54 protein-coding genes (2 of these 54 cut by a window edge) are annotated in these 55474 nt (G+C 73.7%); 30 read left to right on the forward strand and 24 right to left on the reverse strand.

What is annotated here, in order from left to right; all coding sequences use genetic code 11:
* The 8 genes from BLQ67_RS03440 to BLQ67_RS03475 form a co-directional block, all read right to left on the reverse strand.
* Positions 1-45, reverse strand: partial view of a biliverdin-producing heme oxygenase gene (locus tag BLQ67_RS03440; protein ID WP_157674649.1) — the 5' end (the start) only. Its footprint begins 606 nt before the window's first position; only the first 45 of its 651 coding nucleotides appear in the window; its start codon is at positions 43-45; the stop codon falls past the left edge of the window.
* Positions 35-844: an ATP-binding cassette domain-containing protein gene (locus BLQ67_RS03445; protein ID WP_092502468.1), complete on the reverse strand. Its 810-nt coding sequence runs from the start codon at positions 842-844 to the stop codon at positions 35-37. The genes BLQ67_RS03440 and BLQ67_RS03445 overlap by 11 nt, the downstream gene beginning before the upstream one ends.
* Positions 841-1968 (reverse strand): FecCD family ABC transporter permease, encoded by a 1128-nt coding sequence (locus tag BLQ67_RS03450; RefSeq protein WP_231945150.1) that lies wholly within the window; start codon positions 1966-1968, stop codon positions 841-843. Before BLQ67_RS03450 ends, BLQ67_RS03445 begins: the two co-directional genes overlap by 4 nt.
* Positions 1965-3032 (reverse strand): heme/hemin ABC transporter substrate-binding protein, encoded by a 1068-nt coding sequence (locus BLQ67_RS03455; RefSeq protein ID WP_092502470.1) that lies wholly within the window; start codon positions 3030-3032, stop codon positions 1965-1967. The genes BLQ67_RS03450 and BLQ67_RS03455 overlap by 4 nt, the downstream gene beginning before the upstream one ends.
* Positions 3029-5728 (reverse strand): HtaA domain-containing protein, encoded by a 2700-nt coding sequence (locus BLQ67_RS03460; protein ID WP_172802242.1) that lies wholly within the window; start codon positions 5726-5728, stop codon positions 3029-3031. Before BLQ67_RS03460 ends, BLQ67_RS03455 begins: the two co-directional genes overlap by 4 nt.
* Before the next feature lie 109 nt (positions 5729-5837).
* Entirely contained in the window at positions 5838-7634 is a 1797-nt protein-coding gene (locus BLQ67_RS03465; RefSeq protein WP_092502474.1) for an ABC-F family ATP-binding cassette domain-containing protein, read from the reverse strand.
* 121 nt (positions 7635-7755) lie between these two features.
* The gene (locus BLQ67_RS03470) at positions 7756-8034 is read right to left on the reverse strand and encodes a DUF3467 domain-containing protein (RefSeq protein ID WP_092502475.1); all 279 of its coding nucleotides are present in this window, start codon (positions 8032-8034) and stop codon (positions 7756-7758) included.
* Positions 8035-8062: 28 nt separating this feature from the next.
* Complete coding sequence (locus BLQ67_RS03475; protein WP_092502477.1) at positions 8063-8983, reverse strand: 4-(cytidine 5'-diphospho)-2-C-methyl-D-erythritol kinase; 921 nt, start codon at positions 8981-8983, stop codon at positions 8063-8065.
* A 96-nt stretch (positions 8984-9079) separates the two neighbouring features.
* Here BLQ67_RS03475 and BLQ67_RS03480 point away from each other — a divergent pair, with 96 nt between their 5' ends.
* Positions 9080-9466 carry an MmcQ/YjbR family DNA-binding protein gene (locus BLQ67_RS03480; protein ID WP_092502479.1) on the forward strand — a complete coding sequence of 129 codons (387 nt, stop codon included), beginning with the start codon at positions 9080-9082 and terminating at the stop codon, positions 9464-9466.
* A gap of 7 nt (positions 9467-9473) precedes the next feature.
* Here the strand turns inward: BLQ67_RS03480 and rsmA are convergent, their stop codons facing one another.
* Entirely contained in the window at positions 9474-10313 is an 840-nt protein-coding gene (gene rsmA, locus BLQ67_RS03485) for a 16S rRNA (adenine(1518)-N(6)/adenine(1519)-N(6))-dimethyltransferase RsmA (RefSeq protein WP_092502481.1), read from the reverse strand.
* On the reverse strand, positions 10304-11209 hold the full coding sequence (locus tag BLQ67_RS03490; RefSeq protein WP_407922483.1) for a TatD family hydrolase: 906 nt from the start codon (positions 11207-11209) through the stop codon (positions 10304-10306). The genes rsmA and BLQ67_RS03490 overlap by 10 nt, the downstream gene beginning before the upstream one ends.
* A 147-nt stretch (positions 11210-11356) precedes the next feature.
* On the opposite strand from BLQ67_RS03490, the gene BLQ67_RS03495 reads away from it, so the two are divergent.
* A complete protein-coding gene (locus tag BLQ67_RS03495) occupies positions 11357-11884 on the forward strand; it encodes a hypothetical protein (RefSeq protein ID WP_092502483.1) in 528 nt (175 codons plus the stop codon).
* 35 nt (positions 11885-11919) lie between these two features.
* Complete coding sequence (locus tag BLQ67_RS03500) at positions 11920-12264, forward strand: hypothetical protein (RefSeq protein ID WP_157674650.1); 345 nt, start codon at positions 11920-11922, stop codon at positions 12262-12264.
* Between the two features lie 6 nt (positions 12265-12270).
* Here the strand turns inward: BLQ67_RS03500 and BLQ67_RS03505 are convergent, their stop codons facing one another.
* From BLQ67_RS03505 to rsmI, 4 genes are all read right to left on the reverse strand, one after another.
* The gene (locus BLQ67_RS03505; protein WP_157674651.1) at positions 12271-12738 is read right to left on the reverse strand and encodes an SRPBCC domain-containing protein; all 468 of its coding nucleotides are present in this window, start codon (positions 12736-12738) and stop codon (positions 12271-12273) included.
* Positions 12739-12814: 76 nt separating this feature from the next.
* Positions 12815-13180, reverse strand: a complete 366-nt coding sequence (locus BLQ67_RS03510) for a gamma-glutamylcyclotransferase family protein (protein ID WP_092502489.1) — start codon at positions 13178-13180, stop codon at positions 12815-12817.
* Positions 13177-14715: a methionine--tRNA ligase gene (metG, locus tag BLQ67_RS03515; RefSeq protein ID WP_092502491.1), complete on the reverse strand. Its 1539-nt coding sequence runs from the start codon at positions 14713-14715 to the stop codon at positions 13177-13179. The genes BLQ67_RS03510 and metG overlap by 4 nt, the downstream gene beginning before the upstream one ends.
* A gap of 62 nt (positions 14716-14777) precedes the next feature.
* Positions 14778-15602: a 16S rRNA (cytidine(1402)-2'-O)-methyltransferase gene (gene rsmI / locus BLQ67_RS03520; RefSeq protein WP_092502492.1), complete on the reverse strand. Its 825-nt coding sequence runs from the start codon at positions 15600-15602 to the stop codon at positions 14778-14780.
* A 42-nt stretch (positions 15603-15644) separates the two neighbouring features.
* On the opposite strand from rsmI, the gene BLQ67_RS03525 reads away from it, so the two are divergent.
* On the forward strand, positions 15645-17210 hold the full coding sequence (locus tag BLQ67_RS03525) for a dolichyl-phosphate-mannose--protein mannosyltransferase (protein ID WP_157674652.1): 1566 nt from the start codon (positions 15645-15647) through the stop codon (positions 17208-17210).
* A gap of 3 nt (positions 17211-17213) precedes the next feature.
* Here the strand turns inward: BLQ67_RS03525 and BLQ67_RS03530 are convergent, their stop codons facing one another.
* Entirely contained in the window at positions 17214-18098 is an 885-nt protein-coding gene (locus BLQ67_RS03530) for an aminoglycoside phosphotransferase family protein (RefSeq protein ID WP_092502496.1), read from the reverse strand.
* A complete protein-coding gene (locus BLQ67_RS03535; RefSeq protein WP_092502498.1) occupies positions 18095-18700 on the reverse strand; it encodes a TetR/AcrR family transcriptional regulator in 606 nt (201 codons plus the stop codon). The genes BLQ67_RS03530 and BLQ67_RS03535 overlap by 4 nt, the downstream gene beginning before the upstream one ends.
* A 78-nt stretch (positions 18701-18778) precedes the next feature.
* Between BLQ67_RS03535 and BLQ67_RS03540 the strand changes: the two genes are divergently transcribed.
* Positions 18779-19396 carry an NAD(P)H-dependent oxidoreductase gene (locus tag BLQ67_RS03540; RefSeq protein ID WP_092502500.1) on the forward strand — a complete coding sequence of 206 codons (618 nt, stop codon included), beginning with the start codon at positions 18779-18781 and terminating at the stop codon, positions 19394-19396.
* On the forward strand, positions 19393-20058 hold the full coding sequence (locus tag BLQ67_RS03545) for an alpha/beta hydrolase family protein (RefSeq protein WP_092502502.1): 666 nt from the start codon (positions 19393-19395) through the stop codon (positions 20056-20058). Before BLQ67_RS03540 ends, BLQ67_RS03545 begins: the two co-directional genes overlap by 4 nt.
* A 90-nt stretch (positions 20059-20148) precedes the next feature.
* Here BLQ67_RS03545 and BLQ67_RS03550 read toward each other — a convergent pair whose 3' ends face one another.
* The 4 genes from BLQ67_RS03550 to BLQ67_RS03565 form a co-directional block, all read right to left on the reverse strand.
* Entirely contained in the window at positions 20149-20979 is an 831-nt protein-coding gene (locus BLQ67_RS03550; RefSeq protein WP_092502504.1) for an aldo/keto reductase, read from the reverse strand.
* 106 nt (positions 20980-21085) lie between these two features.
* Positions 21086-21958: an alpha/beta hydrolase gene (locus BLQ67_RS03555; RefSeq protein ID WP_092502506.1), complete on the reverse strand. Its 873-nt coding sequence runs from the start codon at positions 21956-21958 to the stop codon at positions 21086-21088.
* A 1-nt stretch (position 21959) separates the two neighbouring features.
* Positions 21960-22607, reverse strand: a complete 648-nt coding sequence (locus BLQ67_RS03560; protein WP_157674653.1) for a hypothetical protein — start codon at positions 22605-22607, stop codon at positions 21960-21962.
* 97 nt (positions 22608-22704) lie between these two features.
* Positions 22705-22992 (reverse strand): DUF1540 domain-containing protein, encoded by a 288-nt coding sequence (locus BLQ67_RS03565; RefSeq protein ID WP_092502510.1) that lies wholly within the window; start codon positions 22990-22992, stop codon positions 22705-22707.
* A gap of 192 nt (positions 22993-23184) precedes the next feature.
* Here BLQ67_RS03565 and BLQ67_RS03570 point away from each other — a divergent pair, with 192 nt between their 5' ends.
* Positions 23185-23832 (forward strand): hypothetical protein, encoded by a 648-nt coding sequence (locus tag BLQ67_RS03570; protein WP_092502512.1) that lies wholly within the window; start codon positions 23185-23187, stop codon positions 23830-23832.
* Positions 23833-23841: 9 nt separating this feature from the next.
* Here the strand turns inward: BLQ67_RS03570 and BLQ67_RS03575 are convergent, their stop codons facing one another.
* A complete protein-coding gene (locus tag BLQ67_RS03575) occupies positions 23842-25602 on the reverse strand; it encodes a DEAD/DEAH box helicase (RefSeq protein ID WP_231945151.1) in 1761 nt (586 codons plus the stop codon).
* A gap of 95 nt (positions 25603-25697) precedes the next feature.
* Between BLQ67_RS03575 and BLQ67_RS03580 the strand changes: the two genes are divergently transcribed.
* Positions 25698-26045: a hypothetical protein gene (locus BLQ67_RS03580; protein WP_092502516.1), complete on the forward strand. Its 348-nt coding sequence runs from the start codon at positions 25698-25700 to the stop codon at positions 26043-26045.
* A 104-nt stretch (positions 26046-26149) separates the two neighbouring features.
* On the opposite strand, the gene BLQ67_RS03585 is transcribed toward BLQ67_RS03580, so the two are convergent.
* Entirely contained in the window at positions 26150-26599 is a 450-nt protein-coding gene (locus tag BLQ67_RS03585) for a GNAT family N-acetyltransferase (RefSeq protein ID WP_092502518.1), read from the reverse strand.
* 72 nt (positions 26600-26671) lie between these two features.
* On the opposite strand from BLQ67_RS03585, the gene BLQ67_RS03590 reads away from it, so the two are divergent.
* Both BLQ67_RS03590 and hrpA read left to right on the forward strand, forming a co-directional pair.
* Positions 26672-26857, forward strand: coding sequence for a hypothetical protein (locus BLQ67_RS03590; protein WP_092502520.1), 186 nt, complete (start codon positions 26672-26674; stop codon positions 26855-26857).
* Positions 26858-26916: 59 nt separating this feature from the next.
* Positions 26917-30678, forward strand: a complete 3762-nt coding sequence (hrpA, locus tag BLQ67_RS03595) for an ATP-dependent RNA helicase HrpA (RefSeq protein WP_172802243.1) — start codon at positions 26917-26919, stop codon at positions 30676-30678.
* A 40-nt stretch (positions 30679-30718) separates the two neighbouring features.
* Here the strand turns inward: hrpA and BLQ67_RS03600 are convergent, their stop codons facing one another.
* Positions 30719-32440 (reverse strand): carboxylesterase/lipase family protein, encoded by a 1722-nt coding sequence (locus tag BLQ67_RS03600; protein ID WP_157674654.1) that lies wholly within the window; start codon positions 32438-32440, stop codon positions 30719-30721.
* 183 nt (positions 32441-32623) lie between these two features.
* On the opposite strand from BLQ67_RS03600, the gene BLQ67_RS03605 reads away from it, so the two are divergent.
* The 9 genes from BLQ67_RS03605 to BLQ67_RS03645 all read left to right on the forward strand — a co-directional run bounded on the left by BLQ67_RS03605 (position 32624) and on the right by BLQ67_RS03645 (position 42006).
* Positions 32624-33784, forward strand: coding sequence for a thiolase family protein (locus BLQ67_RS03605; RefSeq protein WP_092502526.1), 1161 nt, complete (start codon positions 32624-32626; stop codon positions 33782-33784).
* A 47-nt stretch (positions 33785-33831) separates the two neighbouring features.
* A complete protein-coding gene (locus BLQ67_RS03610; protein WP_092502528.1) occupies positions 33832-34569 on the forward strand; it encodes an SDR family NAD(P)-dependent oxidoreductase in 738 nt (245 codons plus the stop codon).
* Positions 34570-34738: 169 nt separating this feature from the next.
* Positions 34739-35941, forward strand: coding sequence for an MFS transporter (locus BLQ67_RS03615; protein WP_092502530.1), 1203 nt, complete (start codon positions 34739-34741; stop codon positions 35939-35941).
* 40 nt (positions 35942-35981) lie between these two features.
* Positions 35982-36548 carry a pyridoxine/pyridoxamine 5'-phosphate oxidase gene (locus BLQ67_RS03620; protein WP_092502532.1) on the forward strand — a complete coding sequence of 189 codons (567 nt, stop codon included), beginning with the start codon at positions 35982-35984 and terminating at the stop codon, positions 36546-36548.
* 118 nt (positions 36549-36666) lie between these two features.
* Positions 36667-37482 (forward strand): aldo/keto reductase, encoded by an 816-nt coding sequence (locus BLQ67_RS03625; protein ID WP_092502534.1) that lies wholly within the window; start codon positions 36667-36669, stop codon positions 37480-37482.
* A complete protein-coding gene (locus tag BLQ67_RS03630; protein ID WP_092502536.1) occupies positions 37479-38438 on the forward strand; it encodes a TetR/AcrR family transcriptional regulator in 960 nt (319 codons plus the stop codon). The genes BLQ67_RS03625 and BLQ67_RS03630 overlap by 4 nt, the downstream gene beginning before the upstream one ends.
* A gap of 84 nt (positions 38439-38522) precedes the next feature.
* Positions 38523-39419, forward strand: coding sequence for a DUF4349 domain-containing protein (locus BLQ67_RS03635; protein ID WP_157674655.1), 897 nt, complete (start codon positions 38523-38525; stop codon positions 39417-39419).
* Positions 39420-39423: 4 nt separating this feature from the next.
* The gene (locus BLQ67_RS03640; protein WP_157674656.1) at positions 39424-40686 is read left to right on the forward strand and encodes a trypsin-like serine protease; all 1263 of its coding nucleotides are present in this window, start codon (positions 39424-39426) and stop codon (positions 40684-40686) included.
* 51 nt (positions 40687-40737) lie between these two features.
* Positions 40738-42006: a maltokinase N-terminal cap-like domain-containing protein gene (locus BLQ67_RS03645; protein ID WP_092502542.1), complete on the forward strand. Its 1269-nt coding sequence runs from the start codon at positions 40738-40740 to the stop codon at positions 42004-42006.
* A gap of 22 nt (positions 42007-42028) precedes the next feature.
* Here BLQ67_RS03645 and BLQ67_RS03650 read toward each other — a convergent pair whose 3' ends face one another.
* Positions 42029-42370, reverse strand: coding sequence for a histone-like nucleoid-structuring protein Lsr2 (locus BLQ67_RS03650; protein ID WP_092502543.1), 342 nt, complete (start codon positions 42368-42370; stop codon positions 42029-42031).
* A 127-nt stretch (positions 42371-42497) separates the two neighbouring features.
* Between BLQ67_RS03650 and BLQ67_RS03655 the strand changes: the two genes are divergently transcribed.
* The 11 genes from BLQ67_RS03655 to BLQ67_RS03705 form a co-directional block, all read left to right on the forward strand.
* Positions 42498-43538, forward strand: a complete 1041-nt coding sequence (locus tag BLQ67_RS03655; protein ID WP_157674657.1) for an LCP family protein — start codon at positions 42498-42500, stop codon at positions 43536-43538.
* Between the two features lie 249 nt (positions 43539-43787).
* A complete protein-coding gene (locus BLQ67_RS03660; protein ID WP_157674658.1) occupies positions 43788-44924 on the forward strand; it encodes a GNAT family N-acetyltransferase in 1137 nt (378 codons plus the stop codon).
* Complete coding sequence (locus tag BLQ67_RS03665; RefSeq protein ID WP_092502548.1) at positions 44921-45913, forward strand: LCP family protein; 993 nt, start codon at positions 44921-44923, stop codon at positions 45911-45913. Before BLQ67_RS03660 ends, BLQ67_RS03665 begins: the two co-directional genes overlap by 4 nt.
* A gap of 15 nt (positions 45914-45928) precedes the next feature.
* Positions 45929-47872: a polysaccharide biosynthesis protein gene (locus tag BLQ67_RS03670; protein WP_231945152.1), complete on the forward strand. Its 1944-nt coding sequence runs from the start codon at positions 45929-45931 to the stop codon at positions 47870-47872.
* Positions 47869-50043: an aminotransferase class I/II-fold pyridoxal phosphate-dependent enzyme gene (locus BLQ67_RS16995; RefSeq protein WP_092502550.1), complete on the forward strand. Its 2175-nt coding sequence runs from the start codon at positions 47869-47871 to the stop codon at positions 50041-50043. The genes BLQ67_RS03670 and BLQ67_RS16995 overlap by 4 nt, the downstream gene beginning before the upstream one ends.
* Positions 50040-50705 carry a sugar transferase gene (locus BLQ67_RS03680; protein WP_092502551.1) on the forward strand — a complete coding sequence of 222 codons (666 nt, stop codon included), beginning with the start codon at positions 50040-50042 and terminating at the stop codon, positions 50703-50705. Before BLQ67_RS16995 ends, BLQ67_RS03680 begins: the two co-directional genes overlap by 4 nt.
* Positions 50702-52060, forward strand: coding sequence for a glycosyltransferase family 4 protein (locus BLQ67_RS03685; protein ID WP_092502553.1), 1359 nt, complete (start codon positions 50702-50704; stop codon positions 52058-52060). Before BLQ67_RS03680 ends, BLQ67_RS03685 begins: the two co-directional genes overlap by 4 nt.
* Positions 52057-53100 carry a polysaccharide biosynthesis protein gene (locus BLQ67_RS03690; RefSeq protein WP_092502555.1) on the forward strand — a complete coding sequence of 348 codons (1044 nt, stop codon included), beginning with the start codon at positions 52057-52059 and terminating at the stop codon, positions 53098-53100. The genes BLQ67_RS03685 and BLQ67_RS03690 overlap by 4 nt, the downstream gene beginning before the upstream one ends.
* A complete protein-coding gene (locus tag BLQ67_RS03695; protein ID WP_092506758.1) occupies positions 53100-54188 on the forward strand; it encodes a polysaccharide biosynthesis C-terminal domain-containing protein in 1089 nt (362 codons plus the stop codon). The genes BLQ67_RS03690 and BLQ67_RS03695 overlap by 1 nt, the downstream gene beginning before the upstream one ends.
* Positions 54185-55315 carry a non-hydrolyzing UDP-N-acetylglucosamine 2-epimerase gene (wecB, locus tag BLQ67_RS03700; protein ID WP_092502557.1) on the forward strand — a complete coding sequence of 377 codons (1131 nt, stop codon included), beginning with the start codon at positions 54185-54187 and terminating at the stop codon, positions 55313-55315. Before BLQ67_RS03695 ends, wecB begins: the two co-directional genes overlap by 4 nt.
* A 41-nt stretch (positions 55316-55356) precedes the next feature.
* Positions 55357-55474, forward strand: the 5' portion of a protein-coding gene (locus BLQ67_RS03705; RefSeq protein WP_157674659.1) for an MATE family efflux transporter. 1106 nt of this gene lie beyond the right edge of the window; 118 of the gene's 1224 nt are visible here — the first part of the coding sequence; the start codon lies at positions 55357-55359; its stop codon lies beyond the right edge, outside the window.

The following is a 55474-nucleotide window of genomic DNA, read 5'->3' on the forward strand; positions in this document are numbered from 1 at the left end:
GCGCGTCGACAGGGTGGACTCGGCGTCGGTCTGGTCAGCGTGCATCGAACGCCTCCCTTCCTGCTCGGGGCGCACCTGCGCCCGTGCGGAGCGGCACGACCATGCGTCGTCCGCTGCGAGGATGCTCCACGATCTCGACGGGATGCCGATAGACCTGCGTGAGCACCTCCTCGTCGATGTCGTCGGGGGTGCCGGCGCGGCGCACGCGCCCAGCCTCGAGCAGCACGACGGCGTCGGCGACCGCGAGAGCCGCGTCGAGGTCGTGCAGCACGAGCACGACGGTGCCGCCATGGCTCGCGACGTCGCGTGCGAGGCGCAGCGCGGCGTCCTGATGGCGCAGGTCGAGCGCGGCGGTGGGCTCGTCGAGCAGCAGCACGCCCGCATCCTGCGCGAGCACGCGCGCGAGCTGCACGCGCGACCGCTCGCCGCCCGACAGCGACAGCACGCCCTGCTCGGCGTAGGCCTCCGCCTCGGTGTCGACGAGCGCGGCGTGCGCGATCGCGTCGCGCTGCGCCGCCGACTCGCCGTCGCGCCACGCGTGCCTGCCGAGCGCGACGACCTCGCGCGCCGGGTAGTCGAACGCGACGCCGTGGTGCTGCGACAGCACGGCGCGGATGCGCGCGGCGTCGCCTGGCGAGAGCGCTGCGGCATCGAGGTCGGCGATGCGGATGCTGCCGCTCGCTGCGGGCAGGTCGCCCGCGATCGCGGCGAGCAGCGTGGACTTGCCCGATCCGTTCGGCCCGACCAGCACGGTGATGGCGCCGGCCTCGGCGACCATCGACACGTCGCGCAGCACGGGGCGGCCGCCGAGCTCGACGCGCAGGCCGTCGACGACGACGGTCATGCGGGCACCGCCGTGCGGAGCCTGGCGCGCACGAGCACGAGGAACAGCGGGCCTCCGACGACGGCCGTGAGCACGCCGATCGGCAGGTCGACGAACGGCACGAGCGTGCGGGCGCCGAGGTCGGCGCCGACGAGCAGCAGCGCCCCCGCGAGGGCCGAGAGCGGCAGCACGACGCGCTGGCTCGGGCCCACGATGAGGCGCAGGACGTGCGGCACGATGAGGCCGACGAAGCCGATGATGCCGCCGGTCGCGACGGCACCGGCCGCGAGCAGCGCGGCGCACAGCACGGCGACGGCGCGGAACGCGCGCAGGTCGAGGCCCGAGCGGCGCGCATCCGTCTCGCCGAGCGCGAGCGCGTCGAGCCCGTGCGCGAGGGGCTGCGCCACGACGAGGCCGATCGCGACGACGACCGCGGCGGGCGCGAGGCCCGCCCACGTCGAGCCGTTGAGCGACCCCATCTGCCAGAACACGATCGCCTCGCGGCTCGTGGTCTCGGCGAGGAAGACCATGAGGGCCGAAGCGGCACCTGCGACGGCGTTGACGGCGATGCCGACGAGCACGAGCACGAGCGTCGCCGAGCCGCCGAGCCGCGACGAGAGCGCGAGCACGACGAGGGTCGTGAGGATGCCGGCGACGAACGCGGCGGCGGGCACGGTCCAGGTGACGACGGCGGCGCTCGACGCGATGATCGCGATCGCGGCGCCGACGGCGGCGCCCGCGGTGATGCCGATGACGCCCGGCTCGGCGAGCGGGTTGCCGAAGAGGCCCTGCGTGATGGCGCCCGCCGTCGCGAGCGCCGCGCCGACCACGAGGGCGGCGGCGATGCGCGGCAGGCGCACGTTCCACAGCGCACCGTCGGAGCGCACCGCGGTGGCGTCGGGCGCGACGCCCAGGAGCTCGCCGATGCGACGCGCGAACGACGCGCCCACCTCGGCAGGGCTCATGGAGTACTGGCCGAGCAGCATCGACGCCGCGACGGCGACGACGAGCAGCGTGACCAGCACGATCGTCGTCGTCGCGGCGCGAGAGCGGCGCACGCGCGCCGCCGGCCGCTCGGCCGCCACCGTGCGGTAGCGGCCGAGCGCAGCCTGGTGGGCCGTCGAGGCCGTGGTGCCGGTCGTCACGGCGCGTACACCGCCTCGGCGAGCGAGACGAGCACCTCGGGATACGACGGCCCGAACGACAGCACCTCGCCGTCGGCCATGTCGACGATGCGCTGCGTCCGACCGGCGACGGTGTCCGAGACGCCGGGGCGGCCGACGAAGCCGTCGACGCCACCGGTCGACGCGAGGCCGCCCGTCATCGTGAGGATGACCTCGGGGTCGATCGCGAGCACCGCCTCCGCCGTCGCGGGTGCGATGTCCTGCACGCCCGCCTCGGTCGGCGCATCCAGCCCGCCGATGGCGTCGATGAGGTCGTCGGCGCCCGAGCCCTCGCCCATGACGAAGAACACGGATCCCGTGCCGCGCACGTAGAGGAAGGCCATGCGCAGCGGCTCCCAGTCGCCCGCGAGCGCGCCGACGCGCAGCTCGGCGGCCGCGAGGCGCTCCTCGAAGTCGGCGACGAGCGTCTCGCCCGCATCCGACACCCCGAAGGCGTCGGCGACGACGAGGACCTGCTCGGCGATGAGGTCGACGCCGCGCTCGGAGGCGACGACGAGCACCGGCACGCCGGAGGCGCGCAGCTGCTCGGGCACCTCGGGCGGGCCCATGGTGTCGTCCATGATCACGAACGTCGGGTCGAGGTCGAGGATGGCCTCGGCCTGCAGCTCGTGGCCGTTCTGCGTCACGACGGGCAGGTCGGCGACGACCGACTCGGTCGACGTGTTGGCGCGGCCGACGAGCGTGTCGGCGAGGCCGAGCGCGATGACCGTCTCGGTGAGGGTGCCGTAGAGGTCGAGGGCGAGCACGCGCGAGACGTCGGCCACCTCGACCGTGACGCCGTCGACGCCCGTCGCGGTCACGGGCAGCTGCGGCTCGGGGTCGGCGATCGGCTCGGGCTCCGCCACGGTCGCCGCGGTCGACGGTCCCGTGATCGTGCGCGGGTCGACCGTCGACGGGGTGGGCTCGGCCGGCGCCGACGATGCCGGCGCGGCCGAGGTGGACGCGGGGGCGTCGCCCTGCTCTCCGGCTGCGCAGCCGGAGAGCAGGACGACGAGCAGGGCGACGCCTGCGGTGAGGCGCCTCATGCGCGGGCGAGCCTCCGACGCAGCACGAGGCCACCCGCCATGAGCAGGGCCGCGAGCGCGACCATCGGCAGCAGCACGTCGATGCGCTGCTCGGCACCCGTCTGCGGCAGGGTGCCCGACGCGACCGAGCACTCGACCTCGGCACCGATCGGCAGGGTGAACGACACGGGGTCGAGCGCCTCGCCTGCGCCGTAGAAGCCGGCGAAGCCCTCGGCGCCTGCGGCAGTGAGGGTCGCGGTCGCACCCGACACGGTCAGCGCGCCACCCGAGACCGTCGACGAGAACGACAGGCTCGCGAACGCGATGTCCGAGTACGTGTGCAGCTGGCCGTCCTCCATGCCCTTCGACACGACGTCGGCGACGATCGTGCCCGACGACGGCCCCGTGAGGCGGATGCGCACGTCGCTGACCGTGAGGTCGAGCGCGCCCGAGTGGCCGGCGAAGTGGATGCTGCCCGGCAGGCTCACGAGACCCGTGGTGCCGTCGAGCTGGATGGCACCCGAGCCACCCGACCACTGCCAGCCGCCGTCGACGTCGGAGACGCCACCCGTGGTGGTCCAGCCGCCGTTCGCGATGCCGCCCGAGATGTACGAGCGGAACGACGAGCGGATGCCCCACGTCATGGTCGCGCCCGAGACCGCGTTGGCGGTGCACTGCTCCTGCTGCTCGGCAGCCTGCTGCACCGGCTGCTGCTGCACGGGGTTCGTCGGCACGACGACCGGGGGCTGGATGGGCGTGGGCTGCTGCGGCTGCTCGGGCGTGCCCGGCTCCTGCGGCTGCGTCGTCGACGCGATCGGCAGGGTCGCCGACACGGGGTCGAGCTCGGAGCCGGCGGCGTAGAAGCCCGCGAAGCCGGCGGCGCCGTCCTCGGTGAGCACCGCGGGGGCGTTCGCGATCGTGAGGGTGCCCTCGGCGACCGCCGCCGTGGCGACGTCGCCGGCGGCGCGCGCCGCGGGAGCGGCGAGCGTGACGGTGGCGAAGTCGATGCCGGTCTGCGTGACGTACTCGGTCGAGCCGAGCGAGCGCGACACCGTCGAGGCGACGATCGTCGCCTGCGTGGCCGAGTCGATGCGCAGGCGCACGTCGCTGATCGTCAGGTCGAGCTGGCCGCCATGACCCGTGAAGCGGATGTGGCCGGGGTAGGCGACGAGCGCCGTGCCGGTCGCCTCGTCGGCGACGCCCGTGCCGCCCGTCCACGAGAAGCCCGACGCATCCATCGTCACGCCGCCCGACGGGGTGATCGTGCCGTTCGCGATGGGTCCGACGACGTAGCTGCGGAACGAGGAGCGGATGCCCCACTGCAGCGTGGCGTCGGCGATGCCGAGGCCCGTCTCGGGGTCGGTGGTGCCGGGATCCGTCGGGTCGGTGCCCGGGCCCGTGGGGTCGGTGCCGGGCTCGGTCGGGTCGACCGGCGCCTCGACGGCCGCGAGCGGCAGCGTGAACGTGGCCGTGCCGAACTCGTCGCCCGGCTGGTAGGTGAAGATCGGGGCGGCCTCGGCCGTGATCGCGATCGCCGCGTTCGTGACGGTGACGGACTCGTCGCCGAAGACGGCGCTCGAGAGGTCGATCGTCGCGAATCGCAGGTTCGGCTGGTCGCCGTTCGTCGACGACGTCGCGTCGAGCACGAGGTAGGCCTCGGTCGCCGAGACGAGCTCGATGCGCAGGTTCGTGAGGTCGATGTCGATCATGCCGCCGTGGGCGAAGAAGCCGAACGTGCCGGGGAAGGCGACGAGCGCGGATGCGGCGTCGGCGTCGACGACGCCGGTGCCGTTGCCGGCCCAGCGGAAGCCGTCGGTCGTGCCGCGGTACTCGACGCCGTCGGCGGCCGAGATCTGGCCGGCTGCGGCCTGGTAGCGCAGCCAGCTGGCGCGGAACGTCCAGTCGATCGTCGCGCCGGCGACGTCGTGCGTCGGCTCGGCGGGCGTCACGGGCACGACGGGGTCGGTGCCCGGATCCGTCGGGTCCGTGCCCGGATCCGTCGGGTCCGTGCCCGGGTCGGTCGGGTCCGTGCCGGGATCGGTCGGGTCCGTGCCCGGGTCCGTCGGCTCGGTGCCCGGGTCCGTCGGCTGCTCGACCGCGACGAGCGGCAGCGTGAACGTGACGGGGTCGAGGGCCGTGCCTGCGGAGTAGAAGCCCGCGAAGGCGGCTGCGCCGGCCTCGGTGAGCGTCGACGCGGCGCCGGCGATCGAGATCGACTCGGCGCTCGTGGCGAGGCCTGTGAGGTCGATCTGCGCGAAGCGCGTGTCGGGGTGCTGCTCGATGGTGCCCGACTGCAGGCCCTTCGAGGCGACGTCGAACACGAGGTAGCCCTCGGTGGCCGAGACGAGCTCGACGCGCGCGTCGGACAGCGTCAGGTCGAGCAGGCCGCCGTGCCCCTGGAACTGCACGGAGCCGGGCAACGAGACGGTGCCTGCCGAGGTCGCGGCGTCGGCCGAGCCGGCGCCCGACGCCCACGTGAAGCCGTTCGCGCCGGCGACGACGCCGCCGGAGACGATCGTGGTGCCGTTCGCGATGGGGCCCGCGATGTACGAGCGGAAGGACTGCTTGACGCCCCAGTCGAGGGTGGCGTTCGCGACGTCCTGCGTGGCTGCGCTCGCGGGCGGCGCTGCGACGACTCCGACGGCGCCCGCTGCGACGAGCAGGGCCGACAGGATCGTCGCGAGCGCACGGCGGCGCACGGGCATGGCTGAGTGCATGCGAGATCTCCGTGAGGTGAGAGGGGAAGGCGTCACGAGGAATCCTCGTGACATTAGGTGAGCCTAACCTAACCTCAAACCTCACGACGCGCCAGTCGCGCGTCCTCGCTCAGCCCTCCAGGCGGTCCGCAGCCTCCAGCCACGCCTCCTCGAGCTCGGCGAGGCGCTCCTCCACCTCGCCGAGCTCGCGCTGCATCGACAGCAGCCGGTCGTAGTCGCTCTGGTCGACGACCGCGAAGTCCGCCAGCAGCCGCTCGCGCTGCTCCGTCGCCTTCTGCACGCGGCGTTCGAGGCTGCGCACCTCGAGCTCCAGCTGGCGACGCTCGGCGCCCGAGATCCGCTCGCGCGTCGGGGCTGCGCCCTGCGCATCCATGGGCGTCGCCGCCCTCCCCCGCTGCGAGGCCGCCTCGGCCTCGATCCGCAGGTACTCGTCGACGCCGCCCGGCAGGTGCTGCAGGCGACCGTCGACGACCGCCCGCTGCTGGTCGGTGACGCGCTCGATGAGGTACCGGTCGTGGCTCACGACGATGAGGCAGCCCGCCCACGAGTCGAGCAGGTCCTCGAGCGCCGCGAGCATGTCGGTGTCGAGGTCGTTCGTCGGCTCGTCGAGGATGAGCACGTTGGGCTCGTCGAGGATGATGAGCAGCAGCTGCAGGCGCCGTCGCTGGCCGCCCGAGAGGTCGCGGATGGGCGTCGACAGCTCGTCGGACTGGAAGCCGAGACGCTCGAGCAGCTGCCCGGGCGTCATCTCCTCGCCGCCCGAGCCGTACGACGAGCGCAGGCGCCCGACGACGGTGCGCACCGGCTCGTGCTCGACGTCCTGCAGCTCGGCGAGCTCCTGGCTCAGCTGCGCGACCTTCACGGTCACGCCGCGCTTCACGCGGCCGCTCGTCGGTGCCAGCTCGCCCGAGATCAGCTGCAGCAGCGTCGACTTGCCCGCGCCGTTGCGGCCGAGGATGCCCGTGCGCTCGCCCGGCGCGATGAGCCACGTGATGTCGTCGAGCACGTCGCGGTCGCCGAACGACACCGACACGTCCTGCAGGTCGACGACGTCCTTGCCGAGGCGCGTGACGGCGAGCTGCGCGAGCGCGATGCGGTCGCGCGGCTCGGGCACGTCCTCGATGAGCTGCGTCGCCGCGTCGATGCGGAACTTCGGCTTCGCCGTGCGCGCAGGCGCACCGCGGCGCAGCCACGCGAGCTCCTTCTTCATGAGGCTCTGCCGCTTCGCCTCCGTGACGCGCGAGACGCGATCGCGCTCGACGCGCTGCAGGATGTACGCCGCGTAGCCGCCCTCGAAGGGCTCGACGATGCCGTCGTGCACCTCCCACGTGTCCGTGCACACCGCGTCGAGGAACCAGCGGTCGTGCGTCACGACCGCGAGCGCTCCCCTGCCGCTGCCGAGCCGCCGCACGAGGTGGTCGGCGAGCCAGGCGATGCCCTGCACGTCGAGGTGGTTCGTGGGCTCGTCGAGCAGCAGCACGTCCCAGTCGCCCGCGAGCAGGCGCGCGAGCGCGACGCGGCGGCGCTGGCCGCCCGACAGCGACGCGATCGTCGCATCCCACGGCACGTCGCCCGCGAGGCCCGCGACGATCTCGCGGATGCGGGCGTCGCCCGCCCACTCGTGCTCCTCGCGATCGCCGACGATCGTCGCGCCGACGGTGCCCTCGTGGTCGAGCACGTCGCGCTGGTCGAGCATGCCCACGCGCAGGCCGCCGCGATGCGTCACGCGTCCGTCGTCGGGTGCGAGCGTGCCGGCGAGCAGTCGCAGGAGCGTGGACTTGCCGTCGCCGTTGCGGCCGACGACGCCGATGCGGTCGCCGTCGTCGATGCCGAGCGAGATGCCGTCGAAGATGACGCGGTTGGGATGCGCGAGCCGGATGCGCTCGGCGCTGAGGAGGTGTGCCATGTCCTCCCCAGCGTAGGCGGGGCGCGGCGGGTCAGTCGCCTGCGTCCTTGGCGGTGCTCCCTTCGAGGCTCACTCCGTTCGCACCTCACGGAGCGGTCATCGCGAGGCGGGACGGGGCTGGTCAGTCGCCCAGCGGCTCGTCGCGCGGCGCCTTGCCCGTCGCCCGCTCGTAGTGCGCGAGCTGCTCGTTGAGCGCGCGCATGAGCTGGAAGACCTGGTCGGGCAGCACCTTGACGCGGGCCACGACCTGCGCGTCGAGCGCCTCGGGCGAGCGGCCCGTGATCGCTGCGAAGTCGAGCGTGAAGTACTGGCCGTTCTGGCCGACGGCCACGAAGTCGGCGAGCACGCCGCCGGCGACGGACTCGGGCACGTGCATGCGGATGGCGGGATCGTCGCTCATGGCTCCAGCATCCCGCAGCGGCCCATGCTCAGTCGATGAGTCGCGCGCCGGGCACGGGACCCGTGACCTTCGTCGCGGGGATGCGCGCCGCCGACAGGGCGATCTGCAGCTCGAGCGCCGAGTCGAGGTCGGCGCACAGGAAGGCGCACGTCGGGCCGGAGCCCGACACGAGCCCAGCCAGGGCGCCGTTGCGCTCCCCGAGCTCGAGCGTGCCTGCGAGTCGCGGGGCGAGGTGCAGCGCCGCGGGCTGCAGGTCGTTCGAGAGCACCTCGGCGAGCATGTGCGCGTCGCCGAGCCGTAGCGCCTGCAGCACGCGCGCGTCGACCTCGGGCCGCCGCACGGCGGGCATGATGTCGGCGCGATGGCGCATGCGGTGCTCGTCGAGCTCGGCGTAGACCTCGGGCGTCGCGAGGCCCTCGTCGCTGAACGCGAGCACCCAGTGCAGCTGCCCCTGCGCGAGCGCGGGGCTCAGCTCGTCGCCGCGACCCGTGCCCACGGCGGTGCCGCCCTGCAGCGCGAACGGCACGTCGGCGCCCAGGCGGGCCGCGAGGCGATGCAGCTCGTCGCGACCGAGCCGCAGCCCCCACAGCTCGGCGCACGCGACGAGCGTCGCGGCCGCATCCGCCGATCCGCCGCCCATGCCGCCGGCGACGGGCACGTGCTTCTCGATCGACAGCGCGACGCCGTTCGTGATCTTCGCGTGCCGCGCGAGCAGCATCGCGGCGCGCACGGCGAGGTTGTCGGCGCCGGTCGAGAGCCCCGAGGCGTCGACGGGGCCCGTGAACTCGACCGAGAAGTCGTCGGCCTCGCGGGCCTCGACGATCTCGTGGAGGCTCACCGCGTGGTACGCCGTGGCGATCTCGTGGTAGCCGTCGTCCTGCAGCGATCCGACGCCGAGGTAGACGTTGATCTTCCCGGGCGCCTTCGCTCTGACGACGCTCGGCTGCACGAGTTCGACCCTAGCCGCGCGGAGAGGGTCGATCCTGCACGTGCGCCCAGCGGGCACCCCCGCTCCCGGTGGATGCGCGGGCGTAGGGTGCCTGCCATGGCGCACCCGCCGAAGGTCGACCCGGCTGCGCCGCACGTCGAGCGCGTGCGGCGCATCGCGATGGCGCTGCCGGGTGCGCAGGAGAAGGTCTCGCACGGCGCGCCCGCCTTCTTCACGACGAAGGTCTTCGCGTACGTCACGGCGAGCGAGCGCGTCGACGGAGAGCTCGTGCGTCGCGACCGCGCGCTGTGCGTGCTGCTGGATGCCGACGAGCGGCTCGCGCTGCTGCACGAGGGCGCGTTCGCGCCCGCCTACCTCGGCCCGTCGGGCTGGGTCGCGCTCGACCTCGACGGCGTCGACGACGCGCGCCTCGCCGAGCTGCTCGACGCATCCTTCCGCGTCACGGCACCCGCGCGGCTCGTGCGCGAGCTCGACGCGCGCTGACCCTGGCTCAGACGAGCAGCGCCCCCGCACGCGTGAACGCCGCGAGGTCCAGCTGCTCGCCGCGCAGCGTGGGGTCGATGCCGACCGACTCGAGCGCCGTCGACGCCTCCGCCGACGAGCCGAAGGTGCTCGACAGCGCCTGACGCAGCATCTTGCGGCGCTGCCCGAACGCGGCGTCGATCACGCGGAACGTCGCCTTGCGCAGCGGCTCGTCGCCCGGCGTCTCGCCGCGCCGGAAGCCCACGAGCACGCTGTCGACGTTCGGCACGGGCCAGAACACCTGGCGCGACACCTCGGCCTCGAGCGCCCACGACCCCCACCATGCTGCCTTCGCGCTCGGCACGCCGTAGGTCTTCGACCCGGGAGGCGCGGCGAGGCGGTGCCCCACCTCGGCCTGCACCATCACGAGGATGCGGTCGATCGACGAGAACGTCTCGAGCAGGTGGATGAGCACGGGCACCGACACGTTGTACGGCAGGTTCGCGACGACCGCCTCGGGCGCGACGGCGACGTCGTCGGCGGTCAGCAGCAGCGCATCCTTCGCGACGACCGTGAGCGACGCCTCGGGCTGGTGCTCGGCGAGCGTGCGCGGCAGCCGCTCGGCGAGCCGCGGGTCGATCTCGACGGCCGTGACGGCGCATCCGGCCTCGGTGAGGCCGAGCGTCAGCGAGCCGAGGCCCGGGCCGACCTCCAGCACCGAGCGGCCGTCGACGTCGGCGGTGCGCACGATGCGCCGCACCGTGTTGGCGTCGTGCACGAAGTTCTGGCCCCAGCGCTTCGTGGGGGTGAGGTCGAGCTCGGCCGCGAGGCGGCGGATCTCGGTGGCGCCGAGCAGGGTCATGCCCACGTACCGTACGCGCGATGCGTGTTCTCGGTGAGCTGCGCGGCCAGCGCGTCGGCGTCGACGCCGCGGCGCTCGGCCATCGCCCGCACCGTGACGGGGATGAGGTACGGGCTGTTCGGGCGGCCGCGGTGCGGCGCGGGCGTGAGGAACGGCGCGTCGGTCTCGACGAGCAGCAGCTCGGGGTCGGCGACCGTGATCGCCCGGTGCAGGTTGTGCGCGTTGCCGAACGTGAGCGTGCCGGCGAACGACATGTACCAGCCGTGCTCGTTGGCGATGCGCGCGAGGTCCTCGTCGCCCGAGAAGCAGTGGAAGACCGTGCGCTCCGGGGCGCCGACGCGCAGCAGCGTCTCGACGACGGCGTCGTGCGCGTCGCGGTCGTGGATCTGCAGCGCGATGCCGTGGCGCTTCGCGATGTCGATGTGCGCCTCGAACGACTCGTGCTGCGCGCGCCGACCGTCCTCGCCGGTGCGGAAGAAGTCGAGGCCCGTCTCGCCGACGGCGCGCACGCGCGGCTGCGCGGCGAGCTCGTCGATGCGGCCGAGCGCGTCGAAGAGCGTGTCGGCGTCGGCGTAGCCGGGCGCCTCGTTCGGATGCAGCGCGACGGCCGCGAGCACCCGCGGGTCGAGCTCGGCGAGGGCGGCCGACCACTCCGACGACGGCACGTCGCCGCCGACCTGGATCACGCCGGCGACGCCCGAGCGCTCGGCGGCGTCGAGCGCCTCGCGGTAGCCGAACGCATCCCCGTCCTTGATCTCGAGGTGCGTGTGGTTGTCGTACACCGGCACGGCGAGCGGCGCGGGCTCGGGCGGGCGCGTGAGGTCGCGGCCCTCGCCGGATCGCTCGCGCACGTACTCGCCGCCTGGCAGCGAGTGGGGTCCTGGCTCATCGGGCAGCGGCACCCGACCAGCCTAGGCGCGCGCAGCCATGCGCTTCGTCGGTGCCGGCCAAGGTCCGCCTCAGCGCCCTGACGAACGACTCGCTCGCCCGGTTGTGTGGTGCGGCGGATGCGGGTGCGCCATGCTCGAGAGCAGTCGAAGGAGGCCGACATGACCACCATCACGCGCACGACCCGCACCGCCCTCGCGGTGCTCGCCGCGGCGGGGCTCGCGCTCACCGCCGCCTGCTCGTCGACCACGAGCCCCGGCGCATCCGGCGAGCCGAGCGACGAGCCGACGTCGTCGACGAGCCCGAGCCCGATCGACTCGGCACCGCCCGCCGCGGGCGACCCGACGGCGATCCCCGACGACGACCCGCGCCTGTCCGACGCGATGGGCGCCCCGTCGTTCCCCGTCGTCGAGTGGGCAGAGGCCGGCACGACGCTCACGGTGCTCATCGGCGGCTCGGGCTCCGCCGCCTGCGTGCCGACGCCCGTCGGCGCGACCGTCGAGGGCGACACCGCCATCACCGTCGAGTTCACGCCGCCGTCCGGCGACCTCATGTGCACGGCCGACTTCCGCGTCTACGGCTGGGAGATCCCCCTCACCGAGGGCGTCGACGCGACGCAGACCGTCGAGGTCACCGTCGAGGGCCTGCAGGAGGGCGCCGAGCCGACCGTTGTGCCGCTCGCGCCGTAGTGGTCGACGAGCGCCAGCCGCGCATCGTCGAGGGCATGCGCGTCGAGCGGGCCGCCAGGCGCGGCCCGCCCGACGGCGTGCCTGCGCGAGCGCTCGACGGCGGTCCGATCGTGCGTCGCCTCGACGCCGACCGGATCGTCGTCGCGCTGCTGGCACCTGCCGACGCCGCGCCCGTCGCCATCACGACCCGGCGCCACGGCGACGCCGTGCATGCCGTCTTCCAGCCGTCGATCGGCAAGGGCCCGCGGCGCGAGCCCGTGCCGTGGCACTACGTGCTGCGACTGCCGGATGCTACGCCGACGCATGCGCCGCTCACGGTGCGCATCGTGGGGCTGGGATTCGACCCCGACGTCGACGTCGAGGTGCCTCCGCTGCCCTAGCGCGCGTCAGGCCAGCTGCGCCAGCAGCTCGTCGATGCGCTCGAAGTCGGAGTCCATGCCGCCCTCGTCGAGGCCCGACTCGACCATCTGGTCGCACGCCTCCTTCGTCGAGTACGTCGACGTGATGACGAGGTCGGTGAGCCCGGGCGCGACCTCGACGAGGTCGAGCATCTCGAGCGTCACGCCGTGCTCGCCCTCGAACTGCCACGTGTGCACGATCCGCGTCGGCAGCACCTCGTGGTACGAGCCCCAGAAGCGATAGCGGCCCTCGCCGACCTCGACGGTGTAGTCGAACGCGCCACCCGTCGTCGGCTCGAAGCGATCGAGGCGCACGCAGCTGCCGCGCGGCCCCATCCATCGCACGAACAGGTCGGCGGTCGTGTGCACGCGGTGCACGTCCTCGACCGACGCCTGGAACGTGCGCCGATGCACGATGCTCTGGTCGCCGACGCGCTCGTGGGTCGTGGTCGTCACGGATGCCTCCCGGGTCGGGCGCGATGCGCCGACACCGACGCTAGCCCGCTCCACCGACGCCGTCGAGCGCCGTGCGTCAGACGCCGGGGCGCGGCACGTAGATCCACGCCTCGCGACCCGAGGCGAGCACGACCGACGTGCGCTCGTAGCCGACCGACTCGTACCGGTCGGTCGCGGCGAGCGCCTCGTCGTCGAGCGTCAGCACGCCGCCGTCGACGCGGTCGGCGACGTCGCCCGAGCGCTCGACGCCCGGGTGCAGGTCGCTGCCGGACGCCGCGATGACGGCGGGATCGGTGATGCGCACCGTCGTGAGACGCCAGCCGACGAGCGCGTCGGGCACCGTCGGCACGGGGCCGCCGTACAGCGCCTGCTGCACCGACTCCTGCCGCAGCGTGCCGAACGAGAAGACGGCGTGCGTGCCGGTCTCGCCCGCGTCGGTCACTGCGCCTCGACGCGCGGGAACAGCGGCGGGATCGTCTCGACCCGGCCCGTGCCGCGCCACGCGTGCGCCGAGCGGATCGCCTGGTCGCGCACCTCGCCCTCGCCGCCGACCGCCGCCCACAGCGCCTGCGTCGACCGCGTCATGACGGGCGCGAGCAGGATCGCCGCCGTGCCGATGCCCTGCACGAGCGTCGCGAGCACCGCATCCAGCTCGTCCTGGCGGGCGTCGTCCTTCGCGAGCACCCACGGCGCCTGCTCGGTGACGAAGCCGTTGAGGCGGTCGACGATGCGCATGGCCTGGTCGATGGCCTCGTGGATCTGGAAGCGGTCGATCGCCGCGTCCGCACGACCCACCGACGCCTCGAGCAGCTCGGCGACCTCGGGCACGGGCGCGACGTCGGGCACGACGCCGTCGCGGTACTTCTGCACCATCGCGATGGCGCGCGAGGCGAGGTTGCCGAGGCCGTTCGCGAGCTCGGAGTGGTAGCGCGCGTCGAGGTCCTCCCACGAGAACGACCCGTCGGAGCCGAACGCGATCGCGCGCATGAAGTAGTAGCGGAAGGCGTCGACGCCGAACACGTCGGTGATCTGCCGCGGCTCGATGCCCGTCGCCTTCGACTTCGACATCTTCTCGCCACCCACGAGCAGCCAGCCGTGGCCGAAGACGTGGTCGGAGACCGGGATGCCGGCGGCCATCTGCATCGCGGGCCAGATGACGGCGTGGAAGCGGGCGATGTCCTTGCCGACGATGTGCACGGCCGGCCAGCGACGCTCGAACGCCTCGTCGTCGACGCCGTAGCCGATGGCCGTGACGTAGTTGAGCAGCGCCTCGAACCACACGTAGACGACGTGATCCTCGTCCCACGGGATCTTGATGCCCCAGTCGAACGTCGAGCGGCTGATCGACAGGTCGGTGAGCCCCTGCGACACGAACGACCGCACCTCGTTGCGCACGTGCTCGGGCTGCACGTAGTCGGGGCGGTCGGCGTAGAGGTCGAGCAGCTGCTGCTGGAACTCCGACAGCTTGAAGAAGTAGTTCGCCTCGCGCACCGTCTCGACGGGGCGCGAGTGGATGGCGCAGACCAGCTGGCCCTCGTACTCGCCCGTGCCGGGCACGAGGTCGCTCGCCGTCTTGTACTCCTCGCAGCCGACGCAGTACTCGGCCTCGAACTCGCCGTGGTAGATCCAGCCCGCGTCGTAGAGGCGCTGCAGGAAGATCTTCACGCCGCGCTCGTGGCGCTCCTCCGTCGTGCGGATGAAGTCGTCGTTCGCGATGTCGAGCAGGTCGAGCTGCGGCTTCCACGCCGACTCGACGAGGCGGTCGGTCCACTCCTGCGGCGACGTGTCGTGCGCCGCGGCCGTGCGCATGATCTTCTGACCGTGCTCGTCGGTGCCCGTGAGCATGAACGTGTCGTCGCCGCGCATGCGGTGCCAGCGCGCGAGCACGTCGGTCGCGACCTCGTTGTATGCGTGCCCGATGTGCGGCACGTCGTTGACGTAGTAGATCGGCGTCGTGACCGTGAACCGCTCAGGCATGGTCTCCATCCTACGAAGGATGCTGGCGTCGTTACGCCGCGTGCCGCCAGCGGCCGCGCGGGTCAGCCGCGGCGGGCGGCGAGCGCGGCGTCGTACAGCTCGCGCTTGCCCCGGCCGGTCTCGTCGGCGACGGCCGCGGCGGCGTCCTTGAGCCGCTCCCCCGCTGCCACGCGGGCGAGCACGCCGGCGACGGCGTCGTCGAGGGATGCGGGCGCGGGCGTCGCGCCGCCGATCACGAGCACGATCTCGCCCTTCACGCCCTCGCGCGCCCACGGCTCGAGCTCGGCGGCGGTGCCGCGCCGCACCTCCTCGAAGCGCTTCGTGAGCTCGCGCGCGACGGCCACGGGCCGGTCGCCCAGCTCGTGCGCGACGTCGGCGAGCGCGTCGGCGAGGCGGTGCGGCGACTCGAACAGCACGACGGTGCGGCGCTCGTCGGCGAGCGCACGCAGCGCGCTGCGGCGCTCGCCCTGCTTGCGCGGCAAGAAGCCGTCGAACGCGAAGCGGTCGGTCGGCAGGCCAGACAGCGCGAGCGCCGTGAGCACCGCCGACGGTCCGGGCAGCACCGTCACGGGCACGTCGGCCGCGATCGCCGCCTGCACGAGCCGGTAGCCGGGGTCGGAGACCGTCGGCATGCCGGCATCGGTGAGCAGCAGCACGTCGGTCTCGCGCGCCTGCTCGGCGAGCTCGGGAGCCAGCGCATCCTCGGTGTGCTCGTGCACGGCCACGAGCCGTGGGCGGTCGTCGCGCTCGACGTGCAGCGCCGCGAGCAGCCGCTGCGCCGTGCGCGTGTCCTCGGCGGCGATGACGGGTGCGGAGGCGAGCGCCTCGCGCAGCCGCGTGGTCGCGTCGCCGAGGTTGCCGATCGGGGTGGCGGCGACGAGGAGCATGCATCGATCCAAGCACCCATGAGCCCATGGGAGGATCGCCGAGTGACGCTCACGGATGCCAGCCCCGAGCATCCGGACGCCCAGCCGGCCGCCCCGGAGCCCGCCGCGCCCCGCCGCGACCTGCTCGCGCCGCTGCGCACGCCGCAGGCCCGTCGCATCATCGACCTCGCCGCCCCGATCGGCGTCGTCGCGCTGGCCGCGACGCTGCGGTTCGCGAACCTCGGCAACCCGCACGAGCTCGTCTTCGACGAGACGTACTACGTCAAGGACGCGTACTCGCTGTGGCAGCTCGGCTACGAGGGGCAGTGGCCCGACGACGCGAACGACGCGTTCGTCGACGGCACCTCCACGCTGCAGTCGACGCCGTCGTTCGTCGTGCATCCGCCGCTCGGCAAGTGGATCCTCGGCATCGGCATGGGCCTCGGCGGCATCGACGACCCGTTCGCGTGGCGCTGGCCCGCGGCGCTCGTCGGCGTGCTCGTCGTCGTGCTGACGATGCTCGTCGCCCGCGCCCTCACGCGCTCGTGGACGTTCGGCGCCCTCGCGGGCCTGCTGCTCGCGATCGACGGCCAGGCGATCGTCATGAGCCGCACGGTGCTGCTCGACCAGACGCTCGCGCTCTTCGTGCTCGCCGCCGCCGCAGCGCTCCTGCTCGACCGACGCGGCGCGCCAGCGCGCATCGTGCGCTGGCGGCACGCGCATCCCGGATCCTGGCTCGGGCCCGCGCTCTGGTCGAGACCGTGGGTCGTCGCCGCCGGTGCGATGCTCGGCGCGGCGTGCGCCGTGAAGTGGTCGGGCCTCTACTTCGTCGCCGCGTTCGGCCTGTGGTCGGTCGCGCTCGACGCGCTCGACCGGCGCCGCGCGGGCATCCGCGGCTGGCACGTCGGCACCCTGCTGACGCAGGCGCCGACGAGCCTCGTGCTCGTCATGCTGCCGGCTCTCGCCGTGTACCTCGTGTCGTGGACGGGCTGGTTCGGCGGCGGCTACGGCTCGTCGTGGGCGCGCGACAACCCCGGCGAGCTGCTCACCGGCGCGTTCGCGTGGGTACCCGAGCGGCTGCAGGCGCTGTGGCACTACCACCAGCAGATGTGGACGTTCCACGTCGGCCTCACGAACGACCACCCGTTCGAGAGCCCCGCGTGGCAGTGGCTGCTGCTGCTGCGCCCCACCGCGTTCCTGCTGCACCTCGACGGCGACCAGATGACGTTCATCACGGCGCTCGCGAACCCCGTGATCTGGTTCCCGGCCGTCGCGGCCCTCGCGGTGCTGCTCTACCGCATGGGCTCGCGGCTCGACCGCACCGCCGCGTTCCTCGTCGTCGCCGTCGCGGCCGGCTACGTGCCGTGGCTCGCCTTCCCCGACCGCACGATCTTCGCCTTCTACACGATCGTGTTCGAGCCGTTCCTCGTCATCGGGCTCGCCTACCTGCTGTGGCGACTCGTGCACGGCCGCGTGCGGCCCATGACCGCGCGCGTCGGCCGCATCCTCGTCGCCGCCCTCGTCGTGCTCGCCATCGCCGCCACGATCTTCTTCGCCCCCATCTGGTACGGCGTGTGGGAGCACGAGGACCTGCTGCGCCTGCGGTACTGGCTGCCCGGCTGGCGCTGACCCCTAGTCGTCGTCGACGACGGGATCGGTCAGGACCGCCGCGAGGGCACGCGCCTGCACGTCACGCTGCGCCGATCGCGGATCCTCGAGCGTGATGAGCGCCTTCCACAGCGCCCAGCCGCGCGCCCTGCCCCAGGTGTCGTCGTCGAGCCCGACCGCGTCGCGCAGCACGCGGCGACCGGATGCGTCGAGCCCGGTCCAGGCGAGCACGAGGTCGCACGCCGGGTCGCCGACGCCGACCTGACCGAAGTCGATGACGCCCGCGAGTCGCCCGTCGACCTGCAGGAGATTCGTCGCGGCGACGTCGCCGTGCACCCACACGGGCTCGCGCTGCCACGACCACGCGAGCGCCCGCTCCCAGATCGCCTCGGCCGCATCCGCGTCGATCGTCCAACCGATCGTGCCGAGCGCGCGCCGCACGTCGCCGTCGTAGACGCCGAGGTGCCCGCCGCGATGGAAGGTGCGCTCCCCTGCCGGCGGACCGTCGGCGGCAGGGATGCGATGCAGCGCGCGCAGGAAGGCGCCTACGTCGGCGGCGAACGCGTCCGACGCGATGCCCATGGGCACGAGCGGCTCCCCAGGCACCCAACGGCGCACCGCCCAGGGGAAGGGGTAGCCCTCGCCCGGCTCGCCCACGGCGACGGGCTCGGGCACCGGCACGGGCAGGTGCGGCGCGAGCACGGGCAGCCAGCGATCCTCGACGGCGACGGCGCCGACGTAGCCCGCAGCGCTCGGCAGGCGCACGACGAGGTCGGGCCCGAGCCGGAACGTGCGGTTGTCGTTGCCCTGACGGTCGACCGGCCGCACGGGCAGATGCCCGAGGTGCGGCAGCTGCGCGGCGACGAGACGCGCGACGAGCGCCGCGTCGATGCGCGGCGGGTCGGTCATGCGCGCTCGGGAGCGGTCGTGAGCGTGGCGCCGATCGCGAGGTAGGCCTCGAACGCGGGCTGCACCGCCTCGATCGGCACGTGTCCGGCGGCGACGAGCTGCGCGAGTCCGTGCGCGGCGCCCCAGGCGCCGACGACGGCCGCCTCGACCTCCTGCGCGCCGAGGTCCGGCGCGATGCGTGCGATCGCTGCGCCGATGAGCGCCTCGTTCTCGGCGATGAGGGCCGTCATCTCCGACCCCGTCTGCCCCGGCACGCACACCTCGGGATCGAAGATCACGGCGAACCCTTGCGGGTGCTCGTGCGCGTAGCCCACGTACGCGGCGCCCATCGCGACGAACGCGGCCCGCGCGTCGGCTTCGCCGTCCCCCGCGGCGCGCTGTGCCTCGACGAGCCGGGTCATGTGGCGGATGCCGAGCCGTTGCAGCAGCGCATGGCGATCGGCGAAGTGGTGGTAGGGCGCGTTGTGGCTGACGCCCGCGCGCCTGGCGACCTCGCGGAGGCTCAGGGATGCGGCGCCACGCTCGGCGAGCAGGCTGTCGGCCGCCGCCTCGAGCGCGCTGGCGAGATCGCCGTGGTGGTAGCGCGACTCGGATCTTGACATGCGCAAGATCGTACCCGATGCTGGGCAGTGTCCAGATTGTGGACACTGTCAAGATTTGATTCGAGCAAGGAGCTCGCCATGCGCACCCTCGTCATCGACGGCCACCCGAACCCCGACTCCCTCTCGGCAGCGCTCGCCGCGCGCTACGCCGCCGAGAGCGACGACGCGCGACTGCTCGTCGTGCGCGACCTCGACTTCGATCTCGTGCTGCATCGCGGCTACCGCGGCGAGCAGCCCTTCGAGCCCGACCTCGCCGACGCGCTGCAGGCCATCCGCGACGCCGAGCACGTCGTCGTCGTGACCCCCGTGTGGTGGGGATCGGTGCCCGCGCTGCTCAAGGGCTTCCTCGACCGGGTGCTCGTGTACGGCGAGGCGTTCCGCTACACCGAGCGCGGCACGCCCGAGGGCCTCCTCGCCGGTCGCACGGGCCGCCTCGTCGTGACGAGCGACTCCCCGCGCTGGTACCTGCCGCTCGTCGGCGACACCACCGTGCGGCACCTGCGCACGACGACGCTGCGATTCTGCGGCATCCGCCCCGTGCGCCTCACGCGCGCGACGAGCGTGCGGTCGTCGACGCCCGAGCGGCGCGAGCGCTGGCTCGACCGCATGGCCTCGGACGCGCGCCGCGACGGCGCCGCGACCGACGCGGGCCGCCGCTCGGACGAGCGGTCGACGCCGGGCATGATGGTGCGGTGACCGACGCTCCCCTCGCCATCCCGCACGCCGATGCCGCCGACATCGAGGCGGTCGTCTCGGAGCCCGAGGGCACGGCGTGGGCGACCGTCGTGCTCGCGCACGGCGCGGGCGCCGGCAAGGACCACGGCTTCATGGTGGGCATGGCGCATGCGCTCGCCGACGCCGGGCTGCGGGTCGTGCGCTTCGACTTCCCCTACGTGACCGCGGGCAAGCGCTTCCCCGACCGCGCGCCCGCCGCCATCGCTGCCTGGCGCTCGGTCGCCGACGCGGCCCGCACCCTCGGTGACGTGCCGCTCGTCGCCGCCGGCAAGTCGTTCGGCGGCCGCATGGCCACGATGGCGGTCGCCGAGGGAATGCCGGCCGACGCGCTCGTGTCGCTCGGCTACCCGCTGCACGCGCCCGGCAAGCCCGAGCGGCTGCGCGACGAGCACCTCTACGGCATGACGACGCCGCATCGGATCGTGCAGGGCACGAACGACCCGTTCTCGTCGGGCGACCTGCTCGAGGGCGTCGTCGAGCGCATCGGCGGCTCGGCGACGATCGACGCCGTCGAGGGCGGAGGACACTCGTTCGAGGTGGCCGGCAACAAGAGGACGCCCGAGGTCATCGCGACCGAGCTCGCGCCCCGGGTCGTCGACTGGCTGCGCGCCACCGTCGGCTGACGCTCACCAGCCGCGCATCCCTCCCCGACGCGACCGACGGGCCGCATCCACAGGGGATGCGGCCCGCCGGCCAACGCGGATCGTGCGCGGTCAGTTGACCTCGGCGGGGTCGGCCGAGACGCGGCCGGCGACGCCCTGGTCGAGCGCGTCGATCGTCGCGATCTCGTCGGCCGAGAGCTCGAAGTCGAAGACCTCGATGTTCTCGCGCATGCGCGTCGCACGGTTCGACTTGGGGAACACGATGCGGCCCTGCTGCAGGTGCCAGCGCAGCAGCACCTGCGCCCACGACTTGTCGTGCGCGGCGGCGATCGACGCGACCTGCGACTCGTAGTCGACCTTGCCCTGGCCCAGCGGACCCCACGCCTCGAGCAGGATGTCGTGCTCGGCGGCGATCGCGGCGGTCTCGCGCTGCTGGAACTGCGGGTGCAGCTCGATCTGGTCGACGACGGGCTTGGGGCCACCCTCGGCGAGCAGCGCCGGCAGGTAGCGGTGGTCGAAGTTCGAGACGCCGATCGACGTCGTGAGGCCCTCGGTCTGCAGCTCCTGGAACGTCGTCCAGGTCTCCTGCCACAGGCCCTTCTCGGGGCACGGCCAGTGGATGAGGTACAGGTCGACCTTCTCGAGGCCGAGCTTCTCGAGGCTCGACGCCATCGCGTCGCGCGAGGCGGTGCGGCCCTGGTCGTCGTTCCAGCACTTCGTCGTGACGTAGAGCTCGTCGCGCGCGATGCCCGAGGCGGCGATGGCGCGGCCGACGCCCTCCTCGTTGCCGTAGACGGCGGCGGTGTCGATGTGGCGGTAGCCGGCCTCGAGCGCGTCGGTGACGATGCGCTCGGTCTCGGCGGGGTTGACCTTGAACACGCCGAACCCGAGCTGCGGGATGGACGTGCCGTCGTTGAGTGCGACGGTGGGGATGGACGTCATGAGGCTCCTTCTCGTCTCGCCGACGCTCGCGGCAGCCGCGCGGGGTCGCCGCGCTCGGCCGTCGATGCCGCGATGCGCTCGACCGTCCGAGCCTAGCGACGCGGGGTCAGCCGATGACGTCGATCAGCCACGCGCGAACCTGCGCCCAGCAGTCGCTGCCGGGGTCGAGGTGGGCGAAGTGGTCCTCGCCCGCGACGACCTCGAGGCGCACGTCGTCGCCGGCGGCCGTCGCGACCGGCGCATAGTCCTCCGAGAGCCACGGCGGCACGAGCACGTCGGCGTCGCCGGTCACGATCAGCTGCGGCACGCCGAGCGGCAGCATCTGCTGCGGCGACGTCGTGGCGGCGAGGTCGGCGGGCACCGGCACGTCGGGGCCGATGCCGAGGATCGACGCGACGGCGCCGCCGCCCACCGACTCCGCCTGCGCCGCGACGAGGTCGTTGACGCCGGCCTGGCTGCACGCCGCGATCGGCGACAGCGCGGGATTCGCGCCCGGCGCATCCTCGGGCAGCAGGTGCCTGCCCGCCGCCCAGAGCGCGAGGTGGCCGCCCGCCGAGTGGCCGACGATCGCGACGCGGTCGATCGCGACGCCCGCGTCTGGCCCGACCGTCGCGAGCAGGTCGACGGCCGCGGCGAGGTCGGCGAACGTCGCGGGGTAGCCGCCGCCGGCGCCGACGCCGCGGTAGTCGACGTTCCACACGGCGTAGCCGTCGGCGACGAGGTCGGCCGCGACCGCATCCTCGAGGCTGCGGTCGTACCCGGCCTGCCAGAAGCCGCCGTGCACGAGGATCACCGTGCCGCGGGCCTCGCCGGAGGGGAGGATGAGGTCGCAGACCTGCGCGGGATCGTCGCCGTACTCGTGCGTGGTCGTCACCGCTCCATCCTCGTCGACGAGCTCGCCGACGGGGTCGGGCGCGCAGCCGGCGAGCGCGGCCGCGGCAGCGATGGAGCCTGCGAGGAACGTGCGGCGCCGCAGCATGTCAGCGCCTCCTGGGGATCGAGAGCAGCAGCGCGAGCAGCGCGAGCACGAGCGCGAGCGCCTGCGGCGCGAGGATCGCGAGGCTCGAGCCCTGGAACAGCAGGGCCGACGCGACGGCGGGGATGGCGGGGGCGAGCAGCACGACGAGGAACGCCCACCACCGCGCGCCCGAGGCGAGCAGCCACCCGACGATGCCCGTGCCGACGAGCAGCGACTGCGGGCTCGCGACCCAGCGGACCTCGACCGGGATGCGCACGGGGCCGCCGAAGAGCAGGGCGACCAGGCCGACGGCGAGGCCGATGCCGACGAGCACGATCACGATGCCGAGGGCGCGCCGACCGAGGCTCCCGGGAGCGAGCGAGAAGGCGACGACGATCGCGACGAGCCCGAGGGCGGCCCCGCCCGCAGCGAGCGCCATCGACTCGATCGGCACCTGCGCACCCGAGAGCACGGGCGTGATGCTGAGCACGCCGTCGAGCAGCAGCGCGCCGCCGACGATGCCGAGCAGTCCGGCGAGCAGCCAGTGCCGCCGATCGAGACGGCGGCCGGGCCGCAGCGGCTCGAGCGGCGAGCCGGGCGTCGCCGGCATCGGCACGGTGCGCGGCACGGGCGGCGCCATCGGATCGCCCGGAGGGTGCGGCAGGCTCATGGCGTCAGCGAAGCATCGAGCGCTGGATGCGCGCTGACGCCCCGCCGCAGGAGCGACGGGACGTCAGTGGTCACGCGGGGCGCGGAGCGCCGAGGGATCAGGCGGCCTCGTAGGTCTCGCAGTGGGCGGTGCCCTGGCCGCCGGCGATGCGCACCTCGCCCGCGAGGCACAGCGCCGACTGGTTGTGCACGCACTCGGTGCGCTGGCAGGCGCCGACGTGGCTGATGACCTTGGGCAGGCCGCCGTCGATGCCGAGCGGCAGGAACGTGGCGCAGCCTGCGCCGTCGCCGCCGACGGTGATGGCGGGTGCGTGGCATCCGTCGTGGTTGTAGCCGCAGTCGGTGGCGCTGCACGACGTGACGGTGGGGAGCTGCTCGATGGTCATGACTTCCTCCTCGACTCTGAGCCAGGATGCACCCGTCGTGACGGCGTGTCCAGCAAGGTCAGGCTGCCCTGACCGGGGGTTTTCGGGTGAGGACAGCCTTACCTGGCGCGCGCTGCGACGACCCGCTCGGAGCCGTCTGCCAGGCGCGTGCCGCACCCTGGATGCGCGTTCCCTCGAGCATCGGAGCCACGCATGCGGCGCAGCCTCCTCGCCCTCTCCGCGATCCTCGCCATCGCCCTCGCGGGCTGCGCGACCGCCGAGCCCGAGGCATCCGAGGCGCCCTCGGCGTCGCCGTCCCCGACCGCGTCCGAGACTCCGTCGGCATCGCCCTCCCCGACCGAGGAGCCCGTCGCCGAGGCGCCGCAGTGCGGCGACGCGTACCTGCTCGCCACCAACGCCATGGCACCGACCGGCTTCGTCGGCACTGACGACGAGGTCCTCGCGTCCATGGCGCCCGCCGCGGGCTTCGTCGACCCCGCGGCGCTCGACGGGCTCGACGTGCGCTGCACCGTCACCTACCTCGGCATCGCCGACGGTCCCGGCGGCTCGTCGATCGTCGAGGTGTCGGTCGCGTTCGTCGGCGCCGACCCCGCGCCCGTGCCCGCGCTCGAGGCGTGGGCGACGGCCGCGGGCTACGTCGCAGACGGCGCCGGCGCGCCCGCCGAGTGGTCGCAGCCGCCCGCCGCCGACGGCACCACCACGCAGAAGGTCGTGTGGCTCACGAGCGCCGACCGCGGCCTCGACGACGCGGCGGTCGCCGACCTCGCGACGCAGACGGGCGTGCCGATGGATGCGTCGACGATGCAGGTCGTGCACTCCGACTTCACCGTCGGGGGCTGAGCCCGCGCCTCAGGCGTCGATCGCGCGCCGCAGGTACTGGATGCGGTCGCGCAGCTGCTGCATCGACGCCTTCGCGACCTCGGGGCCGCCGCACACGCGTCGCGCCTCGGCGTGCACCATGCCGTGCGTCTGCTTGCGCTTCTTCGCGACGATCGACACGAGCGCGTTGAGCAGCTGCCGATCCTCGCGCAGCGAGCGGAACAGCGCGTCCGGCTGCGGCTGCACCGGCTTCTCGGCGATGCGCGACGCCTGCCTGCGCTGGCGGCGCTGCAGCATCTCCGACACCTCCTCGGGCTCGAGGATGCCGGGGATGCCGATGAAGTCGAGCTCCTCGTCGGTGCCGGGCTCGACGAGCTGGCCGAACTCCTGGTCGCCGAACAGCACCTTGTCGAACGTGGCGGCCGACGAGAGCGGCTGCCACGTGAAGGGCGCCTCCTCGCGGTCCTCCTTGTCGGGCTTCTCGGCCGCCTCCATGAGGGAGTCGTCGAGCAGCTCGTCGTCGTCGGTCGGCTTGCCGAGGGCGTGGTCGCGCTGCCGCTCGAGCTCGGCGGCGAGCTGCAGCAGCACGGGCACCGACGGCAGGAACACCGTCGCGGTCTCGCCCCGGCGGCGCGATCGCACGAAGCGGCCGATGGCCTGCGCGAAGAACAGCGGCGTCGCCGACGACGTCGCGTACACGCCCACCGAGAGGCGCGGCACGTCGACGCCCTCCGACACCATGCGCACGGCGACCATCCACCGCGACTCGGCCGCCGAGAACTCCTCGATGCGCGCGCTCGCGCCCGCATCGTCCGACAGCACGACCGTGACCTTCTCGCGGCACAGCCCCTCGAGGATCTGCGCGTACTGGCGCGCCTGCGCCTGGTCGGTCGCGATCACGAGCCCGCCCGCGTCGGGCACGAGCTCGCGCACCTGCGTGAGGCGCGCATCCGCGCTGCGCAGCACCTGCTGGATCCACGTGCCGCCCGGGTCGAGCGCCGTGCGCCACGCGGCCGACGTGATGTCCTTCGCGTCCTCGTGGCCGAGGGTCGCGCGCATCTGCTCGCCCATCGACGTGCGCCACTCCATCGTGCCCGCGTACGCCATGAACAGCACGGGGCGCACGACGTGGTCGGCGAGCGCGCGGGCGTAGCCGTAGTCGTAGTCGGTGGCCGAGTAGCGCACGCCGTCGGCGGCGGGCGCGTACTCGACGAACGGGATGGGCGCGTCGTCGCTGCGGAACGGGGTGCCCGTGAGCGACAGACGGCGGGTGGCGGGCGCGAACGCCTCGCGCACCGCGTCGCCCCACGAGAGGGCGTCGCCCGCGTGGTGCACCTCGTCGAGGATCACGAGGGAGTCGGCCGAGCGCGTCATGCGCTCGTGCAGCGCGGGGCGGGCGGCGACCTGCGCGTACGTCACGGCGACGCCGTGGTAGTGCCTGGCGGCCTCGCCGTGGGCGTTGCGGAACTCGGGGTCGAGGCGGATGCCGGCGCGCGCGGCGGCGTCGGCCCACTGGGTCTTGAGGTGCTCGGTCGGTGCGACGACCGTGACGCGGCGCACGGCCCCGCGACGCAGCAGCTCGGAGGCGAGGCGCAGCGCGAACGTCGTCTTGCCTGCGCCGGGCGTCGCGGCGGCGAGGAAGTCGCGCGGCTCGCGCTCGAAGTACTTGGTCAGCGCCTCCTGCTGCCACGCACGCAGCGTCTGCGTCGTGCCCCACGCGGCACGCTCTGGATACGCGGGGCTCAGGTGGTCGGCGGCCCACGAACCGTAGTGCTGGGGCTCGCTCGACATGACGGTCCACGGTAGCCGCCGCATCCGACACGACACGAACGCGCGGCGCCTGCGATCCCAGCGTGCTCGCACGGGTGCGGCGTAGCATCCGCAGCATGCACTTCCCCATCGGACTGCTCGCCATCGCGGTGGCCATCTCGATCGCCGCGTGGCGCACGCGTCCGCGCTGGTGGGTCGTGACGATCGGCGCCCTGATCGTCATCGGCCTCGTGTGGAGCGTGCTCGGCATCCTGGGCATCACGGTGACGTTCGGCGGCATCGTGCTCGCGACCGTGGGGTGGATCTACCTGGGCCTCTGCATCGTGTCGATGCTCGCGGCGCTGCTCGTGCTCGAGCGACGCGGACCGAACGGCGAGGAGGCCCCGCCGCTCATCGGCGACAACCCCTTCGACGGCGACACGAACGACGCCGACGACCCGACGCCGACGCGCGACCTGCCGTAGCCACGCGCGCTCGTCGGTCGTTGCGTCTTGCAGGCGATTCCGCCTCTTGAGGGGAATGCTCCCTTGAGAGGCGGAATCGCCTGCGAAACGCAGACGGGGTGGCGTCAGGCGCCGGGCGTCGCGTCGTACGTCAGCCAGCGCGTCCTCGTCGCGACGCGGTCGTAGAGGCGCTGCGCCGTCACGTTGTCGTCGGCGGTGATCCAGCGCACGACGGATGCGCCCTCGAGCGCCGCGATGCCGCCGAGGTGCGCGATGAGCGCGTGCCCGACGCCCGTGCCGCGCACCGACTCGGCGGCGTAGAGGTCGTCGAGCCACACGCCGACCGTGCCGGTCGACGGCCGCGCGAAGCGGCGGTGGTGAGCGATGCCGACGAGCGCGCCGTCGGCCTCGGCGACGAGCCCGCGCACCTCGTGGTCGGCATCCGCGAGCCACGACCACACGCGATCGACGACCGCCTCGTCGGCCTCGAGCCGGTAGAACTCGCGGTACGCGCGGAACAGCGTCGCCCACTGCTCGCGGTCGTCGGGGCGCACGGGTCGGATCGTCACTGCCATGCCTCGATGCTGCCAGCCCACAGCCGGCGCCTGCGCGGCTTCGCTACCATCCACGCGACGGAAGGTGGCGCGATGTCCGACCCCGAGATCCCCAGCGAGATGCCCCCGGTGACGCCCGAGTTCCAGGCGGACCTCGACCAGTTCACGAAGGGCCAGCTCGACGAGGAGCAGCTCGTCGAGCGCTACATGGAGCGCCTCGGCTACGGCGACCTGTGGCGCCAGCAGCAGCGCCTCGCGCCGGGCGAGCTGCCCGAGTAGCGCGCTCCCCGTCCGCCTCCAGCGGACCCGCGCATCCGACGCGCCCGGGCTGCGAGAGGATGGGCGGGATGCACATCGCCTATCCGGCCGACCTGCCGGTCTCCGCGCGGCGCGACGAGATCGCGGCCGCCATCGAGGCGAACCAGGTCGTGATCGTCGCGGGCGAGACGGGCTCGGGCAAGTCGACGCAGCTGCCGAAGATCTGCCTCGACATCGGGCGCACGGCCATCGCGCACACGCAGCCGCGCCGCATCGCCGCTCGCACGATCGCGGAGCGCGTCGCCGAGGAGCTGCAGGTCGAGCTCGGCGCCGAGGTCGGCTACCAAGTGCGCTTCACCGACAAGGTCTCGGCCGACACGAAGGTCGCCGTCATGACCGACGGCGTGCTGCTGAACCGCATCCACCGCGATCCGGACCTCACGCAGTACGACACGATCATCATCGACGAGGCGCACGAGCGCTCGCTCACGATCGACTTCCTCGTCGGCTACCTGCAGCGCCTCCTCCCCCGCCGTCCCGACCTGCGCGTCATCGTGACGTCGGCGACGATCGACCCCGAGTCGTTCTCGCGCCACTTCGGCGGCGCGCCGATCATCGAGGTCTCGGGCCGCACCTACGGCGTCGACGTGCGCTACCGCCCGCTGACGCGCGAGGCGATGTCGGACGACGACGACGACAGCGACGACGCGCACGACGACGTCGACCCGATCGACGGCATCCACGACGCCATCCAGGAGATCTGGCGCGACGACGAGGGCGACGTGCTCGTGTTCCTCTCGGGCGAGGCCGAGATCCGGGATGCGCAGGATGCGCTCGCGGGCCGCCTCGGCGCGGGCGTCGAGATCCTCCCCCTCTACGGGCGTCTGTCGGCGGCCGAGCAGCACCGCGTCTTCGAGCGCCGCCCGGCAGGCGTGCGGCGCCGCGTCGTGCTCGCGACCAACGTCGCCGAGACGAGCCTCACGGTGCCGGGCATCCGCAACGTCGTCGACACCGGCACCGCCCGCATCTCGCGCTACTCGACGCGCGCGAAGGTGCAGCGGCTGCCGATCGAGGCCATCAGCCAGGCCTCCGCCAACCAGCGCTCGGGCCGTGCGGGCCGCGTCGCGCCCGGCATCGCCATCCGCCTCTACGCCGAGGAGGACTTCGCGAAGCGGCCGGCGTTCACCGACCCCGAGATCCTGCGCACGAACCTCGCGTCGGTCATCCTGCAGGCCGCGACGCTCGGCCTCGGCCCGCTCGAGGACTTCCCCTTCCTGCAGCCGCCCGAGCGCCGCGCGATCGCCGACGGCACCGACCTGCTGCGCGAGCTGCAGGCCATCGAGCGCTCGGGCGCCGTCACGCGCGTCGGCCGCAGCATCTCGCGCCTCCCCGTCGACCCGCGCTTCGCGCGCATGGTGCTCGCGGGCGTGGAGCACCACGTCGCCGACGCCGTCATCCCGATCGTCGCGGCGCTGTCGATCCAGGATCCGCGCGAGCGCCCGCTCGAGCATCGGGCGCGCGCCGACCAGCTGCACGCGCGCTTCGCCGACCCCACCTCCGACTTCATCTCGCTGCTCAACCTGTGGCGCTACCTGCGCGAGCAGCAGCGGCAGCGCTCGGGCAACCAGTTCCGCCGCATGTGCCGCGACGAGCACCTCAACTTCCTGCGCGTGCGCGAGTGGCAGGACGTCGTGCGGCAGCTCGAGCGGTCGCTGCCGAGGGATGCGCAGCCGTCGGGCTCGCGGGGTGGTGGAGGCCGCGGCCGCGGGTCGGAGACGAGCGCCGAGCCGTTCTCGACGAGCGCGACCGAGATCCACAAGGCGCTGCTCGCCGGACTGCTGAGCCAGATCGGCGTGCGGGATGCCGAGAAGCGCGACTTCGTCGGCGGCCGCGGCACGCGGTTCCACATCCATCCGTCGTCGACGCTGTCGAAGAAGCAGCCGCAGGCTGTCATGGCCGCGGAGCTCGTGGAGACGTCGCGGCTGTTCGCGCGCGTCGTCGCCGGCATCGACCCCGCGTGGGCCGAGCCGCTCGCCGGCGACCTCGTGAAGCGGCAGTGGTTCGAGCCGCGCTGGTCGAAGCGCGACGGCGCCGCGATCGCGACCGAGCGCGTCACGCTCTACGGCGTGCCGATCGTGCCGCAGCGGCGCATCCAGCTGTCGCGCGTCGATGCGCTGCTCGCGCGCGACCTCATGATCCGCCACGGCCTCGTCGCCGGCGAGTGGCAGGTGCGCGAGCGCTTCCTCACCGCCAATCGCGAGCTCATCGCCGAGATCGAGCGGCTCGAGGAGCGCCAGCGCCGCCGCGACCTGCTGCTCGACGACGAGCGCATCGTCGAGCTGTACGACGCGCGCATCCCCATGCACGTGACGGATGCGCGAGGCTTCCAGCGCTGGTGGCGCGAGACGCGCAGCGCGACGCCCGACCTGCTGACGTTCACGCGCGACGACCTGCTGGGGCGCGAGGAGGGGCCGGCCGAGGACCAGTACCCGACGACGTGGCGGCAGGGCGACCAGACGCTGCGCCTGTCGTACCGGTTCGAGCCGGGCGCCGACGACGACGGCCTCACGGTGCACGTGCCCATCGCGCTGCTGCCGCGCCTCACGCCCGCCGGCTTCGACTGGCTCGTGCCCGGCATGCGCGAGGAGCTGCTCACCGCCATGATCAAGGCGCTGCCGAAGCACGTGCGCCGCCACGTCGTGCCCGCGGGCGACTGGGCGCGGTCGATGCTCGTCGACCTGCCGGCCGCGCCGACCGGGGAGCCGATCGCGCAGGTGCTGGCCGACCGCATCCGCGCCACGGCGCACACGCCCGCGGATGCGTCGGACGTCGAGTGGGCGCGCGTGCCCGGCCATCTGCTGCCGCGCTTCGTCGTCGAGGGCGCGAAGGGCAAGGTGCTCGGCGCCGGGCGCGACCTACCGGCGCTGCAGGCTCGCCTCGCGCGGCAGGCGACCGTCGAGGTCGCCGCCGTCGTCACGCACGACCTCGAGCGCACCGGGGTCGATGGATTCGAGGCCGATCTGCCGCGCTTCGTCGACGTGCGCCAGGGCCAGGGCACCGTGCGCGCCTACCCCGGGCACCGGCTCGCGAAGGGCGGCCGCGTCGACGTGGCGCTGTTCTCGACCGAGGCCGAGCGCGACGCCGCCGAGCACGCCGCCGTGCGCCGCATGCTCGCCGACGCCGTGCAGTCGCCGCAGTCGTACGTGCAGGCGAACCTGTCGAACGCCGAGCGGCTCGCGCTCGGCGCCTCCCCGTACCCGTCGACGGCGCGGCTGTTCGACGACGTGCTGCTGGCGATCGTCGACGAGGAGCTCGCCCTGGGCGGGTCGGTGCGGTCGCCGCAGGACTTCGCGCGCATCCGCACGGCCGTGTCGCTGGGGCTCGTGGAGCGGATGTTCGACGTCACGGCGCGCGTCGCTGCGGTGCTGACGGCGGCGCGGGCGGCGGATGCGGCGATCCGCGACGTGTCGTCGCTCGCGTTCATGGCGCAGCTCGCCGACGCCCGGGCGACGCTCGAGGGGCTCGTGCACGACGGGTTCATCGTCGCCGCGGGCGTCTCGCGGCTGTCGCGCCTGACCGTGTACGTGAAGGCCGTCGAGCATCGCGTGCGACGCCTGCCCGAGACGGCGCACCGCGACGTGCAGTGGATGGCGGAGGTCTCCGATGCAGTTGCCGCCCTGCGCGCCGCCGGCGGCGCGATCCCCCTCCCCTCGACGGCGGCGCAGCCGCTCGTCGAGGCGCGCTGGATGATCGAGGAGCTGCGCGTGAGCCTCTTCGCCCAGACGCTCGGCGCCCGCGGCCCCGTGTCGGTGCAGCGCATCCGCCGCGCCCTGCAGAGTTGAGGGTTTCGGCCCGATGTGAGGTCGCATCGGGCCGAAACCCTCAACTCCGTGGCCCGGGGACGCGGGGGCGGCGCGGGGCGATTCCCGCTGTGATGAGCGGGGCGACGCGCGACCACCCGGCCGGGTCGACCGTGGGCGCCGGGTCTGCGACGACGTCGGAGGCTGCGCCGAGGATGCGCGTCGCGCCGGGCTCGTCGGACCAGGGCTGCCAGCCCGGGTCGCCGCCCGTGGCGAAGGCGACCATCGCGCCGTGCACCGCGTCGGCGAGCGATTGCGGGGCGTCGACGCCGACGAGGTGGTCGGCGTGCGCGTCGCCGAGCGCGTCGAACGCGAACGGCACGTCGACGCAGTGCACGGCGCCGCCACGCGTCGGCGACGCCCAGTCGAAGCGGTACGCCCACGTGTCGGCGCCCTCGGCGAGCGCAGCCGGCACGCGCTCGCCCGCCCGCACCGCCGCATCCGGATGCTCGAGCGTGCGCCGCGCGCGCACGCTCGGATCGGATGCGTGCTCGCGCGCATGCGCGGCACCCACGACGGCGCCGCCGAAGATGACGTCGGAGAGGTAGCGGCACGCGAGCGCGCCCGCGCCGGCGCGGGCGGCGTCGGGATTGGCGGCGACGTACGCGCGCCGCGTCGCGGCATCGACGTGCGCGGCGCCGAGCGTGACGCTGCTCGGGATCGCCCGCAGCGCGCCGGTCGCGCCGTGCAGCCAGCGCGGCACGAGCGCCTCGGTGAGCGCGAGCTCGTCGTGCATCGCGCCGACGACGAGCGGCACCGTCGCGCCCGCGCCGGCGGCGAGCGCCTCCATCGTCGGTCGCTCGACGAGCTCGCCGTCGACGACGGGGCCGATCGCGAGCAGCTCGTCGGCGAGGCGGTACAGGCCACGGCCAGCGCCGCGACGCGCCTTCGGCTGCGCGCGCAGCACGTCGCGCTCGGTCGTGCGCCGCATGGTCTCGAGCAGCGGCACGCCGCCGTGCGCGCCGATGCCGAGGCGGTCGCCGAGCCGTGCTGCGAGGGCGCGGGCCGTCTGCTCGGGCACGTCGGCGAGCGCCGGGGATGCTGCCCAGGCCCGCGCGAACAGGCCCTCGGCGGCGCGCATCCCGAGCAGCGTGAGCACGGCGCCGCCGCCCGCCGACTGCCCCGCCACCGTCACGCGCGACGGGTCGCCGCCGAACGCGCCGACGTGCCGTTGCACCCACTCGAGCGCGGCGAGCCAGTCGCGCACGCCGCGGTTCTGCGGCACGCCCTCGATCCAGCCGAAGCCGTCGAAGCCGAGCCGGTACGAGACGAGCACCGTGACGACGCCGTCGCGCGCGAACGTGCCGTTGCCGTACCAGGGGCTCGCGGGCGAGCCGGTCGTGTAGCCACCGCCGTGGATCCACACGAGCACCGGCAGGTTCGCGTCGGGGCTCGGGTCGGGGGTGAGCACGGTGACGTGCAGGGTGTCGTCGCCGTCGACGCTCGGCTCGGGGATGAGCGCGCGCGGGTCGCCGATGCGCTGCGGCGTCGCGCCGTTCGCGGTGGCGTCGCGGATGCCGTCCCACGGCGCCTTCGGCACCGGGGCCCGGAAGCGTCGCGCGCCCGTCGGCGCCTCGGCGTACGGGATGCCGCGGAAGGCGGCGACCTGCGCGGTCTCGCGGCCGTGGGCGCGGGAGCTCGGCGAGCCGACGGTCTCCCACCGGCCGCGCACTCGGCCCGAGGGCGTGGGGATGACGAGGTCGCGAGCGCCGCCCGCGCCCGCATCCGTCCGCTCGCTGCTCACCCGCTCGACGCTACGCATCCCTCCTCTGCCGCGCCTGTGTCGCCGGTGCCGTGAGAGGGGTCACTTCCTGCCACTTCCTGCGGCGTGTCGTGGCATCGAGTGACCCCTCTTCGCACGGAAGCGACCACTCCGCGACAAGAAGTGACCCATCACCGGCAGGAGCGCCGCCGATAGGTTGGGACCGTGAGCGCCGTCATCGTCGACGTCCTGCGCACCGCATCGGGCAGGGGCAAGCCCGGCGGTGCCCTGTCCGCCTGGCATCCCGCCGCGCTGCTCGGCACGGTGATCGCCGAGCTCGTCGATCGGGCGGGCATCGACCCGGCGCTCGTCGACGACGTGTACGCGGGATGCGTGAGCCAGGTCGGGCAGCAGACGCAGAACGTCGCCCGCACCGCCGCGCTCGCCGCCGGCCTGCCCGTGACCGTGCCCGGCACGACGATCGACCGGCAGTGCGGCTCGAGCCAGCAGGCCATCCACTTCGCGCACGCCGCCATCGCGTCGGGGCTCGCCGACTGCGTGATCGCGTGCGGCGTCGAGCTCATGTCGACGCATCCCATCGGCTCCGCCGCCATCGGGCACGACCCGATCCCCGGCCAGGTGCACGGCCGCTTCCCCGGCCTCACGCACCAGGGCGTCGCCGCCGAGCTCGTCGCCGCACGCTTCGGCATCGGGCGGGATGCGCAGGACGAGTACGCCGCCCGCAGCCACGCCCGCGCCGCCGCCGTCGACTGGGGCGACGAGATCCTCACGGTCGCGGGCATCGACGGCGTCCACGGCGTCGACGAGACCATCCGCGCCGGCACGACGGTCGAGCGCCTCGCGACGCTGCAGCCCGCGTTCCGCACCGACGCGCTCGCGGCGCAGCATCCGGGCCTCGACTGGGCCGTCACCGCCGGCAACGCCTCGCCGCTCACCGACGGCGCCTCGGCCGTGCTCGTCACGAGCGAGGCATTCGCCGCCGCCCACGGGCTCACGCCGCGCGTGCGGATCGTCGACTCCGTCGCCGTCGGCTCCGACCCCGTCGAGATGCTGTCGGGCGTCATCCCCGCGACCGAGCGCATCCTCGACCGCCAGCGCATGCGCATCGACGACGTCGACCTCGTCGAGGTCAACGAGGCGTTCGCCTCCATCCCGCTCGCGTGGCTCGCCGCGATCGGCGGCGACGGCGACCGGCTCAACGCCCGCGGCGGCGCCATCGCCCTCGGCCACGCGCTCGGCTCGAGCGGCACGCGCATCATGACGACGCTCGTGCACGGCCTCGAGCGCTCGGGCACCCGCTACGGGCTGCAGACGATGTGCGAGGGCGGCGGCATGGCCAACGCCACGCTCGTCGAGCGGCTCTGACGCTGCTCGTTCCCGAGACCCACCCACCCAGCTCACGAGGAGGCTCCATGGACATCGCAGGCTCCAGCGCGCTCGTCACCGGCGGCGCGAGCGGACTCGGCGCCGCCACCGCCGCGATGCTGCGGGATGCGGGCGCTCGCGTCGTCGTCGCCGACATGCGCGCGGGCGACGACGAGGGCATCCACTACGTCGAGACCGACGTCACCGACGCCGACCAGGTGCAGAGCGCCGTGGATGCGGCGAGCGAGGCTGCGCCCCTGCGCATCGTCGTGCAGTGCGCGGGCATCGCGACCGCCGAGCGCACCGTCGGCAAGGAGGGGCCCCTGCCGCTCGAGCGGTTCTCGCGCGTCATCGCCGTCAACCTCGTCGGCACGTTCAACGTCGCACGGCTCGCGGCGGCGCGGATGCAGGAGACCGACGCCATCGGGGAGGAGCGCGGGGTGCTCGTGCACACCGCATCCGTCGCCGCGTTCGACGGGCAGGTGGGGCAGGCGGCGTACTCGGCGTCGAAGGGCGGCGTCGCCGCGATGACGCTGCCGCTCGCCCGCGAGCTCGCGCGCAGTCGGATCCGCGTCATGACGATCGCGCCCGGCATCTTCCGCACGCCGATGATGGCGGGGCTGCCCGAGGCGGCGCAGGCGTCGCTCGCCGAGCAGATCCCGCATCCCTCGCGCCTCGGCGACCCGTCGGAGTACGCGGCGCTCGTGCGGCACGTCGTCGAGAACCCGATGCTGAACGGCGAGACGATCCGCCTCGACGGCGCGATCCGCATGGCGCCGCGCTGACCCTGCCATCTCGATGACTGGTCGCAGTTGCACCACACTGGTCGCAGCTTCGGTGCAACTGCGACCAGTCATGCGTGCATCTCTGACCAGTGACGTGCATCTGTGACCAGTCATGGGGTAGGCCTGACTGCACCCAGCAGACGGCCAGGCACGGGATAGGCTCGCGGACATGCGCGCGTACGGGGAGGTCCTGCAAGCCCCCGGCGTCGCACGCATCATGACGGCGCAGCTCGTCGCCCGATTCCCGCAGGGCATGTACTCGCTCGGGCTGCTGCTGCACGTCGAGCGCACGTTCGACTCCTACGCCGCCGCGGGCCTCGTGCTCGCCGCCCTCTCGATCGGCCAGGGCGTCGCCGGTCCGCTCACGACGCGGTGGATGAGCCGTTGGGGCACGCGCCCCGTGCTGCTGCTCACGCTCGTCGTCGCCGCCGCGAGCATCCTCACGATCGCCCTGCTGCCGCTGAGCCTCATCGCCATGACGGGCATCGGCGCCATCGCGGGCCTCGCGATGCCGCCCATCACCCCCGCGGTGCGCACGCTCTATCCGACGATGGTCACGCAGCGGCTGCTCACGCGGCTCTTCAGCCTCGACGCGACGCTGCAGGAGATCATCTGGGTCGTCGGCCCCGTCGCCATCACGTTCATCTCGACGCAGGTCGGCACCGTCGAGGGCCTCGTGACGGCCGCGGCGGTGCAGCTGCTCGGCGGGCTGTGGTTCATCCTCTCCCCCGAGGTCGGCCGCATGCGCATCCCGCCGTCGGCGAAGCGCATCGGCGGCGTGCTGAAGAAGGTGCCGGTCGTGCTCGTCGTCGTCACGGGCATGCTGCTCATCGGCGGCTTCGCGGCATCGGAGGCCGCGGTCGTGTCGGTCTTCGGCCACGACGGCTTCGAGGCCGGCATGGTCATCGCGGCGAACGCGTTCGGCTCGCTCGTCGGCGGCCTCTCGCTCGGCGGCCTCACCATCCACCGTCGCTCGCTCGCGATCCGCATCGCCGTGTGCGCCGTCGGCTTCGGCCTCGCGTGCCTGATCCTCGACTTCTGGTGGCTCGCGCTCATGTTCTTCCTCGCGGGCATCGGCATCGCGCCGGCGCTGTCGGCGATGTCGTCGATCGTCGCGGCGACCGTGAAGTTCTCGGACACCCCCGAGGCGTACGGATGGATCGGGTCGGGCCAGCTGATCGGCGCGGCCGTGGGCTCGGCGGTCGCGGGCATCCTCATCGACTGGCAGGGCCCCATCGGCGGCTTCGCCGTCGCCTTCGTGCTCGCGAGCGCCGCCGCGATCGTCGCGTGGGTGCTGCGCGCGAGGCAGCCCGACCTCACGCAGGGCATCGGCGAGCCGCCCGAGACCGCACCGGTCGAGCTGCCCCGCTGACCCCTTGCGCGTCGCCCCGCGACGCGCGCACCGTGGAGGCATGGCCTCCCTCCGCGACCGCCTGCGCGGCCTGCCCGCGTTCCCCGACGACCTGCCCGTGCTCGACCCCGATGCCGTGCCCGCCGATCCGCTCGACCTCGTGCGCGCGTGGCTCGAGGATGCGATCGTCACGGGCGAGCGGCAGCCGCACGCCGTGACGTGCACGACGATCGACGACGCCGGCCGCCCCGCGAGCCGCACCCTCGTGATCAAGGACGTCGACGAGCGCGGCGTGCTCGTGGCGTCGTCGCTGTCGTCGCGCAAGGCGCATCACCTCGCGCAGCGGCCGTACGCGACGCTGCACGCATTCTGGCGACCGCTCGGCAGGCAGCTCGAGCTCGCGGGATCCGTCGTCGAGCTCGACGAGGCCGCCTCGCTCGCCGACTGGCGCGAGCGGCCCGGCTACGACGGCGTCGACGACCCGCGGTGGCGGGTCTGGGCCGTGCAGCCCGACCGCGTCGAGGCCATGCAGGCGACGCACGACCGGCGGCACGTGCGCGTCGAGTACCAGCGGCAGCGCGACGGCTGGCACCACTGGCGGCTCGAGCAGGGCGTCGGGCGGGGCTGAGACCCGCACCGGGCGAACGGAGTCGAGGTTTTCGGCCTCTTTTGACATCAAAAGAGGCCGAAGACCTCAATTCCTTGCCGGGCAGCCGATTGGGGGCATCCGCTGCCAGGATGGGTGCATGGTCGCCCAGCTGCCCCTGCTCGACGGCTCGAGCATCCCCGCGATCGGCCTCGGCCTCTACAAGGTGCCGCCCGCCGACACGGCACGGGTCGTGGCCGACGGCCTCGCGGCCGGGTACCGACTCATCGACGGCGCGCAGATGTACGACAACGAGGCCGCCATGGGTGCCGCGGTGCGCGAGAGCGGCATGCGCGACGAGCTGCAGGTCGTCACGAAGTTCTGGGGCGACCCCGTGCAGTCGTACGACGCCGTGCTCGCCGACTTCGCCGCATCAGAGCAGCGCATCGGCCTCGACGTGATCGACGGCTACATGATCCACTGGCCGCGCGCGCCGCGCGGCACGTTCGTCGAGACGTGGCGTGCCTTCCAGACGCTGCGCGACGAGGGTCGCGTGCGGTGGATCGCCGTGGCGAACTTCGGCGAGGCCGAGCTGCAGACCCTGCTCGACGAGACGGGCGAGTGGCCCGTCGTCAACCAGGTCGAGTCGCACCCGTGGCTGCCGCAGCACGACCTGCGCGCCTTCCATGCCGCGAACGGCATCGTCACGCAGGCGTGGAGCCCGCTCGGCCGCGGCCGCCTGCTCGACGACCCGACCCTCGTCGCGATCGCCGCCGAGGTGGATGCGACGCCCGCCCAGGTCGTGCTGCGCTGGCACCTGCAGCTCGGCGGTGCCGCGGCGCCCAAGTCGATGCACGCGTCGCGCCTCGCCGAGAACATCGCCGAGATCCCCGCGCTCTCCGTCGAGCACCTGGCGCGCATCGCCGCGCTCGAGTCGGGCGTGCGCACCGGCACGGCGCCGCAGGATCGCCCGTGAGTCGGCCATCGTCGGTGCCGACGCCCGGCGCTCCCACGCTCCCCCACGCCGTCGCGATCGCGTGGGGCGTCGCCGAGCTGCCGCAGCGCGGTCCCAAGCGCGAGCTGTCGACCGAGCGCATCGTCGAGGCGGCCATCGTCATCGCCGACGCCGACGGCATCGAGGCCGTGAGCATGGGCCGCGTCGCGACGGCGCTCGGCTTCACGCCCATGTCGCTCTACCGGTACGTCACCGGCAAGGACGACCTGCTGCTGCTCATGGTCGACCGGGCATCCGAGATCCACTCGCCGCCCGCCGACGGCGGCTGGCGCACGCGCCTGCGCACGTGGGCGACGTACGTGCGCGCCGGCTATCAGGCGCATCCGTGGCTCGCGAGCATGCCGCCGTCGGCGACGCCGACGACGCCGAATCGCCTCGCGATCCTCGACGGCGCGCTCGGCGCCATGGACGAGCTGCGCCTGCCCGACGAGTCGAAGGTGTCGATCGCGCTGCTGCTCATGGGCTACATCGGCCTGTTCGGCGAGTCCGGCCACGAGACGCGCATCGACGACGACATGCGCGGCGCGCTGCGCGAGCTCGTGACGGTCGAGCGCTTCCCGCACCTCGCGGCTGCCGTGCAGGAGGGCATCCTCGACGAGCCGCTCGCGAGCACCGACCGCGCGTTCTTCTTCGGCCTCAACCGGCTGCTCGACGGCCTGCAGGCGTGGATCGACCGCGGCGGCCACGACGACGCCGCGATCGACCGCATCCCGCCCGGCGTCGTCGCCGATCGCAAGGTGAAGGATACGATGAAGGCAGTGCGCGAGGCGGAGGCGCGGCTCGCGGAGGCACGGCGCGAGGCGCAGAAGGTCGCCGAGCGGGCGATCGAGCGCGAGGCCGCGGCCGAGGAGCGCACCCGCGAGCGCGAGGCGAAGGCGCAGGAGAAGGCCGACGCGAAGGCGCGCAAGCGGTCCTGAGCCCCTCGGCGCGACGCGTCGGACGTGCGAATGCCCGCCTCGGTTGGGCTGTGGCGAGCGGGCTCCGCGGCCTACCGTGCGAGCATGCGCACCATCGCTCCCCTCGCCGCGGCAGCCGCGGCCCTGCTGCTGGCCGGCTGCGCATCCACGCAGTCCGGCACCACGGCGGAGTCCGCTCCGCAGCCCCTGCCCGCCGTCGAGCAGGGCTCGCCCGACGTCGCGACGTCGGGCGGCGCCGACGGGTTCGACGCCTCGCAGCCCGCCGTCGACGCCGACGCGCAGTCGGTCATCGTCACCGGGTGGGTGTCGATCGTCGCCGAGGCGCCCATCGAGGCAGCCGACGCCGCCGCCGACCTCGCCACGGCTGCGGGCGGCTCGGTGTCGTCGCGATCGGAGTCGGCGGGCGCCGACGACGTGCCCGAACGCGCCGAGCTCACGCTGCGCGTGCCCGCCGACGAGGTGGATGCGCTGCTCGACGACCTGCGCGACGTCGGCGACGTCCGCGACGTCGACGTGTCGAGCGTCGACGTGTCGCAGCAGGTGCAGGACCTCGACGTACGCGTCGCGTCGGCGCGCGCGTCGGTCGATCGCCTCACGGCGCTGCTCGCGACCGCCGCCGACACCGAGACGCTGCTCGAGATCGAGGGGCAGCTGACGACGCGCACGAGCGAGCTCGAGTCGCTGCTGGCGCAGCAGTCGTCGCTCGCCGACCAGGTGGCGCTGTCGACGATCACGGTGTCGATCGCGTCGGAGGCCATCGCGCCGAGCGAGCCCTCGACGTTCCTCGACGGCCTGGCCGCCGGATGGGGTGCGCTCGTCGCGGCGGCGGGCTCGGTGGCGGTCGCGGCAGGCGCCGTGCTGCCCTGGCTCGCGGTGCTGGCCATCCCCGTGGCGGTCGTCGTGGTCGTAGCACGACGTCGCACAGCGCGTCTGTCCCCCAGCGCGCCTTCGCCGGGGGATGCCTCTTCGCCCATACCATGACGACGTGAGACGTGCGACCCCCTGGGTGACACTCGCGGCGGCCCTGCTCGTCGCTCCCCTCGTCGCGCCCGTCGCGGCGACGGCGGCTCCGGCCGCCCCCGTGACCACCGTCGCCGACCCCATGGCGACGCAGCGCGTGCAGCTCGCCGTGCTCGACGAGATCGCCAGGTGGGATGCGCTGCAACCCGTCTCGCAGCTCGGCTCGACCGCGATCGTGCCCGAGACGGGCGCGATCACGATCGGCTGGGTGGGCGACGTGCCGCAGGCAGTGCAGGCGCTCGCGAGCGCCGACGGCGTGACGGTCGACTTCGTCGAGGAGTCGCAGAGCGCCCTGGCGCTCTCGGCGGGCCTGCTCGACGCCGCGACGTCGCTGCCGAGCGATGCCCCCGTGACGTTCGAGGTCGACGGCGAGGCCGTGACGGTCGCCGTGCCGACCCCAGAGGCCGCAGCCGCCGCCGGCGTCGACGCGCTGCCGCTCGACGCGGCGGGCATCGCGGCGATCGAGGATGCCGTCGCCGACGCGACGGCGGGCGACGTCGAGGTGGCGGTCGAGGCCGTCGACGCCGTGCCCGACACGACGGCCCGCCGTGGCGACGTGCAGGACCTCCTCGGCGGCTCGACGTACGCGACGCGCCTGCCCTCGGGCGCGAACCAGTGGTGCACGAGCGGCTTCCAGGCCGTCTCGGGCCACTTCCAGCACTTCATCACGGCCGCGCACTGCAGCAACTGGGCCGACGGCCTGTCGGTGCTCGCCTCCGGCGGGCAGACGCTCGGCGTCACGACGGGTGCCGACGCGCTCGTCCGCGGCGCCGACTCGTACGACCTGCAGCTCGTGCGCCTCGGCCTCGACGTGCGCAATCGTCCCGACATCTACACGAGCGACTCGACGTCGCTGCGGGTGAGCGGCTGGCTGCGCAGCCTGCCGACGGGCACGTACCTGTGCAAGTCGGGCACGACGTCGGGCGACGCGTGCAACCTGCAGGTCACAGGCCCCGGCGTCGCCTGCTACGCCCTGTCGAGTGGCGGCGCGCAGTGCGTCGACATCGTGCGGGTGTCGTCGACGACGGGCACCGCGTTCTGCCTCGGCGACTCGGGCGGCCCCGTCTACACGTGGGGCGACTACGGCTCGGCCCTCGCCGCGGGCGTCGTGAGCGGCGTGCGCCTCGCCGCCGCCGGCGACCGGTGCTCGACGCTCGGCTACGTCGCGCCGATCGCCGACCTCATGCGCGTCATGCCCGGCGTGCAGCTGCGCGCCATCTCGTTCTGACGGCGCGCAGCCCCCTTGCGTTCGGCGCGTGCCGCTCGCAAGGGTGGATGCATGCCCCTCGACCCGGATGCCGTGCTCGCCGCGATCGCCGAGTGGGCGCCGGGCAGGCGCTGGTACCCGCTGAAGGGCGGCGACGAGACGCTGACGCTCGAGGCGCTGCTGCCCGTCGGCGACGACACGGCGGTCGCGATCGTGCGCGCGGGTGCTGCGACGCTGCAGGTGCCGGTCGCGGTGCGTGACGAGCCCGGCGACGCCCCGATCGGCGTCGTCGACGGCCGCTGGCTCGTCGATGCGACGCACGACGCCGAGGCGCTGCAGGCGATGCTGCGCCCCTCGGCATCCATCGCCGTCGACGGCAGCGTGCCGCACGCACCGACCGTGCGAGTCATCGCGGGCGAGCAGTCGAACACGTCGGCGATCGGCGCCGCCGAGCCCGCGTGGATCGCGAAGGTGTTCCGCGTGATCGACGACGGCGAGCATCCCGACGTCGTCGTGACCGGGGCGCTCACGCGGGCGCGCTGCGACCGCGTGCCGGCGCTCGTGGCTGCGTCACGGGCGACGTGGACGGCCGACGGCGTCGAGCGGTCCGCGGGCCTCGCGGCGGTGTCGGAGTTCGTCGCCGACGCCGACGACGCGTGGACGCTCGTGCGCGACGACGCCGTGCGCGCCCTGCGCGGCCAGCCGCGCGACGACCTCGCGCTCGACGACCTCGGCCGCGCCGTCGCGCAGGTGCACGTCGCGCTCGCCGAGACGCTCGGCGCCCGCGGCACCGACCAGCAGGCGTCGGATGCGTTCGTCGCGACGCTGCGCGATCGGGCGACGTGGGCGCGGGCCCAGTCGCGCGGCGCGCTCGCCCACCTCGATGCCGCGATCGACGCGCACGTGCGCACGCTCGACGCGGTGCGCGTGGGCCTCGTGCAGCGCATCCACGGCGACCTGCACCTGGGTCAGGTGCTGCGGCAGCCGGGCCGCGGCTACCTGCTGCTCGACTTCGAGGGCGAGCCGCTGCGTCCCCTCGCCGAGCGGCTGCTGCCCGAGCCGACCGAGCGCGACGTCGCGGGCATGCTGCGGTCGTTCGACTACGCGGCGGGGTCGGCGGCGCTCGAGGTCGGCGTCGACGTCGCCGAGGCGGCCGACTGGTACGCCGCGACGGAGGCGGCGTTCCTCGCGGGCTACCGCTCGGTGCGCGGCGAGGGCGACGCGGCGCTCATCCGCGCGCTGCTCGTCGACAAGGCGCTCTACGAGGTCGTCTACGAGGTGCGCAGCCGACCCGACTGGGTGCCCATCCCCCGCTCGTCGCTCGAGCGCCTGCTCGCGTGACCGCGGGCGCGACCGGCTGGGGTCAGCGCGCCTCGTAGGCCTCGAGGACGTTCGCGGGGATGCGCCCGCGCGTCGCGACCTGGTAGCCGTTCGCAGCGGCCCACTCGCGGATCGCCTGCACGTCCTTCGAGGCGCGCGACGAGCCGGAGCGACGCGGGCTCGACGCTCGCGTCGCGCCGGAGACGCGCCGCGAGGCGGAGATCCACGGCTCGAGCGCCTCGCGCAGCTCCTCGGCGTGCGCGTGCGTGAGGTCGATCTCGTACTGCGCCCCGTCGAGCGAGAACGTGACCGTGCGGCCCGCGCCGTCTGCGAGCCGCTCTCCGGAGATGTCGTCGACGATCTCGACGATGGTGGTCTTTGCCATGGGTGCATGGTATTCGCATTTTCCCGCGAAAGGGAATGCGCAATGCGCGATTCGTCGAATTCTCCTGACATTCGCATTCGCATTCGCATATGGGGGAACCCAAGGCGCCGCGCCATACGATCGTCGAATGAGCACGCACGAGCGCACGAGCGACGCCGCCACCGGTCGACGACGACGCGCGCCGTGGTCGCGCCGCCGCAAGGTCGTCGTCGGCATCGCATCGGGCCTCGTGCTGGCGCTCGTCGCCACCATCGGGGTGTTCGCCATCCGCCTGCAGACGTCGTCGGCGGGCGTCGAGCGCGTCGAGGAGGCCTTCCCCGACGAGTCGGTGCGCCCGGAGGTCGACGATGCGGGCGCGCTCAACTACCTGCTGCTCGGCAGCGACTCCCGCAGCGAGGGCGGCTCGCTGCTCGACTCGCTGGGCGATCGCGCCGACACGATCCTGCTCGTGCACGTGCCGCCGGACCGCCAGACCGTGCAGGTCATGTCGATCATGCGCGACTCGTGGGTCGACATCCCCGGCTACGGCATGTCGAAGATCAACGCCGCGCTCTCGTACGGCGGCGTGCCGCTCATGGTGCAGACCGTCGAGCAGCTCATCGATCAGCGCATCGACGACGTCGCCATCATCGACTTCGCGGGCTTCGAGGGGCTCACGGATGCGCTCGGCGGCGTGACGGTGCAGAACGAGATCGCGTTCTCGGCCGGGCATTCTGGGCCGATCCACTCCTTCGCCGCCGGCGAGATCACGCTCGACGGTGCGTCGGCGCTCGACTACGTGCGCGAGCGCTACGCGTTCTCCGACGGCGACTACCAGCGCGTGCGCAACCAGCAGGCGTACATGCGCGGCCTGCTCGCCGCGCTGCTCGAGCCCTCGGTGGTGGCGAACCCCGTCGCGATCGCCGACCTCGTCGAGGTCATGGCACCGTACATGGCGACGACCGACGGCCTCACGACGACGGGCGTGCTCGGCATCGCCACGGAGTTCGTCGGCGCGGGCGTGCCCGACGTGCGCACGTTCACGATGCCGACGACCGGCATCGGCACCGTCGGCACGCAGTCGGTCGTGCTCGTCGACGACGCCGCCCTGCAGCTCGTGCGGGAGGCCTTCGCGGCCGAGTCGATGACCGACTTCGTCGCTCCGGAACCGGTCACGCCCACGCCGTAGCGCGTGCGGCGGTGGGAGGCCGCTGCGCCGTGCTCGAGCCCTCCGTGCAGGTCGTGGGGTACGGCGTCCCCTATCAGATGCATCGTTCGCGTGCGCTTGAACCTCCGGTATCGACAGGTTTGTACCCTCGGCCCGACGAATCCAGTTCTGCCTGCCATGGTGTGCGCAGTCGTGATCGGCTGAGCATCTCTCAAGCGTCGAGATGCCGCCGTTCGCACCGGACGCGAAGGGGGCTTCGCCGTGCAGGACATGACGCATGTGCGATCTCGGGTGCTGCTCGAGAAGCAGGTGGACGCCGACGCGCGCGTCGACGCGCCGCACCTGCCGTGGCGCTCGCCCATCGCGACGACGACGGGGCTGCGCAGCCTCGACGCGGCGATGCCGAGCGATCGCGCCGTCTGGCTGCGGCGGTGGCGCGCGACGGGTCGTGAGCCGTTCGCGCACCCCGTGCTCGGCGAGCTGTTCGCCGACGAGGGCGACCGCGTCGTCGCCATCATCTCCGACGCCGGCGTGCTGCTGCCGCTGCGCCTGCGCCCCATCCCGGGCGCCCTCGGCATGCTCGACGCCACGGGCCCGTACGGCTTCGGCGGCGCCTACCGGCCGCAGGGCTCCGCCGGCAGGCAGCCCGAGTTCTGGACGGCGTTCGCCACCTGGGCGCAGCGGCACCAGGTGGTCACGGCGTTCGCGCGCATGCATCCGTTCGCCGACGACGTCGTCGCGCCCCCGACCGCGGCGCTCGTCGACCGCAGCGTCACGGTCGTGCGCTCGGTGCTCGCCGACGACGACGCCGTGCTCGCCGACGCCGATCGCAAGGTGCGCAAGAACGTACGCCGCGCCGTCGCCGACGGCGTGCAGGTGCACGTCACGACGTCGGCGGATGGCTTCGAGGACTTCGCGCGCATCTACGCGAGCACGATGGAGCGACGCGAGGCCGGCGCCGCGTACCGGTTCGACGACGCCTTCTTCGAGCGCATCCACCGCGAGCTCGACGGCAGCTTCGCCTACGCGTACGCGACCCTCGACGGCGTCGTCGTCTCGGCGGAGCTCGTGCTGCACTCCGACCGCCACGCGTACTCGTTCCTCGGCGGCACCGACGCGGCCGCCTACGCGTCGAGGCCCAACGAGCTGCTGAAGCTCGCCGTCGTGCGCTGGTGCCGCGAGCGCGGCATCGCCGACTACGTGCTGGGCGGCGGCGCGGCGCCCGGCGACGGCATCGAGCGCTACAAGCGCGCGTTCGCGCCCGCGGGCGTGCGGCCGTTCCGCACGCTCGAGCTCGTGCTCGACCCCGACGAGGAGGCGCGCCTGTCGCACGGCTGCGCGCAGGGCTCCTTCCCCGCGTACCGCGGTGCGACCGGCGCGGCCGCCGTGCTCGGAGGGCGCGCATGATGCTCCACGCGGTCGCGCGCGCCGGCCTCCGGCGCCGCCTCGTCGCCGGCCTCGCCGTGGGCCTCGTCATCGCCGGCGTCGCCGTCGTCGGCACGACCACCGTGCGCGTCGGAGCGGCGATCCAGCGCATCGAGCGCGTGCCCGACGCGTTCCCCGCGGAGTCCACGCGCCCGGCGCCGCATCCCGTCGGCACCGTCGCGCCGCGCAACTACCTGCTGCTCGGTAGCGACTCGCGCGGCACGGGAGGCTCGCTGCTCACGAGCCTCGGCGACCGCGCCGACGCCATCCTGCTCGTGCACGTGCCCGCCGACCGCCGCAGCGTGCAGATCATCTCGATCATGCGCGACTCGTGGGTCGACATCCCCGGCTACGGCATGGCGAAGATCAACGCGGCCCTGTCGTACGGCGGCGTGCCGCTCATGGTGCAGGTCGTCGAGTCGCTCATCGGCCAGCGCATCGACGACGTCGCCATCGTCGACTTCGCGGGCTTCGCCGCGCTCACGGATGCCGTCGGCGGGGTCACGGTGCAGAACGAGGTGGCGTTCTCGGTCGGCGACGTGCGCTTCGCGCAGGGACCCGTCACGCTCACGGGCGCCGACGCCCTGCCGTACGTGCGCGAGCGGTACGCGTTCGCCGACGGCGACTACCAGCGGGTGCGCAACCAGCAGGCGTACCTGCGCGGCCTGCTCGTCGCGATGCTGCAGCCGACGACGCTCGCGAACCCGTGGGCCGTCGCCGGCCTCGTCGACGCGATGTCGCCGTACCTCGCAGCGACCGACGGCCTCACGGCGCCGGCCGCCGTGCAGCTCGCCGCCGAGCTCGCGGCGGCGGGCACGCCCGAGGTGGCGACGTTCACGCTGCCGACCGCGGGCACCGCCACGATCGGCGACCAGTCCGTCGTGCTGCTCGACGCCGCCGACCTCGCGGTCGTGCAGGCGGCGCTGCAGCAGGACTCCATGACGGGCTTCGTGCCCCCGGCAGAGCGCTAGCGGAGGGATGCGGAGATGAGCGCGATGCGAACGGCCACCAGCACGGCGAGGGCGCCGCGCCGCGCGGAGCTCGCCGATGCCGCCACCCACCTGCGACGCCTCGTCGAGCGCGTGCTCATGCGCGACGGCGTCGCGAGGCCCGCGCCCTCGATCGTGGGCGACGCGCTCGCCTGGACCGTCGCGGTGCCCGTGGCGATCTGGCTGCGCGAGGACCTCGCGCTCGGCTGGCTGCGCCCGCTGAGCCTCCTCGGCCTCGTCGCCACCGTCGTGCTCGCGCAGGTGCTCATCGGGCACGCCGTCGGGCTCTACCGCGGCCGCCACGGCTACGGCAGCGCCGAGGAGGTCGTGACCCTCGTGGGCGTCGCCACCGTCGCCGCGCTGCTCGTCGGCGCCCCCATGCTCGTCGTCGCGCCGGCCCTCGGCATCCCGCGCACGGCGCTCGTGATCGCGGCGCCCATCGCGCTGCTGCTCATGGCCGGCATCCGCTACGCCCTGCGCCTCCTGCTCGAGAGCGCGCACCGGCCCACGCCCACGGCGCAGCCGGCGCTCATCCTCGGCGCCGGCTACGCCGGCACGCACCTCGCACGGCGGATGCGCACCGACGAGCACTCGCCGCTGCGCGCCGTCGGCCTCGTCGACGACGACGGCAGGCTGCGCGGCGCCATGCGCTGCGGCGTGCGCGTGCTCGGCACCCGCGCCGACCTCGCGCGCATCGTCGCCGACACCGGTGCGACGCGCCTCGTCGTCGCCATCGCCCGCGCCGACGCGACGCTGCTCGGCGAGATCGAGGCGCAGACGAGCGCGCTCGGCGTCGAGGTGCTCGTCATGCCGCCGTTCGCCGACATGATGCGCGGCACGGCGCAGGTCACCGACCTGCGGGCGCTGCGCATCGAGGACATCGTGGGTCGCCGCCCCATCGACACGGACGTCGAGCGCGTCGCCGGCTGCGTCACGGGCCGCCGCGTGCTCGTGACCGGCGCGGGCGGATCGATCGGCGCCGAGCTGTGCAGGCAGCTCGCGAAGTGGTCGCCCGCCGAGCTCATCATGCTCGACCGCGACGAGACCGCGCTGCAGGCCGTGCAGCTCGACGTGCACGGCAACGGCCTGCTGTCGACGCGCGACGTCGTGCTCGCCGACGTGCGCGACGAGCAGGCGATCGCCGAGATCTTCGCCGACCGCCGGCCCGAGGTCGTGTTCCACGCGGCGGCGCTCAAGCACCTGCCGATGCTCGAGCAGTACCCCGACGAGGGGTGGAAGACCAACGTGCTCGGCACGCGCTCGGTGCTCGCGGCCGCCGAGGCCGTCGGCGTCGAGACGTTCGTGAACATCTCGACCGACAAGGCCGCCAACCCCACGAGCGTGCTCGGCCACTCCAAGCGGCTCGCCGAGCGCCTCACGGCCGCGACGGCCGCGCGCGCGAGCGGTCGCTACCTCTCGGTGCGGTTCGGCAACGTGCTCGGCAGCCGCGGCTCGATGGTGCCGGTGTTCGCCGCGCTCATCGAGGCCGGCGGGCCGCTCACCGTCACGCATCCCGACATCACGCGCTACTTCATGTCGATCCCCGAGGCGTGCCAGCTCGTCGTGCAGGCCGCCGCGATCGGCAGGCCCGGCGAGGTGCTCATCCTCGACATGGGCGAGCCCGTGCGCATCCTCGACGTCGCGAAGCGCATGATCGCGATGTCGGGCAAGCCGATCGACATCGTCTTCACGGGCCTGCGCCCGCACGAGAAGCTGCACGAGGAGCTCATCGGCCCCGACGAGCGCGGCGAGCGCCTGCTGCACCCGCTCATCACGCAGGCGCCCGTGCCGCCGCTCGCGCACGACGACCTCGACAAGGACGCGTGGGATGCGCGCTGGCACCGTGCTCCGGCGCCGACTTCCGCGCCCGTCGCCGCCCGCACGATCGTGCCCGTCGCCACCGTGCACCGCATCCTCGACCGGACGGAGACCCTCCGATGAGCCCGCGCATCCTGCTGTCCGCTCCCGACGTCGGCGCCACCGAGGAGCGCGCGATCGTCGCGGCGCTCCGCTCGGGCTGGGTCGCCCCGCTCGGGCCCGACGTCGACGCGTTCGAGCGCGAGCTCGCCGCCCGCGTCGGCGTCGCGCACGGCGTCGCCCTCTCGTCGGGCACCGCCGCGCTGCACCTCGGCCTCCTCGCCCTGGGCGTGCGGCCCGGCGACCGCGTCGTGACGTCGTCGATGACGTTCGCCGCCACCGCCAACGCCATCGCGTACGTCGGCGCCCTCCCCGTCTTCGTCGACTCCGACCCCGCCACCGGCAACCTCGACGTCGCCCTGCTCGCCGAGGCGATGGCGACGCTCGAGCGCGAGGGCACGCCCGCACGCGCGATCGTGCCCGTCGACCTGCTGGGCCGCATCCCCGACCACGACGCGATCGAGGCCATCGCCGCCAGGCACGGCGCACGCGTGCTCGTCGACGCCGCCGAGTCGCTCGGCTCGACGCGCGACGGCAGGCCGGCGGGGTCGTGGGGCGACGCATCCATCGTGTCGTTCAACGGCAACAAGGTCATGACGACGTCGGGCGGCGGGATGCTGCTGACGGACGACCGCGCGATCGCCGACCGCGTGCGGCACCTCGCGACGCAGGCGCGCATGCCCGTCGAGCACTACGAGCACGAGGAGGTCGGCTACAACTACCGGCTGTCGAACCTGCTCGCCGCGCTCGGCCGCGCGCAGCTGCAGCGCCTCGACGCCATGATCGCCAGGCGCCGCGCCATCCGCGCCCGGTACCGCGCCGTCGTCGCAGGCATCGACGGCCTCACGCTGCTCGGCGACGACCGCGACGGCGACAACGCCTGGCTCACGGCCGTGCTCGTCGACCCCGACGCCGCCCTCGTCGACGCCGACGCCGTGCGCCGCGCGCTCGACTCGCGCGGCATCGAGACGCGGCCGCTGTGGAAGCCCATGCACCTGCAGCCCGCGTTCGCCGACGCCCGCGCGTTCACGACCGGCGCGAGCGAGACGCTCTTCCGCACGGGCATCGCCCTGCCGAGCGGCTCGGCGCTCGACGACGCGAGCATCGACCGCGTCGTCGAGGCGCTGCGCGCCGCCGTCGCGCCGCGCTCGTGCCGCCGCCCCATCGGCTCCGACTTCCCGCTCGACGTCGCCATCAGCGCCGCGCCCCCAAGGCGGCGCCCCTGGAGCACGACGACCGTCATGGTCGAGACCGGCAGGCAGGCCATCGCGGCCATCGCGATGGTGCTCGAGCGCTCGGGCGCGAACCGCATCGCGGTGCCCGCGTTCCTGTGCGACAGCATGCTCGCGCCCTTCCAGAGCCGCGGCTGGCACATCGTCGACTACCCCGTGCTCGACGACCTCTCCCCCGACCTGCCCGTCGCCAGGCGCATGGCCGAGACGGGTCGCGTCGATGCCGTGCTCGTCATGCGCTACTTCGGCGCCGCCCCGACGTTCGCCGAGCTCTCCGACGTCGCCGCCATCCGCGCCGCAGGCGTCGCGGTGCTCGCCGACGAGACCCACCTGCCGTTCTCGATGAACCAGTGGGGCGCCGACTTCGCCTACGCGAGCCTGCGCAAGGTGCTGCCGACGACCGACGGCGCCTACCTGCACATGCCCGCGGGCACGGAGGCGCCCATGCTGCGGCGCGCACGCGAGACCGGCAGGTACGCGGCCATGGCGTCGTTCGACTCGCGCCGCGGCATCACGCAGCACTCGCGCATCATGCTCGACGCGTCGATGGCGCTCATCGAGCGGGATGCTGCGCCGCGCCGCATGAGCAGGCGCGGACGCTCGCTGCTCGACACGCTCGACCTCGACGCGATCGCCGAGCGTCGCATCGCCAACGCGCGCGTGCTCGCCGACGCGCTCGACGACGTCGGCATCGCGACGGCCGTGCCGGTGGGCTCGCTCGAGGTGCCGTCGCACCTGCCCGTGCGGGTGGCGGATCCCGTCGGCGTGCAGGCGGCGCTCGCGCGAGCCGAGGTGTACTGCCCCATCCATTGGCCCAGGCCGAAGGGGTTCGCGACGCAGGAGGAGTGGCCCGACGACCTGCTGTCGCTGCCCGTCGACCATCGCTACGACCACGTCGACATGCTGCGCATCGCCGCCGAGCTGCAGCGCGTGTCGCTCGACCTCGTGGGGGTGACCCGATGAGCCGCTCGCGCTACCTCGCCGTGCGCGGCGTCACCGACCGCGTCGTCGCGGGCACGGCCCTCGTCGTGCTGTCGCCGCTCATGCTCGCGATCGCCGCGTCGATCCTCGTCGCGATGGGCAGGCCCGTGCTCTTCCGGCAGCGGCGGGTGGGCACGGGCGGCAGGGACTTCTCGATCGTGAAGTTCCGCACGCTCGTGCGCGACGCCGAGCGCCTCGGCGCCGGCTACGTGCTGCCCGGCATGGACCTCGTGCCGCCGCTCGGCCACGTGCTGCGGTCGACGAGCCTCGACGAGCTGCCGCAGCTGTGGAACATCCTCGTCGGCGAGATGGCGTTCGTCGGGCCCAGGCCCGCGCTGCGCGACCAGTACGAGCGGTACACCGACCGGCAACGCGGGCGCGTGTCGGTGCCGCAGGGCGTCACGGGGCTCGCGCAGGTGCGCTACCGCGACGCCGCCACCTTCTCGACGCGCATCGAGGCCGACCTCGAGTACGTCGCCACCGTGAGCCTGCGCACCGATGCGCGCCTGCTCCTCGCGACCATCGGCGCCGTGACCCGGCACGACGGCATCGTGCAGCACCAGACTCCCGAGGACATCGACGACCTCGGCGATCGCAGGACCAGCGTCGCACCCGACGCCACCACCGAGGAGGAGACCAGATGACCGCCACCGTGCAGCTCGCCGCCGCACCCGCCGGCCGCCGCCTGCGCGTGCTCGTCGTATCCCAGTACTACTGGCCCGAGCACGCCTCCATCCCGACGCTCCTCGCCGAGGAGCTGCAGCGCCGCGGGCACCACGTGCGGGTGCTCACGACGTTCCCCAACTACCCCACGGGCCGGCTGCCCGACGGGCAGCGGCAGAAGGCGCACGTCGTCGAGACCGTGCGCGGCGTGCGCGTGCACCGCGTGCCGATGGTGCTCGACCGCTCGGAGCGCACGCTGCACCGTGCGGCGAGCTACGCGAGCTTCGCGCTGTCGAGCGCGCTGTGGGGCAGGCTCGGGATGTCGGCGGACGTCGTGTACGTGTACGCGACGCAGATGACCCCGGCGCTCGGCCCGGCCGTGTGGCGTCGCAACGGCGGTCCGCCGTTCGTGCTGCACGTGCAGGACCTGTGGCCCGACGCCATCGTGGGCGCGTCGTTCGTGCGCTCGGGCGCCGGCAAGGCCATCGCGCGCTCGCTCGAGCCGCTGCTGCGCCGCGCGTACCGCGAGGCGTCGGCGACCATCGGCATCTCCGACGAGATGGCGGCGACGCTCGTCGAGCGCGGCGCACCCCGCTCGCGCGTGCACTCGGTGTCGAACTGGGCGTGGGAGCGCGAGGCGCCGCCGCTCGAGCGCAAGCAGAAGCGCGGCCGCCGGTCGACGTCGTTCCTCTACGCCGGCAACCTCGGCGACGCGCAGCAGCTCGACGAGGTGCTGCGCGCCGCGGCCATGGTCGACGGCGATCCGCGCTTCTCGCTCGACCTCTACGGGTCGGGCAGCGCCGAGCACCGCCTCCGCGCGCTCGCGACGCTGCTGGGGCTGCGGTCGGTGCGCTTCCGCGGCCGCGTCTCGACCGAGTCGATGTCGGAGATCTACCGAGACCACGACTTCCAGGTCGTGCCGCTCGCCGAGACGCCCGCGCTGCGCGCCGCCGTGCCGTCGAAGCTGCCCATGAGCCTGCGCCACGGCCTGCCGGTCGTGGCGTCGGCGCAGGGCGCCGCCGCCGACCTCATCGCCGAGCACGGCGCGGGGATCGTCGCGTCGAGCGCCGACGCCGAGGGCATCGCCGACGCCTTCCGCGAGGCGATGGACCTCGACGACGCCGAGCACCGCGCCATGTCGCGCCGTGCCCGCTCGGCGTACGAGCGGTCGATGTCGCTCACGGCCGGCGTCGACGCCATCGAGGCCATCCTGCGCAACGTCGTGCGCGAGGAGACCGTGCGGCCCGGCGCCGCACGCGGACGCCCGGCGCCGACCGGCACGGGCGGCCGCACCAGCACACGATCCACGGCGCGAGCGAAGGCGAGCCACCGATGACGACAGGGCACGAGGACGCGACGGTCCTCATCACGGGCGGCACGGGCTCCTTCGGGCGCACGGTCGCGGCGCGGCTGCTGCGCGACGGCGTCGGCCAGGTGCGCATCCTCAGCCGCGACGAGGCGAAGCAGGACGACATGCGCCACACGATGGGCGACGACCGGCTGCGGTTCTACCTCGGCGACGTGCGCGACGAGGGCAGCGTCGACAAGGCGATGCGCGGCGTCGACCACGTGTTCCACGCCGCCGCGCTCAAGCAGGTGCCGTCGTGCGAGTTCTTCCCCATGGAGGCGGTGCGCACGAACGTGCAGGGCAGCGAGAACGTCGTGCGCGCCGCGGACCGCGCCGGCGTGCGCTCCGCCGTGTTCCTCAGCACCGACAAGGCCGTCTACCCCGTCAACGCCATGGGCATGAGCAAGGCGCTCATGGAGAAGGTCGCGCGCTCGCACGGCCTCAACAACCCGACGACGGCGACGACGATGGCGTGCGTGCGGTACGGCAACGTCATGTACTCGCGCGGCTCCGTCATCCCGTTGTTCCTGTCGCAGATGCGCGCTGGCAAGCCCATCACGATCACGAACCCGCACATGACGCGGTTCATGATGTCGCTCGCCGACTCCGTCGACCTCGTCGAGTTCGCCTTCCACAACGCGCGGCAGGGCGACCTGTTCATCCGCAAGGCGCGGGCGTGCACCATCGCGGACCTCGCTGCGGCGATGCTGCGACTGTTCCGCTCGGACTCGCAGATCGAGATCATCGGCACGCGGCACGCCGAGAAGGTGTCGGAGGCGCTCGCGAGCCGCGAGGAGCTGTCGAAGGCCATCGACATGGGCGACTACTTCCGCATCCCCCTCGACTCGCGCGGCCTCGACTACGAGCTGTACGTCGCCGAGGGCGACGCGAGGCAGGCGGAGTTCCTCGACTACGACTCCCACACCGTGCCGCGCATGTCGGTCGAGGAGGTCGAGGAGCTGCTGCTGACGCTGCCCGAGATCCGATCGGAGCTCGCGCTCGCGGGCCTGACGAGCAGCCGGGTGTGATGCGCGTCGCGGTGACGGGTGCCGGCGGCTTCCTCGGGCTCCACGTGCGAGGGGCGCTGCTGGAGGCCGGGGTGGAGGCGGTGCCGGTCGCGCTCGGCGAGCGGTTCGACGAGCGCGCGGCATTCGCCGCCGTCGACGGCGCGGATGCCGTGCTGCACCTCGCGGGCGTGCACCGCGCGCCCGAGGACCTCGTGCGCGACGGCAACCGCATGCTCGCGACGCAGCTCGCGCGCACGCTGCTCGACGTGCCGACGCCGCCGCGCACCGTCGCGTACGCGAGCACGACGCAGGTCGGCAACGGCTCGGCGTACGGCGAGGCGAAGGAGCAGGCGGGCGACATGGTGCGCGCCGCCGCCGACGCCGTCGGCGCGCGCTTCGTCGACCACCGGCTGCCGAACCTGTTCGGCGAGCACGGGCTGCCGTTCACGAACTCCGTCACCGCCACGTTCTGCCACCTGCTCGCGTCCGGCGGGCGACCGGAGGTGCACGAGGATCGCACGCTCGACCTGCTGCACGCGCAGGACGCCGCCGACCTGCTGCTCGGCGACGTCGCCGCCGCCGACCGCGTGCACCGCGCGACCGTCACCGGGGTGCTCGCGCGCCTCGAGCGCATCGCGAGCGCCTACGAGGTCGGCGAGGTGCCCGACATCGCCGAGCGGCTCGACCGCGACCTGTTCAACACGTACCGCTCGCACCTCGTCGCCCGCCGGCCGGCGATCCGGCTCGCGAGCCGTGCCGACGAGCGCGGCGCGTTCATCGAGCTCGTGCGCGCCCGCGGCGGCAGCGGTCAGGCGTCGATCTCGACGACGGCGCCGGGCGTCACGCGCGGCGACCACTTCCACCGTCGCAAGTTCGAGCGCTTCACGGTCGTGTCGGGCCGCGCCGTCATCCGCCTGCGCCGCATCCTCACGGCCGAGGTCGTGACGATCCCCGTCGACGGCGACGAGCCCGTGGCCGTCGACATGCCCACGTTGTGGAGCCACAGCATCGAGAACGTCGGCGACGGTCCGCTGCACACGAGCTTCTGGACCGACGACCTGTTCGACGCCGCCCGGCCCGACACGATCCCGGAGCGGGTGCTGCCATGAGCGCGCGCATCAAGGTCATGACGGTCGTCGGCACGCGGCCGGAGGTCATCCGCCTCGCCGCCACGATGCGGCTGCTCGACCGCATCGCCGACCACGTCGTCGTGCACACGGGGCAGAACTACGACTACGAGCTCAACGAGCTGCTGTTCGAGGACCTCGAGCTGCGCCGCCCCGACCGCTTCCTCGACGCCGACACGTCGTCGCTCGGCGCGGCACTCGGCTCGATCCTCGCGCGCGTCGAGGTCGCGATCCGCGAGGAGCAGCCCGACGCGATGCTCGTGCTCGGCGACACGAACAGCTGCATCGCCGCCGTCATGGGCAAGCGGATGCGCGTGCCCGTCTTCCACATGGAGGCCGGCAACCGGGCGTTCGACGAGAACGTGCCGGAGGAGACGAACCGCAGGCTCGTCGACCACGTCGCCGACTACAACCTCGCCTACACCGAGCACGCGCGGCGCAACCTGCTCGCGGAGGGGCTGCATCCGTCGCGCACCCTCGTGACGGGGTCGCCGATGCGCGAGGTGCTCGACCAGAGCCGCGAGCGCATCGCGGCGAGCGACGTCGTCGCCAGGCAGGGGCTCGTGCCCGGCGGCTACCTGCTCGTGAGCCTGCACCGCGAGGAGACGGTCGACGACCCGGTGCGGCTGCGGCAGGCGCTGCAGGCGCTCGACGCCCTCGCGGTCGAGCACGACATGCCCGTGCTCGTGTCGACGCATCCGCGCACGCGCAAGCGGCTCGTCGACCAGGAGCCCGAGCTGCAGCGGCGGCTCACGCTGCACCCGCCGTTCGGGTTCCACGACTACGTGGCGCTGCAGCAGTCGGCGCTCGTCGTGCTGTCGGACAGCGGCACGATCGGCGAGGAGTCGAGCATCCTCGGCTTCCCCGCCGTCACGCTGCGCGACGCGATCGAGCGGCCCGAGGCGCTCGACGTGGGCGCGCTCGTGACGTGCGGCGTCGACCCCGAGAGCGTCGTCGAGGCGGTGCGGGCGACGCTCGCGATGCACGACGCCATGGGGCCGCCGAGCGTGCCCGCCGACTACGGTCCCGACGACGTGTCGCGGCGCGTCGTGTCGTTCATCCTCTCCAGCACGCGATCGCATCGGGCGCGCGCCGGCCTGCGGCGGTGATCGTGGCGACGCCGCCGCGAGCGCCCACCGTCGTGCGCCGCGTGAGCACGACGCTCGTCGACCAGGCGGCGTCGAGCGGTGCGAACCTGCTCATGGTCGTCGCGGTGGCGCAGCGGCTCGCGCCCGACACCTTCGGGGCGTTCGCGATCGCGTACGCGG

This window comes from Agrococcus jejuensis, assembly GCF_900099705.1.
Taxonomy (GTDB): domain Bacteria; phylum Actinomycetota; class Actinomycetes; order Actinomycetales; family Microbacteriaceae; genus Agrococcus; species Agrococcus jejuensis.

What these genes read in the sequence shown, in the direction of transcription:
- BLQ67_RS03565 (WP_092502510.1), bottom strand. Translation starts at nt 22,992, where the DNA reads ATGACCATCGAGCAGCTCCCCACCGTCACGTCGTGCAGCGCCACCGAC.
- rsmI (WP_092502492.1), bottom strand. Translation starts at nt 15,602, where the DNA reads ATGCTCCTCGTCGCCGCCACCCCGATCGGCAACCTCGGCGACGCGACC.
- BLQ67_RS03465 (WP_092502474.1), bottom strand. Translation starts at nt 7,634, where the DNA reads ATGGCACACCTCCTCAGCGCCGAGCGCATCCGGCTCGCGCATCCCAAC.
- BLQ67_RS03560 (WP_157674653.1), bottom strand. Translation starts at nt 22,607, where the DNA reads ATGAGCCTGCCGCACCCTCCGGGCGATCCGATGGCGCCGCCCGTGCCG.
- BLQ67_RS03620 (WP_092502532.1), top strand. Translation starts at nt 35,982, where the DNA reads ATGGCCTCCCTCCGCGACCGCCTGCGCGGCCTGCCCGCGTTCCCCGAC.
- BLQ67_RS03665 (WP_092502548.1), top strand. Translation starts at nt 44,921, where the DNA reads ATGATGCTCCACGCGGTCGCGCGCGCCGGCCTCCGGCGCCGCCTCGTC.
- BLQ67_RS03540 (WP_092502500.1), top strand. Translation starts at nt 18,779, where the DNA reads ATGCGCACCCTCGTCATCGACGGCCACCCGAACCCCGACTCCCTCTCG.
- BLQ67_RS03575 (WP_231945151.1), bottom strand. Translation starts at nt 25,602, where the DNA reads ATGTCGAGCGAGCCCCAGCACTACGGTTCGTGGGCCGCCGACCACCTG.
- BLQ67_RS03580 (WP_092502516.1), top strand. Translation starts at nt 25,698, where the DNA reads ATGCACTTCCCCATCGGACTGCTCGCCATCGCGGTGGCCATCTCGATC.
- BLQ67_RS03690 (WP_092502555.1), top strand. Translation starts at nt 52,057, where the DNA reads ATGACGACAGGGCACGAGGACGCGACGGTCCTCATCACGGGCGGCACG.
- BLQ67_RS03535 (WP_092502498.1), bottom strand. Translation starts at nt 18,700, where the DNA reads ATGTCAAGATCCGAGTCGCGCTACCACCACGGCGATCTCGCCAGCGCG.
- BLQ67_RS03610 (WP_092502528.1), top strand. Translation starts at nt 33,832, where the DNA reads ATGGACATCGCAGGCTCCAGCGCGCTCGTCACCGGCGGCGCGAGCGGA.
- BLQ67_RS03645 (WP_092502542.1), top strand. Translation starts at nt 40,738, where the DNA reads ATGCCCCTCGACCCGGATGCCGTGCTCGCCGCGATCGCCGAGTGGGCG.
- BLQ67_RS16995 (WP_092502550.1), top strand. Translation starts at nt 47,869, where the DNA reads ATGAGCCCGCGCATCCTGCTGTCCGCTCCCGACGTCGGCGCCACCGAG.
- BLQ67_RS03660 (WP_157674658.1), top strand. Translation starts at nt 43,788, where the DNA reads ATGACGCATGTGCGATCTCGGGTGCTGCTCGAGAAGCAGGTGGACGCC.
- BLQ67_RS03460 (WP_172802242.1), bottom strand. Translation starts at nt 5,728, where the DNA reads ATGCACTCAGCCATGCCCGTGCGCCGCCGTGCGCTCGCGACGATCCTG.
- BLQ67_RS03685 (WP_092502553.1), top strand. Translation starts at nt 50,702, where the DNA reads ATGACCGCCACCGTGCAGCTCGCCGCCGCACCCGCCGGCCGCCGCCTG.
- BLQ67_RS03635 (WP_157674655.1), top strand. Translation starts at nt 38,523, where the DNA reads ATGCGCACCATCGCTCCCCTCGCCGCGGCAGCCGCGGCCCTGCTGCTG.
- BLQ67_RS03470 (WP_092502475.1), bottom strand. Translation starts at nt 8,034, where the DNA reads ATGAGCGACGATCCCGCCATCCGCATGCACGTGCCCGAGTCCGTCGCC.
- BLQ67_RS03500 (WP_157674650.1), top strand. Translation starts at nt 11,920, where the DNA reads ATGCGCGTCGAGCGGGCCGCCAGGCGCGGCCCGCCCGACGGCGTGCCT.
- BLQ67_RS03695 (WP_092506758.1), top strand. Translation starts at nt 53,100, where the DNA reads ATGCGCGTCGCGGTGACGGGTGCCGGCGGCTTCCTCGGGCTCCACGTG.
- BLQ67_RS03585 (WP_092502518.1), bottom strand. Translation starts at nt 26,599, where the DNA reads ATGGCAGTGACGATCCGACCCGTGCGCCCCGACGACCGCGAGCAGTGG.
- BLQ67_RS03680 (WP_092502551.1), top strand. Translation starts at nt 50,040, where the DNA reads ATGAGCCGCTCGCGCTACCTCGCCGTGCGCGGCGTCACCGACCGCGTC.
- BLQ67_RS03670 (WP_231945152.1), top strand. Translation starts at nt 45,929, where the DNA reads ATGAGCGCGATGCGAACGGCCACCAGCACGGCGAGGGCGCCGCGCCGC.
- BLQ67_RS03590 (WP_092502520.1), top strand. Translation starts at nt 26,672, where the DNA reads ATGTCCGACCCCGAGATCCCCAGCGAGATGCCCCCGGTGACGCCCGAG.
- BLQ67_RS03445 (WP_092502468.1), bottom strand. Translation starts at nt 844, where the DNA reads ATGACCGTCGTCGTCGACGGCCTGCGCGTCGAGCTCGGCGGCCGCCCC.
- hrpA (WP_172802243.1), top strand. Translation starts at nt 26,917, where the DNA reads ATGGGCGGGATGCACATCGCCTATCCGGCCGACCTGCCGGTCTCCGCG.
- BLQ67_RS03495 (WP_092502483.1), top strand. Translation starts at nt 11,357, where the DNA reads ATGACCACCATCACGCGCACGACCCGCACCGCCCTCGCGGTGCTCGCC.
- BLQ67_RS03530 (WP_092502496.1), bottom strand. Translation starts at nt 18,098, where the DNA reads ATGACCGACCCGCCGCGCATCGACGCGGCGCTCGTCGCGCGTCTCGTC.
- BLQ67_RS03570 (WP_092502512.1), top strand. Translation starts at nt 23,185, where the DNA reads ATGCGGCGCAGCCTCCTCGCCCTCTCCGCGATCCTCGCCATCGCCCTC.
- BLQ67_RS03650 (WP_092502543.1), bottom strand. Translation starts at nt 42,370, where the DNA reads ATGGCAAAGACCACCATCGTCGAGATCGTCGACGACATCTCCGGAGAG.
- metG (WP_092502491.1), bottom strand. Translation starts at nt 14,715, where the DNA reads ATGCCTGAGCGGTTCACGGTCACGACGCCGATCTACTACGTCAACGAC.
- BLQ67_RS03615 (WP_092502530.1), top strand. Translation starts at nt 34,739, where the DNA reads ATGCGCGCGTACGGGGAGGTCCTGCAAGCCCCCGGCGTCGCACGCATC.
- wecB (WP_092502557.1), top strand. Translation starts at nt 54,185, where the DNA reads ATGAGCGCGCGCATCAAGGTCATGACGGTCGTCGGCACGCGGCCGGAG.
- BLQ67_RS03555 (WP_092502506.1), bottom strand. Translation starts at nt 21,958, where the DNA reads ATGCTGCGGCGCCGCACGTTCCTCGCAGGCTCCATCGCTGCCGCGGCC.
- BLQ67_RS03550 (WP_092502504.1), bottom strand. Translation starts at nt 20,979, where the DNA reads ATGACGTCCATCCCCACCGTCGCACTCAACGACGGCACGTCCATCCCG.
- BLQ67_RS03455 (WP_092502470.1), bottom strand. Translation starts at nt 3,032, where the DNA reads ATGAGGCGCCTCACCGCAGGCGTCGCCCTGCTCGTCGTCCTGCTCTCC.
- BLQ67_RS03655 (WP_157674657.1), top strand. Translation starts at nt 42,498, where the DNA reads ATGAGCACGCACGAGCGCACGAGCGACGCCGCCACCGGTCGACGACGA.
- BLQ67_RS03625 (WP_092502534.1), top strand. Translation starts at nt 36,667, where the DNA reads ATGGTCGCCCAGCTGCCCCTGCTCGACGGCTCGAGCATCCCCGCGATC.
- BLQ67_RS03480 (WP_092502479.1), top strand. Translation starts at nt 9,080, where the DNA reads ATGGCGCACCCGCCGAAGGTCGACCCGGCTGCGCCGCACGTCGAGCGC.